Origin of the sequence: Actinoplanes subglobosus (assembly GCF_042650585.1) — a bacterium.
Taxonomy (GTDB): domain Bacteria; phylum Actinomycetota; class Actinomycetes; order Mycobacteriales; family Micromonosporaceae; genus Actinoplanes; species Actinoplanes subglobosus.
This window is the reverse complement of sequence record NZ_JBHSBL010000002.1, coordinates 56,123-113,028: the sequence shown is the minus strand read 5'-3', so window position 1 is coordinate 113,028 and position 56,906 is coordinate 56,123. Positions and strand designations below refer to the sequence as shown.

Sequence of the window (56,906 nt, the reverse complement as noted above, 5' to 3'; positions counted from 1 at the left end):
GCCTCGGCATCAGGGTGACGAACGAAGTCGACGACGGCGAAGTGTTTTGGTCGGTCGAACTTCGCGCCGACGAAGCATTCATACCGGCCGGAGAGGAACCTCGGACCTGGCCGCTGCCACCAGACGTACCTGTCCTGAGTATCTGGATCAGCGAGAGTACGCACGATGGGCCGACAGCCAGCGCAGTCAGAGCCGCACTCGACGCGAGCGAGAAGGGCCATTGGACCCGGATACACACCATCGCTCACGGTGGCGTCAGATCGACGCGAGGGTGGAGCGCGACATCCGAATTTGTTGTCGACGTCCTTGACGCGCCGATTCCTACGGCCAAGGAGAACTTGACGACATAGGTGATGGGAGGGCGTTCGTTGCCACGATTGAGCATGTCCAAGAGTCGGGTCAAAAGCATCCGATACCGCGGTGACCTGATCGAAGGATTCCTCGGGCATACCGGCCTTACCCTCGAGCCTGACACAGCCAAATATTCAACCTCTGCAGCCAGCGACTGACTTCTTGCTCGGCCTGGCAGGCCGAGCAAGAAGTCAGCGCTGCAGCGTTCTCAGGGCTTCTGGTTTCGTGGGAACTGTGTTGCTTCCGGAAGCAGGTCGAAGATGCTGTTCATCGAGTTCGGTGGGTAGATCTCATCTGCCTCGGCGATACCGGTCCAGTCGGAGTCGGTGAACTGGAACATCCACAGCGCGTCTAGCTCGAAGTCACCGTGGGCTTCGGGAAGGTGTCCGAACTCCTCCTTCATGGATTCGACTTCGAGTTCACTGCCTCCGACGTGGCCATCGAGGTACGAACGGGCCGCTTCGTCCAGCATGAGTAGCTCGGCGATGGTGTGCGGCACGGGAACCTTGCCCTGGGCGAGGACATCGCACAGGTCGATACAGGTCTGCGCGAGCCGGACGAAGAACTTCGGCGGCTGAGCGATCAACGACTTTGGGAAGCCGACCGCAGGACCCTCGGTCCCCCACATGAGGTCTTCGGCATGCCCCACCAACACATCCGCGAGGTCGTGCAGCGAACTGTAGAGCGCGGCCGCCCAGCGTGGTCCGACATCCCAGAACGCACACCCGCAGTCGTCGATGTCGTCGGTGATGCAACGACAGGTTCCGCCCGGACCGCATCGGTTCGTTCCGGGCTCGTCGCCGCGGCTTGCTGCGTGGCCGGGGCATCCGTCGCAGTTCTCACAGCCCTCGGCGGGACACTGCGTTGCGGGAAAGAGCTTGGCCCACTCGATGGTACCGCCATCTCCGGGCAACTCAGGGGTGCTCAACTCGGTGATGAACCAGGGGGCGAGGAAGTCCCGCTCGTCGTTGTCATCGATCCGTTCGTCGCGGGCACGTTCGAGGTTGGCTCGGACGCTGGCAGGCAAACTGAACCACAGCCCGGAGAAGGCCTCAAGACCTCGCTTCGGTGAGTTCAGCATGTTGCAGATTGTGACCGCCTCATGTGGCCAGTCGACGGTGGCGATGGCGTCGAGCTCATGGCCGTCACCTTTATCGACGAGCGCCATGATGCGCGACTTAGTGGTGGTGTGTTGAGGGACGAATGCCAGGACTTTTCGGGGCACGACAGCTCCTCCCGAACGCGCCAAAGACGCGATGGGCCAGGGTTAAAGTTTGGGGTGCCGCGCTGGTTGTCCCGGTACGACCAAAGACTCCGCTTCGCGATTCTTCAATCTAGCACGATAGTCAAGGTTGTCCGCTCGTGACGGCGCTCGTCCACCGTCGGCTGGATGCCTCTCACGCTGTGGTGGTCGCCGTCGCTGCCGCGACGTTTCAGCCTCGACCCGGTGAACTGGGTACCAGCCGTTGATCGGCAGGGCATGGTCGACCCACGCCACCGACGACGGGACACCGCAGCTGCTGCTGCCGCTCGGCGTGGGGTCACTACTGAGTACCGCCGCGTTGCTTGCCTGGACAGTGCGCTCGTCGCCGGACCCGAGCGGCTGCGGCTCCCTGAGGCGTCAGCTTCCGATGTCGGCGTGCAGCTTGTCCCGGCGTTCGTGGAGGATTCGGCGGTCTGATGGCAGCACTTCAAGACCGTGCTGCACGGCTCGGGACGCGTTCGCCGACCGCGAGGGTCGCGGCGAACCAACCAGGCAAACTGGGGACCCGGATGATGTCGGTTACCGCCGTCCCGTTGCACACCGGGACGGCGGTGATGCTGGGTTCGCTGCGTGCGCGTCAGCTGCGGAGGGCATCCGCCAGCCGGGGTATAAAGTTGCGCACCACGGGGTTGCGGGGCGCCCGGCGGAACTCGCTCGCCAACTGTCGCAGATCGGATTTGATCGTCGCGGATTCCGCTCTCGTCAATGCTTCCAGCACTGGCTCGGCGACGAGGCAGGCCTGCTCCATCTCGCCGGACGCGGCAAGTGCCAGCGCGTAGCGGGCCGAGTAGCGGGCTATCGACCGGTGCGCGGTGGGCGGGATGCGATCGATCTCCCGTGCGAAGATGTCGACGGCTTCCCGTGGCCGACCTAGGTCGTGCAGGCACCAGGCGCTCACCATCGTCACCGGATCGCGCAGGGTGGCTGTGCCGAGAACCAGGTCGCCGTGCTCGTCCGCGGTGCCGAGCAGGATGCGGGCCCGCTCCAGGGCGCGCCAGCAAGAGTCACTGTCGTTCGCCAGGGCGTGCCCCTGCGCCTCACGCTGGGCCGCCAGACCGGCGATCCGCGGGTTGTGGGTCTGTTCCTGGGCGAGGCGAGCCAAGGTAATGGTGTTGCGCGCGTCGTAGCGGTACATGGTCACCAGTGCTTGCCGGACCAGAGCATATGCGGCGAGGTCGCTGAATCCGGCTGACTCCGCCAGCTCGCAGCTCTGATCGGTCCACCACATGGCAGCGTCGTCGTTGCCGGCCTCCTGTGCCATCCATCCCGCGTACTCGGCATATCGGGCCGCCAGAACCAGAATCCGTCCGCGTTCCGCCGGATCATCGCCGTTTGCCATCACGCGCAGGGCGTTGGTCTGTGCCACCAGAATGGGAATCAGTGCGGCCGGCGACATGGTCTGGCCCAGCCGCCGCATCGCACCGAACATCGCCTCGAAACTGGGCACCGTCGACTCCTGAGTGTGACGAGGCACCCCAGCCGGCCGAAGCCGCCAGGAGAAAGTCGTCGCCACCCCCAGCGAATCCGGTCCAGGACGGTGTGCACCGGAGAACTCACTACGTCCATCCGGGCCGAGGGCCAACGCCCAGATGGCGGCTGACTCCGCGGCGGGCGGGGCGGTAGCGCGGCGGGAGTCCGGTACCAGCGCGGCCAGTTCGCCGTCCGCGCCGAGCGCCGCGTCACACCGGCGCGCCAGGTCGACGCTCGGCACCTTCAAACCGTTCTCCACCTTGCTCAGGTAGCTCTTGCTGTAATGCACGCTGCGGCTCAAGGCAGCCAGTGAGACACCCGCCTCGACGCGCCTATTACGCAGTTGACTGCCGAAATCGGATTCCGTGGAGCCCGTCACTCTGTCTCCCGTTTCCTCGGAAATGGCGGGCCGGGCAACCGCTTTGCTTCTTGCCCGGCCCGCCGCATGGTTGATTGCAGCGGATCGATCGCAGACGAGCCGTACCGAATTCCTTTCTACCACTCTGGAGCGACTGGCATGAAGAGGCGGAAGGGCGAAATCATTCCCGTCGGAGTGCTCGCCGTCGTTGCCGGCGCAGCGACCACGATCATGGCCTGGAGATTCCCGGACCTGATCACCGCGCTGTCCATCGGTTGGCTGGTCTCGACTGGCGTTGTCTCCCGTTTCCCGCGGTTTGGTCCACGGGAAACGCCTGGGAAGGTGAGTGAATTCCGCCGATCATCCATCGATGAGTGTGCATGTGGACAGGATGCGGAGCGGGTGATTAGTCACGTATGTTCCCGCTCAGTGCTGACAGTTGATCTGTCGATCAACCATGTGGGGGAAAAATGAGCGACGAAGTGTTCATCAGCTACCGGAAATCGGATGCGGCTGCCGAAGCGCGACTGATCGCAGATCGCGTGAATCAAAGGTTCGGTAATGGATCCGCGTTCTTCGACAATCAGTCGATCGAGTTGGGTACCGATTTCCGGCGCCGACTGTGGCGAAGTCTGGCGGGTTGTCGCGCGGTCATCGCCGTAGTCGGCCCGGACTGGGCCGGAGTCGTTGAGGGTGGTGGCCGGCGCATCGATCGGAAGAACGACTTTGTGCGTTCGGAGATCGAATGCGCGTTGCGTGAGCGGCTCAGGATCATCCCGGTACTCGTCCGCAACGCTGCCCAACCGGACGCGGCGTCGTTGCCGAAGTCATTGCGGCCACTCGCTGACCGGCAGTACCTCACGATAACCCACCGCAGTGCCGACCGGGATCTGAACTATCTGATGGACCAACTGACGGAAACCACCCCGGCAGCTCATGTGGCAGTGCCGGTGCTAACGGATCGTGGCGGTATTCACATCAGCGGAGGGCGGATCCGCGGCGACGTGGTCAATGGATCGAAGACGGTGAACCACCATGGCAGATGAGGTGCACGCCGACGAGGAACCGACTCTCATCGATGAGCCTGAGCCGCGTCCGAACCAGAACAGCGACACCACGGCCAGAGATACCGGCCGGCTCAGCGAAACACCGGCAGTGCGACCCGAACCGCACCACACGCACGCCGACGAGCCCGAGGGACCGGACATACCGGAAACACCCTCCGCGGCCACGAGCGCGGAACCCGAACCGGGCAAGGTCTCCGACCGGCTGGCGTGGATCGCGGAAGCCGACCGGCTCTTCGTAGAAGGCGACTTCGTAGCCGGTGATAAAAACGTCTACTACCTCGGGAAAGGCAAGCGCCGCGTCAGGATGCCCCGACTCGCTCCCCAAGTCGAGGACCCGGCGCGTTCGGCGTTCGCCGAGCCAGGCGACTGGGCTCAATTGCAAGAAGGGTTCTCTTCGCGCAACGCCGCGGTGCTGGTGGCGCCGTCGGGATTCGGCGGTACGACGGTTGCCACGAGACTTCTGATCGACGCCGGAAACGAACCGATCTATGACCTGGACGCCACCTTGGATCTGCGGCTCTTCGCCGATCTCGTCGAGGATGGAGACCCCGAGAAACGGATCCCGGAGGCCGGATTCCTCCTGCGCGTGCCGCGCAGCCCCACCGCGCTGTCCGGAGCCGAGCTGCAGAAAGTGGAACGTCTGCTGTCTCGCGTGTCGGCTCGGTTGATCGTGGTCACCGGCCCGGATGCCCGTCTCGGTGACGACGAAGTCCTCGACCTGCGGCTTGAACTCAAGGAACCGCCGGCACACCGCTTGATCTTTGAGAACCATCTACGCGAGCGTATGGGCAGTCGCAACGGGCAGATTCTCGAGCAGGACGGCCTCTCCGCGATGGTAGACGACCTGCTCAGTCCGGACCTACACCGGCGAAGGGCAGCTCATCTGGCCGCGTTCATACAACAGAAGGAACGGGACGGAATAGTCGACCTCGCGGCCGTCCAGGACCTGATGGAGCAGCGTGACACCGACGACTTCACGATCTGGTTCGACAACCTTTTCGATCGGGGTGATGGGCAGTTCATTGTCGCGCTGGCGGTGCTCGACGGCCTTCCCTTCGAGGACGTGCTGGAGAGCTCCAAGAAGCTGGCCAGGGATCTGGGGGCGACCGCCAGGCAGAAGGGTAAGTATTGGAACCGGCTCGCAGAGTTACGAGCGTGTACGGTCCAGACGTACGCCCGCAACGGTGCTTTCGGCCGGACCGTCGTCCCGGCCATCACATACAAGGACGGCGCTTACCCCCGCAAGATCATCGAGCACTTCTGGCGCAGGGGCGGCCGCAACGAAGGCTTTCTCCGTTGGCTGACGAATCTCTCCTCGGACAGTGTGCACAGCCCGATCGGAATCCGGGCGGCCAGCACACTCGGCAGGTTGTCTCTCCTGAACTTCGATCACCTCTACCGGAAAGTGTTCCTGCCCTGGTCCGGGGAAGAGTCCAGAAAGCGGCGTGACGTCGTAGCGCTTGCTCTGCGAGCACCAGCGTCCACCAAGCGGACCACCGCGAACGTCGTCAGGCTGATAGATGACTGGCATGGGCTGCAGGGCGACCCGCGCCGACAGGCAACGGCGGCCCGCGCCTACGGTATGGCCTTGCGGGATGAAGACCCGCACCTGCTCCTCGACCGCCTCGGAAGGCTGGCCGTGGTTTCCAACGATGAGGTTGTGGCCGCAGTAGGCGAAAGCCTCAGCGAGCTGATCGGCCGGAATTACGGGCGGTTGGCACCGATGGTTCTGCGTGAGCTGGCCAACTGGCGACACAACTACCGCAGAGAGCACGCAGTCGTCCACGGCTTCCTGGCCGCGACGTCAAACCTGGTAGCAGAGGTCCGGGACGATCAGCCTGAAGGCACGCCTGTCCTGTGGCCGACGTTGCTCCTTCTCGCTGATCAAAATCCGCAGCTTCGCGATGATTTGTGTGACCTTTGGGCCTGCGCACTCACCTCGTGGACGGTACCCGGCGGAGGTCAGCAGGCGCTCACGCACTGGGCCGTCATGGCCGAACGCGATGGCGGTGCTCGTCAAGCCCTGACCTACCTGCTGGGTGCGGTCTCACAGACCGATGACCGGACCCAGCGGATAGTGCGCCGCATCGCCACCGAGTGGGCAAGCCCGGACCATCTGCAATCCGTCCGCCGGACCGCCGAACAGGTGAAGGAACACCTCGACCGGCTCGATCTCACCGCACCCGTGGAGTCCAAGTCATGACGGATATCTTCAATCCGATCCTCGCCTCCGAGGCAGCCTTCTTTCCCGCCGCGCGGGACGCCGACGTCGCCCGCCCCGGCGTGCGCGTCGTCTACACCGACAACGAGGGATCGGTAGTCCGGCTGGATGACAAGTTGTCGCGATGGATCCGGCGAATAGCCGGATTCAACTGGATGCGGCATTACATCGATATCGGCGATCATCGCCTGAACGTCGAGCTGCGTGGCCGCCAGTTACCCGCTCGGGGAGAAGCGACGTTCTTCGAAGCCACACTCGACATCGGTTTCCGTGTGGCGGACGCCGCTGAGGTTGTACGCCGCAACCTTGTCCTCGGTGACACGGCCATTATCAACCCGATCATCGCGCAGATGCGGCCCATCGCCCGGCAGTTCGAGATCGAGGAATCGCTGCTCGCCGAGGAGACCATCAACAGCAAACTGGGGGCAGGCTTTTCCCTGCCGGAAGGTATCAGGATCTACCACCTCAACGTCCGGCTGGCACCGGACGAGGCAGCGCGGGCGCACCTGACGAAAATGCGCGAGAACGAACGGGCTCGTGAGATCGACGCACAGCGGCACGACGACGAACTCTCTCGTACCGATCGGGAGAACGCGATCAAGCAGCGGCAACACGCGGCCGAACTCGATCGGTACAAGACCGCCCTCGAAGCGGTGGACGGGCTCAACCTGGACCCATACCAACTACTGCTCGCCCACGTCGCCGAGCACCCGCAGGACACCCAGGGAACATTCGACCTGTTGATGCGTGTGTGGGAGGCGGGCATCAAGCAGGAGGACACCCGCGACGCACGCTCCACCGAACTGCTTCGGCACCTGATTCAGATCGGGGCAGTCCAGGCAGCCGACATCGAACGATTCCGTGATGAACTGACCGATCACGTACGCCGGACATCGACGCCGAAACGTCGGGCTGGCGCAAGCTGGGACGCCCCACCAGTCATTCCCAACGGGGTTCAACTCGGCCCGGTCAACGAGCATCCACCGGCCACTGGGGACGACGATGCCCCCTAGCCTAGGTGCAGTGGCACTGCTGGTCTGTCGACCGATGCCAGCTCGTACAGAGCCGCAGTTGCTGACCGCCTAACTCAAGGTCCGAAGCCGAGTTCGGCGAGTGAGGCTGCGAGTTGATGTGGTTGGCCGGTCAACGCAGCGAGTGCGGCGGCGACAGCTGGCAGGTTGGCCTTGATGTATGTCGTCGTGGGGGTGCTCTTCTTGTCGGTGTAGCCGGCGTAGGCGCGGGCGATGCTGTAGCCGAAGTTGCGTTCGACCCAGGTGAGTGTGGTGTGGCGTAGCCAGTGAGTGGAGATGCCTTGCGCCGCGACCCAGGGCAGGTGCTGGCCGAGGCGGTGCCACAGGTGGTCGTAATGGCGTGTGGTGATCGGGTGGCCGTTGCGGCAGCGGAGCACGCTGTCGTCTGGATACCGGGCACCGCGTGCTGCGGCGTGGTCGAGCAGACGCGCGGCCAGTTTCGAGGCTGACCGGTTGCCAGCGTGTCGTCTCGCCCTTCTCGCGCAGCAGGGCCTGCCCGTATTGCGCGTCGATGTCGCGTAGGCGCGGGGCGATGGCGCCGCCTCGGCGGCAGGCGGTCTCGGTGTGCAACCTCAGCACTAGCGCGTCGAGCGCAGTGTCGTTGCCGGTGGTCGGTGCGACGTCGTTGATTTCGGTCAGTTCGCGTGGGGTTAGGGCACGGCGTGGGCTGGGTAGTCGGCGGGGTTTTTCTACTCGGTGGGCGGGGCTGCTTCCGGCCGGGAGGTAGCCGTCGGCTATCGCTCGGGTGAACAGGGCGCGGGCGGCGGCGACGAGGTGTGCGCTGGCATGACGGCCGCCGCGTCCGTTGCGGCGGGGTACGGCTTGGGTGGCTGCTTGGTGCATGAGGGTCTCGACGTCGGTTACGTGGATCTCGTCGAGGCGTCGGTCGCCCCATTGGCGGGTCATCTGGTTCCAGTAGCTGCCGTAGGTGCGGCAGGCGCCGGTCCCTGCGGCAGCTTTCACCCGGGGCAGGTACTAGGCGACCGTGGGCATCGGGTCCGGGAGTTCGGTGGCCTGCAGGTCGGCGAGGGTGACGCCGAGGGTTTCGAGTGCTTGGCGGGCCTGTTCGAGGCGGGCGTGGTCGGCCATCACGATCGCGGCCCCGGGGACTGGGCATAGTGCTCGGCGAGCAGCCGTACGACGAGGGTGATCGGGTGCACGATCAGGGTGGCTTGGGCGGGTACGGCCACAATCGCGATCTGCCCCTTGTGATCGATACCGGCCATCGTGAGGGCCGCGGCGGGTATCGCGAGTTCACCGCGGGTCCCGACGCGGGAGCCATCGGCGGCGGCGGTGAAGGCGACGGCTGCGCCGGCCACCGTCATCGCGACGGGCTGCCCTGGCTGCCAGCGCAGCACGGCCATCGTCGTCCGGCTGGTGAACCGGCCGGAGGCGTCGAGGCGGGCGGTATCCATCACCAGCGGCGAGACCGGCAGCTGGGCGCGGGGCGGACCAAGCGCGGGCAGGGCGAAGGGAACGGGCGGGGTGGTCCGGCACCGGGCAGGGGGAACCAGCGCCTCGATGGTGTGCTCGAGGCGGCCACGGATGCTCAGCGGGCCGGCCTCGCCCATACCTTCCTGCTTGACACCGGCAGCGCCAACATGAGCACTACGCGACACGGGATTCAGGCGGTACACCGGATCTGCTGGCGTACGAACACGCTGTTCTCGGCGCTGATGGCGTTGAGCCCGTGGCGGCGAGACGAGCTGCCAGGACGGCCGGGACGGATTCGGGACCGCGTTCGTCGTCGACGAGTTCGCGGACCGAGCGTTCTTTCTGTCAGCGCGCCCGACCGCCGAATCTTGCCGCCATGGGTCGTTCGGTTCGCATCCGGCCACCGATTTCAGTGTTCTTCCACCGGCCACCGGCCACCGGCGGTCACGGGGCGGGACGCAGTGCGCTGTCGGCGAGAGGGTGTGGCTGGCCGGTGAGGGCGGCGAGGGCGGTGGCGGTCTCGGTGAGGTCGGCTTTGATGTAGGTGGTGGTGGCGGGCCGGTTTTGTCGGTGTGGCCGGCGTAGGCACGGGCGGTGGCGTAGCCGAAGTTCCGTTCGACCCAGGTCAGGGTGGTGTGCCGTAGCCAGTGGGTGGAGACGCCCTGGTCGGCGACCCAGGGCAGGTGCCGGCCGATACGGGCCCAGAGCAGTTCGTAGCGACGGCGGGTCAGCGGTCGCCCATCCCGGTGCCGCAGCACCCGGTCACTCGGGGCCGCGGCGCCCCGAGTGCGGGCATGGTGCAGCAGGTGCACGGCCAACTCGAGGGTGATCGGCTGCCACCGCATCGTCCCGCCCTTCTCTCGCAGCAGGATCAGGCCGCGGACCGGGTCGATGTCGGTGACCCGGAGGGCCAGGCCGCCGCCGCGGCGGCAGGCGGTCTCGGTGTGCAGGCGCAGCAGGAGGGCGTCGAGGGTGGGGTCGTGGCCGGTAGTGCGGGCGACGGTGTTGATGGCGGCGAGTTCGCCGGCGGTGAGGGCGCGGCGGGTGCTGGGCAGGCGTCGGGGTTTGCTGATGCGGTGGGCGGGGCTGGCGCCGGGGGTGAGGTAGCCGTCGGCGATGGCCCGGTTGAACAGGGCGCGGGCGGCGGAGATCAGGTGGACGCCGGCGTAGCGGCCGCCACGGCCGTGCGCCGGGGCACCGCAGTGGCCGCGGCCTGGCGGCGCAGGGCTTCGACGTCGGTGGCGCGGATGTCGTCGAGACGGCGCTCACCCCAGGTCCGGGCCATTTGCTGCCAGTAGCTGCCATAGGTGCGGCGGGCACCAGGTCCGGCGGCAGCCTCCATGCGAGGCAGGTACTCGGTGACGGCCGGCCTGCAGGTCGGTGAGGACGGTCTGCAGTTGGTGCAGGGTGCGGTCGAGGTGGTCGGGTCCGCCGGTCATGGCGGGTCTCCGGGGCGCCGTGTGTAGTGGGCGGTGAGCAGGCTCACCGGGTGGAAAGTCAGGGTGGCCTGGTCGGGGTCGGCGACGAGGGCGGCGGTGGGGGAGTGGTCGAGGCCGGCCATGGTGCGGGCCGGGGCGGGGACGGCGATCTCGCCGCGGGTGCCGACGGTCAGTGTGCCGTCCGGGTCGGCGGTGAGTACGACGGCCTCGTCGCCGAGCTGCAGGGCAAGGGGCTGGGCGGGCTGCCAGCCGAGGGCACGCAGCAGGGCCTTGCTGGTGAACCGGCCTGAGGCGCCGAGGCGGGCGACATCGAGCAGCAACGGCGAGTGCGGAGCCGCCGGTGGGGCGAGTACGCCGACGTCCAGGGCAGCGGGCTGCGGCGGCGGGAGCGCCGGCGGGATCAGTGGCGCGATCGGCTCGTCGAACCGGCTGTCGTCATCGGACGGCTGTAGGGCGCGGCTCACCGCACACCCCGTCGCCGCGGATGGTGCTCGTCGTGAGTGCTACGCGAGAGTGTCAGCCGCCGACGGAAGCCCCGTACCGGAGCATGCCTGCCGATCCATCCCACCGCGGTGATCTTGCTGAGATCCCACCAAGATTGGTGTCCGAGGGGGGACTTGAACCCCCACGCCCGATAAAGGGCACTAGCACCTCAAGCTAGCGCGTCTGCCATTCCGCCACCCGGACCTGCCTGCATAAGCTAACAAACGCTGGCCGTGGGGTTTCACGGCGGGGTCAGGTTGCCGGCTCGGCGTCTCGTAGGCGTTCCAGGCCGTCGAGGATCAGGTCGAGGCCGAAAGTGATGTCCGGGTCGCCGGGGTGGTGGCCCTCCGCGACCTGGCGGGTCAGCTCGGCCATGTGTGGGTATCGGTCGCCGGCCAGAAGGTGCTGGTGGGCGGCTGCCGTCTCCGCGTAGTCGGCGGGCGCTATCGGGAACGCCAGGCGGCGGAGCGTGTAGCCGTACACATAGCTGTCCATGGTGTTCCAGGCGTAGTCGGCGAGTCTCCAGGAGAAGCCGGCGCCGCGGAGCACACCAAGCGTGAAGTCAATGTAGCGCAGCATCGACGGACCCGTGTTGGTGCGTGACATGAGCAGGGGAGGGGCCCATGGGTGCAGGCTCATCACCCGGAACGCGGCCTCGCCCCGGTGCCGCATCGCCGACTTCCAATCACTGCGTGTCTCCGGCAGGTCGATCTCGCTGACCACCATGTCGAGGATGCCGTCGAGTACGGCGTCCTTGTTCGCCACATGCCGGTACAGCGACATGGCCTCCACGCCGAGCTCCCGGCCCAGATGGCGCATCGTCAGCGAATCCGTGCCGCCCGAGTCTGCCAGCGCGAGGGCGGCCTGGAGCACGCGCCGCGTGCTGAGCGGCGCTCGTGAGGTTGGCATTTATTCGGCTCTCCGATTGGTTGCGGGACGGGTCGACCATACCGCACGCTTGCTTACGACGTAAGCTTACGCCGTAAGCAGGAGGTGGGAGATCATGAGAGCACTGCTTCAGACCGGGTTCGGATCGCCGGGCAGAGTCGCCCTCCAGGAGGTGCCGCAACCTGTCCCCGGTCCGGATGACCTGCTGGTCCGGGTCCACGCTGCGGGGCTCAACGCCGCCGACCGTTTCCTGTTGCGTGGTGAGCCGTTCGCCATCCGCGCCCTGGCCGGTGGGCTGCGCAAACCAAAGCCCGGCTTTGTGGTCGGCCGAGCCCTCGCCGGCCGGGTGGAGGCGGTCGGTTCCGACGTTCGCGACTTCGTTCCGGGCGACGAGATACTGGCCGAGTCCACCAGCGCGATCGGGGAGCTCGCCGTGGTGCCGTCCTCGCGTGCCGCCCGTAAGCCGGTCGGTGTGACCTTTGCCCAGGCTGCGGCGCTGCCGATCGCTGGTGCCACCGCGCTGGCCGGTGTCCGGCGCGTCTCCGGCGGGCAACGGCTCCTGGTTACCGGCGCGTCCGGCGGCGTCGGCACCTTCGCGGTGCAACTCGCCGTCGACAAGGGCGCGGCGGTCACCGCGATCTGCTCCGGTCGCAATGCCGCCATGGTGCGCAAACTCGGTGCCGAAAGGATCATCGACTACGAGAAGACCAGCGCCGCCGACCTCGCTGCGACGAGCCAGCGCTATGACGTGATCCTCGACCTGGCCGGAAACTATCCGGTCTCGGCCCTTCGGCGGGTTCTCGCTCCAGGCGGCGTGCTGCTGCTGTCGGCCGGCACCGGAGGCCGATGGCTCGGTCCGGCCCGGCGCATGCTGAAAGGCCTGATCACCGGTGGCCGCCAGGTCCGGCCGCTCACGGTGAGTCCGGATCCCGCCGCCCTCGCCGTGCTCGCGGGGATGGTCGCCACCGGTCGGATCCGCCCGGTCATCGACGACATCTACCGGTTCGACGAGGCGCCCGCAGCCTTGGACCGCATCGACCGGGGCTGGGTCTCCGGCAAGATCATCGTGGAGGTCGCCGGATGACTCGCATCAAACCATTCGTGACTCACCGCAGCCGGCCACCCGCGGTTGACACCAACACAAAACACCATGAGGGAGTACGGGTAGAGCACCTCCAACCGCATCGATCATGTCCCGTGGCTACCGCGCGGCAGGCCGGCCGCTCACGGCCCCAGCGCGACCGCCGGGCTGAGAAGCCGGCTCACCGCCCTGGCCCGCCGAGGCGCCATGCGGCCAGGCCCCATGGGACGCCTCATGGGGCTGGGACGGGGAGCTCATACCGGTCAGCCGACGGCGTAGCGGAGGCGGATCACGCCGCCCGGCCACGTGTCCGAGGCGGTCAGACGCAGTGGCAGCGGGGCCGCACCCGGCGCCATCAGGGGAGTGCCGGCGCCCAGGGCGATCGGGGCGACGAACAGTTCCAGTTCGTCGACCTGACCGGCCGCGAGCAGGGCGCGCATCACGCTGACGCTGCCCCAGACGATGGTCCGGACACCGTCGGCACGTTGGGCTCGGACGTGGTCGACCGGATCCGGCACCACCCGGGCTGGGGCGTGCTCACCCCACGTCGCCGCCGTCAGGGTGGTCGAGCACACCGTCTTGGGCAGTGCGTTGACCTGCCGGGCCATCGGCTCGTCGACCGCGGTCGGCCAGTGGGCGGCGAACGACTCGTACGTGCGCCGGCCCAGCAGCACCTCGTCGATGTCGGCGAGCAACGCGGTGTTGTGGGCTTCGGAGGCGGTGAAATCCGAGACGGCGGCGAACACATCGGCCTCGCCGTTGATGCCGGCGAGGAAGCCGTCGACGGAGATCCACTGCTGGGCGATCAGGCCGCTCACGCGATACCACCCCCAATCAAGGTCAAGCCTGACGATAACGGGGATCGGGGCCAGGGGCATCCGGAGCGACCCCGAACTGGAATGATCCGGAGGTGACCGCCTATGTCTCACACACCACTGTCGATTGCACTGACGCGTACGCGTTGTCCTGCTGGTGGCAGACGGTTCTCGACTACGCCAGGGACCCCGACGATCCCGACGAGCCGGGCGACGAGGAATGCCTGATCATCTCGCGGGACGGCCGGCACCGGCTGCTGTTCATCCAGGTTCCGGAGGCCAAGCAGGCCAAGAATCGCATCCACCTCGACCTGCGCCCAGCCGACGGATCCCGCGACACCGAACTCGCCCGCCTTCTGAAGCTCGGCGCCACCGAGGTCTCTGATCTGCGCAACCCCGACGGCACAGGCTGGGTCGTCCTGGCCGACCCGGAGGGCAATGAGTTCTGCATCCTGCGCAGCGAGGCCGAACTCGCCGGATAGGGCACCCGGGACAGTCTGACGGCCCGCGCCGACGGTGTCCGGTGCTGCGGCATCCCGGTGACCCGACATCAGGTGAGGTGCTTGCCGGCCCACGGGCGGCAGGTAGCCGGCCTGCCCGCCCCACGTGGCCGTAAGAAAGGTAGGAAAGGGTAAGTTTCGCATGATATAAGCGCTATAACTAGATCGTGAAGGTGCCCGGCGCGAAAGCGGCTCCCCTGCTCGCGGGGGTCGTCGCGATCCTCGGCCTGACGGCCACCTGGACAACCGCATCTAGCCTCCGCGCCCAGCAACAGCTGAACATCGACCTGACGATGGACGGGCGGACCCGCATCGTGCTCGAGGCGGCAAGAACCGAGAGCACTCGATTTTCAGAGCTGCTCGCGACCGTCGCCGCCAGCTTGTCCACGCGCGAAGCCATGACGATCACGGACTTCCGGGCCGCCACGGATCCACTCGCGGCCGCACGTCTGTCCGGTGCCGCCAGCGTTTCGTTCGTCGTGCCGAGCACCGCGCAACAGTTGCCCGAAGTGCAGCGGCTGTGGCGGACACGCGGCCCGGCGGATCTGGTGTTGCGGCCGGTACCCGGCGATGACGACCAGCTCGCGCCCATCTTCACCCGCCGCCTGGACAACAGCGGCTATGTCAGATCCGGATCAGTGAACCTACCGGTGGCATCGGAGCCCGGAGCGGCACTCCAAGCAGCCCGTGACACCAACCTGGTGACTGTCTCCGACACCTACGTTCTGGCCGCCGACCGCGCACGGCCGGCAGCGGAACAGCAGCTGTCCTTCGTGTTCGCGGCACCGATCCGGGAGCCGGACGGCGCGCGACGTTTCCGCGGCTGGCTGGTGCTGGCCATGCGCGGCATGGACTTCCTCCGCGAATCACTCGCCGGCGCCAGCATCGGCCAGCTCGGCGTCCAGCTGCTCACCGAGAACGCCGCCGGTGAAGACCAGATCGTAGCCAACCTCCAGATCCCCGGCAGACCCGACCTCCGGCGCACCGTCATGGTCCCCGTCGGCGATCGGACCTGGACCTTGTCCGTCGGTGCCGACAGCGAACGACTACCCGGCGCCGACACCGACCTCCCGCTCGTCATCGGCGCCGGCGGCAGCCTGCTGTCGCTGCTGCTGGCCGGGCTCGTATACACGCTCGCCGCCGGCCGTGCCAGAGCCCGCAAGGCCGCCGCCGACATCGGGCGGGCCGAGTCCGAGAGCCGCCGGCAGGCCGGCCTGCTCACCGCAGTCATGACCAGCATGTCCGAGGGCGTGGGAGTCGTCGACGACAACGGCCGCTTCCTCATGCACAACCCGGCCGCCCAGAGCCTGTTCGGTGTCCACGGGGATCCCGGCACCCCCGAACAATGGCAACAGCACTTCGGGTTGTTCGAGGCCGACGGTCAGAAGCCGTTCCCGATCGACGACATGCCGCTGGTTCGGGCACTGCACGGGGAGGCCTCCGACGGCGTGGAGATGCTCGTGCGCAACACCGTCAAGACCGACGGGATCCTCATCAGCGTCAGCGGCCGCCCACTGGACCCCGGTGCCGGGCAGCACGGCGCCGTCGCGGTGTTCCGGGACATCACCGAGCTGCGCCGCTACGAGACGGACCTCGCGGTGTTCGCCGGCGTGGTGGCGCACGACCTCAAGGCCCCGCTGGCGGTCATCGGCGGCCGATGCGACATGGCCGGCTACGCCCTCGACGACGAAGAGCCCGACGAGGTACGCGACGCACTGTCAGCCATCAGCCGGACCGTGACCCGGATGGCCGCCATGATCGAGACCCTGCTGGCCTACACCACGGCTCGCAACTCCACCCTGACCCTCGCTCCCGTCGACCTGAACGCCCTGGTCGCCGAAGTGATCAAGGACCGGGTCGCGCACCTGGCCGACGATGAGCGCCCGATGACCGACGTGAAGCCACTGCCGACCGTGCCCGCCGACCGCGCGATGCTGCGGCACGTACTGGACAACCTGATCGGCAACTCCCTCAAATACGTGCAACACGGAACCGTGGCCCGGATCGAGGTGCGGCCGGCACCGGCAGCGGACGGCGAAGCCGGCATCGAGGTCGCCGACCGCGGGATCGGCATCCCCGACGAACACAAGCCGTCGGTGTTCGACCGCTTCCACCGGGCGCACACCAGTTCCGGTTACGCCGGCACCGGACTCGGCCTGGCCATCTGCAAGACCATCGTCGAACGCCACGGCGGACAGATCTCCGTGGCCGACAACCCCGGCGGCGGAACCTGCTTCCGCTTCACCCTGCCACTGGCTTGAGTGACGGAGCGAGCCGAGGCTACGCGGACGGCCACGGCCGGCACCTCACCGCGGCGAGACCGGCCGGGTGGGTCAGGCGCCCTGCCGGCCGGTCGCCGGTGCCGGTGGCTATCGCGGCGTTCCGGGCCGGCCTGGTCGAGTAGCCGGCATCGTTCGGCGTGTCCCGTCCTCGACCGCCCAGCACAGGAAGTCGTACGTCTCCTGGCCGCGCTCGTTCGTGTCGCCGTAGAGCGCCGGCTTCTGCGGGTGTTCGCGGATCCGGAGAGCGTCGAGACCGAGCCGGCGCCAACGGGGCTCCAGCTCTTCGGCGATGTAGCGGCCGGCGCCGCTCTTCGAGGTCAGCTCACCTTTGACCAGCAGGTGATGCAGACGAGCCACGCCGAGCACCACCCACGCGACGGACGGCTCGTGACCTCCGAACGCCTCGAATCCGGCCTGCTCGATCCGCGGAATGGCGGAACGCCAGTACGTGTCGAGGTTGTCGCGGGTGAACTCGAACAGCTCGGCGGGGTCGGTGTGGACCGGCGGCAGCTCGCCGCGGATCACGACGGCGCGTTCAGCCAGCTCGTGCCAGGTGACCGGGTTGATGTCCACCTTGCCCGCCGGGTCGAACTCGCCACCGAAGAAGACCGGCCGCCGGCCCACCGTCAGCGCCGGGACGGCCAGCTCCTCCGGCGAGCAGTGGAAGCCGTCGAACGTCACCTCGGGGTGCCGGGCCTTGGTCGCGTGGTGCGCCTCAGCGAGAGCGTCATGGTCGGGCGGCTGGGCCCAGACGGCGACGAAATCCACGTCGCTGGTGGCGAAGAACTCACCCCAGCAGAGCGAACCGTGCAGGAACAGTCCGGTGAGCGCACCAGGCTGCCGAGCGTCGATCTCCACGAGGAAGGTGCGGGCGACATCCACGACTCGGCAGATTAGCCGCAACCGTCAACGAGCTCAGAAACCCTGCATCTCCCGTACCCTTGGAATACGCGGATCTGCCGAATCGTGGACGTGGACGTTACTGGATCCACGGCCGTTTCTGCCGTCTCCAGCGGTTGATCTCCCGGACGGCTGCCGGGCCGGGTGCCGCATCACGAGCGAGACCGAGCAGCGCCCGAGTCATCCGAGCGCGGCGCGCGTCGTCCGGTGCGATGTCACGCCAGCTCTCCGGCATGGACCGGGCCTCGTCGAGAGTCATCGGCAGGGTAGTCATGCAGGCATGAGCCAGCTCGGCAGGCGACGGTGAGCCGTAGCACGCCCAGTGATAGGTCCATTCCTCCGGGCGGAAGACGTTCGTTTCGCGTGCCTGGTTCAGGAACCAGGAGAGCAACGCATTCCACTCCTCGGCGCGGGACGGCTGGTCGCTGTTCAGCCGAGTGAGCGCGACGAACACCGCCACGTAGTCGTCGGCGCCGAACTCACGCTCCGCCAGCCATTCCGGCCAAGCTCCAGCACCCGCCCGGCCGAGGGCACGCATCGCGTTACGGAGGTGCCCCCGCCGGTCCGGTGAGGGCAACGGCACGACGTTGCGGGGGATGGTGACGTCGATCAGGCTGCCGGGCGGTGCCGCGGCATGACTGTCGCCGGTCGCCACCTTCGCTGTCACCGCCGACGCCCTGACGGTGTACTCGTCCGGCGTGGGCACAAGGTCGAATCCGTGACGCTGAAGCTCTGCCGCGACGTCGGACCACTCGGGAGGCCCGTCCATCAAGTACGCGCGGATGGTGATCCCGTTGGACTTCCACGGTGCGTGCGGGTGGTCACGGAAGTAGAAGGCGGTGACGTGGCCCCAGTCGCGGGTCATGTGCAGCCCTCTGGCGAAGTACCGCTGCTCGAAGGCACGGCCGTAGGGGTCACCGCCATCCGGCTGTCCGGGAAGCAGCCGGTTCGGGAAGCTGAGTTGCGATGCCAGATCCTCCGGGTCCGCCTCCAGCGGCACGCCTTCGATGCAGCCGGTGGCGAGCGCCTCCAAACACGCCTCCGTCAACTCATCGACGGTCCAGTCCACAGCCTCCACGCCAGCAGAGATTAGTTACCAAATGGGGTGATGCGCCACCAAGATCGTGCCGAGCGTGATGGATTGCAGAACATCCGTTCATGCCGCGAATCGCGCTTGCTTCTGTGCAGTGGTTCACGACGGTTGGCGGAGCGTTCACGACGCCGTGTTCTCCTTGCGCCACCATGTGACCAGCCGTTGCGCCATGGTGGTGGTGTCGACGTGTGGCGAAACCCTACCGAACCCGCGGGAGATCTCCTCGGTCAGAACATCACGGATCTCGGCGACGCCACCCTCGCAGGCGAGTCCTACCAAGATCGGACCGATCATGTCGTCGTACTCGCCGGCCCGGATCTCCGGATCGAAGACCCGGCCGGGGTCCTGTTCGTTCAGGTAGCGCCGAACAGTGTCGATGGCCTGGTGATGGCTGACCGCCATCGTGCTGATCTGATCGTCGGGATCGCTCATCAGTTCAGCCGTCAGGGTGGTCACCTGCTCCACGTTCATTCCGGCGATCTCACGGGTGGCCGCATAGAGGGCGTAGTAGCGAGTATCGGCGTCGTCGTCATGGCAGAGGCGGATCAAGGCATCGGCAGCGGCGGCGTCCACGGCTCTGAGATCGACCAGCCGTGTCAGATTCGCCGCGACGTGGAACCGCACCCGCGCGTCCTGATGCCAGGCGAGTGCTGCGATCTCGGGCAGCGCCTCACGGGCGCAGTGAAACCCGAGGGCAGACACGATCCAGAGCAGCACATCAGGCTCTGACTCTCTCCTCAGCCGGTCTCTGAGCAGCGGAATCGTCTCGCCGGTGAACGGTCGACATCCATCGGGCTGCTGTTCACCGAGTTCCCGAAGAATCCGTACGCCAAGAATCCGGCGTGTGGCGTCACCGTCGTTGAGGAGTGCGGCCGCGCGCTCGAACACCTCCCGGACCGGCCGTTGGTGCAACGCCACCAGGAACGGCACAGGCGCATCGGCATCGTCTTCCTCGACCTCACGCCCGGCCATGCGCATGAGATGACCGATCGATAGCTGCTCGAGCTCTGTCGGCCGAGGGTCGTCCACCGTTCCAGTTTGCACGTCACGGCTGTCCGCCCTGCGCAATAGCGGATTCGAACCGAAAGTCAACTACCCGGCCCACCGGTACTGGGGCTCTGCGGACGGTGGCAGGGAGGAGTAGCGGGCGTACCGGCTGTTGAGGTGGGCCAGGTAGTAGGTCTTGTCGTTTCGCTCGATCTCCATAGGTGGCGGGTCGGCAACCGTGCCGCCGTCGGCTCCGTCGAAACGGGCCTCCAACCGGGGCTCGTTCCACAGGTCGGCGTATTCCTGTGCTTGCTCGAAGCCAGCCCACATCACGCCGAAGCGGCGATTGCCCGTCGGCTCCCACGGCCGGTTCAGGGCGGTGTAGACGGCCGGGCTGTAAACCGGCCGTACCCGGAAGCCTGTCAGACCGCGCAGCTCGATGATGATGTGGATCAGGCGGTGTCCCGGTCCACGGTGGCGGCCGACGACGTTCACACGGCGGTAGGAGCTCTGGAAGGCGGTGCGCAGCACCCACAACCGCGCTCCGGGCCCGAAACGGCGCAGGCCGGAGCGAATCTCCAGACCGCCGTCGCCGTTGTTGGTCTCGGCGGCGACGTTTGCCACGACGCACCAGGTGAGCGGTTCCATGATGCGATGATCATCGCAGGCGGTGGTACGAGCAATTCATTTCGTGACGTCGACCGATCATCGAGGTGGGGTCGGCCACCAGCGCGATCGCGGTGGCAGGTCAGCGCACCCGGGGCCATGAGCCGAGTGATTGCGCAATGCACGCTGGGGCAATCCGTGACGTCCTCGGACGCGTTAACCGTGATGCGGCGCCGGCGCCCCGTCCACCGCGACGAGGAACGACTTGACGGCAGCAACGAATTCGTCCGGCGCGTCCCGGTGGATCCGGTGGCCGGCTTCGATGGTGACGAGTCGTCCTGCCGGGACGCGGTCCGCCACCGCGGCGATCATGTCCTGTGGCAGGAAGCTGGCCGGCCCACCCGCGAGGACCAGCGTCGGTGCGGTGATCGTGTCGAGGTCGGCCCACCAGGCGGGATCGGGTGTATTGAGGTCGCGCAGGATCGACGGACGGATCTCGCGGTCGTAGTAGGGCGCGGAGTCGTCCACCTCTGCCGGGATCGTGATGCCGAGCGGGACCGGCGGTGGACACTCCTCGAGGACCAGTGCGGTCACCCGGTGCGGCGCCGCCTGGGCGGCCAGCATCGCCGCGAAGCCACCCAGCGAATGTCCCACCAGGACCACACGGTCCAGTGCGAGGCGGTCGAGCAGCAGCAGAACCGCGTCCCGCATGATCGTCATCGAGTACGGCCCGGTCCGCTCGCTGCGGCCCATGCCGCGCAGATCCGGAACGTACACCGTGCGCCGTTCGGCGAAGGCCCACACCAGGTCGTCCCAAGTGGTGCCGTCCCCGCCGCCGCCATGCAGAAGCATCATCGGCACAGCGTCGGCGGTCAGGTCCGGGTCGGGGTCGAATCTCCGGTACGCGAGTCGGCCCCACCCCAGGTCCATTTCCCGGTAATCCCGCACCGCGCGAGTCTAATGCGCACCGAGGAGCGACGTGAGCCGAGTGAACTCGTTGCGATCACCGCGTATCCTGTGCCTCCCACGGCGCGGCGGCCGCCGGGAGGGCGGTGGGAGTCTTCAGATCGATTTCCGGGCTGCGCAGTTCCGCACGCGCGGCCCGGTTGAATTCGCGCTCCGCGTCTCTGCATGCCTGGATGAAGGGTTCGGGAACCTGGCCTGCCTCGTGACCGGCCCTCGCCTCGGCAAGCTTCCCGACCGCAAGCATGAGGAGGGCAGCAGACTGAACCGTCGCCGTCGTGTGTGCGATCAGGCCGATCTCGGCCCGGTACCGGACCACCTGGGTGCGCACCTCGCCGCCGTCGGCATGCGGCTGCCGGGAGACCGACGACGCCGGGATGATCCGCACATCCGGCCCCAACACCATCGCGCGCCACTCGCGGCAGGCGGCGACGAAGGCGGCGTACGTCGTGCGCCGCTCTCGCATCGACATCGTGTTCTCCTGGTGCCGCCAGGAAGCGCGCTGCACCCGAGCGTTGAGCAACGACCCCAGCATCACACCGACCAGTGCGCCGGTCACCGAGAGAAGTGCGAGGACCACCTGAGTCATGGACCCAGAGTCACTCAAGGCGTCAACCGGGGCCGGCGCCTACTACGTAGCCTCGCGTCGTGACCGACGAGCTGCCGCATTTCGAACTCGCCTTCCCCGGCCCGCTGCGAGACCAGCTGGTCGCCGCTGTGCTCGACGGGCGCAAGACCAGCACCACCGGACTGTTGCAGGACTATGAGGTCGAGCCCGAGCCGCTGCCCGCCGTGGGCCGGCGCTCGGCCCTGATCGACTCGGCCGGCCGTCCGGTCGGAGGGCCACACCGACGAGGATCGTGGCGGCCCCGGCGACCTTGGTGGTGCCTGGGCGATCCGGGGTGGGCGCCGAGGACCCGGTCGGCCGCAAATGAAGCAGGAGGACCGCGCCGCCTAGGACAGCGCCGCCTGGAGGCGTCTCGCTTCACGCAGCAGGCGGGTGTTTCCGGGGCGCCGGGCCAGGTCCGCCAGGTGGGGCAGGTCGGCCCGGATGTCGAGGGCCGTGGCGACGTGGGTCGCCAGCTCCAGGAGGTCGGGCAGACCGCGGGGCGTGGTGGCCAGCAGCGGCAGGATCGCGGCGGCGAGCAGCTGCCACACCGCGCCGGCCTGATGAACACCGGTCAGCGCGGCGGCGACACGGTTGAGTTTGACGGTCCCGTCCGAGCACAGGTCACCCAGCGCGGCCCCGACCGGCCCGGCGTGGGCCGGCAGGGTCAGGAAGGCGTCGACGGCGGCCACCCGGTCGGCGGCGTCCCGGGCGCCCAAGGCGTAGGCGACGGCCAGGATCATCGCCGGACCGGGAGGTCCGCTACGGTCGGCCAGCATCGGCAGCAGGCCGTCGCTCCGGATGTCCTGGTCAGCCTGGGCGGCGATGTCGGGCAGGGCCTACGCCGCTGTCACCTCACGGTGGTGAGGGAGCACCATGGCGAGGACCTCGGCGTTGTAGTCGGACAGACCCCGATAATCGGGGTACGGGCCCCGCGTCACGGTGACGACGGCGTCCTCCAGCGGTAGGCGCTCGCCGTCGGTACGCGCCGATTCCAGGTTCACCAGCACCCGCCGGACCACCAGGTTGCCGTCCGGATCATGACGCTGCTGTACGTGACGCGTGCTCAACGGATCGGGCAACCCGCCGCTCTCCAGCCACCGGGCGAGCTGTCGGCCCGACGAACTGGTCAGTGCCTGTGCTCGTTCGAGCACCTCAGGTTCGGTGGATCGGGGCACCCGCAGCAGCGCCTGCTGGAAGTCGAGCGGCCACGGCGACCTGTCCTCGGCCTCGAACCGGGCCAGCCGATGGACCAGAGCATCGGTGTCGACACTGCCCGTCACATGGGTGGGCGTGGCGAGCAGGGCCGGCACCGGTTCCCCGGTCACCCGCACGGCGAGTTCGGCGATCCGCAGCATCAGGATGTCGGCCGGCGTTCGGATCGGGGAACGGTCGCGGACGGCTGCGAGCAGTCGCTGCCGTACGGCGTGGTCCGGTTGCAGCCCGGCGCGCGCCCGGATCGCCTCGGCCAGCGCCGGGTACCAGCTCCGGTGTTCGCCGAACGCCTCGTGCCGGTCCAGAACCGGGCCGAGGATCTCCGCCATCCCGTCCGAGGGCAGACTGACCAGGGCCGACAGGATCCGTTCCCACCGGACTCCGGATCGATCCCGCAGAAGCGTCACCACCTCCTCGGCCAGCTCCGCGGCGGTCCCGATCGGTGCCGGCAGGGGAGTCGAAGCCGCCGCAGGCTCGAACGTGCCGGCAGCGGTGGATGCGGGGGCCGACAGGAGAGCCGGTGGCGGCTGAGCGGACGGCAGGTGTCGGGCCGCCACGCTCAGGGCCAGATCCCGGATGTCCAGGACCGGGCTCGTGAACGCGGCCGTCACCGCCTCCACGATCGCGCCGGCCTGAGCCGGGCGCCGGGCTGCCGTCTTGTCCAGCCACGTCAGCTGCGTCTTCACCAGGGTCTTCTCGGGGCGGACCAGGACCGCGGCACTCGTGTCGAGCAGCGTCTCCAGCGGCGGATCCACGGAACGCAGCACACGCTGGGCCAGGGCGGCGATCGGCGACGGCCCGGTCGAGAGCATGTGGGCGTACGCGTCGGTGTGCGTTTTCCGCTCCGGGACCGTCGGGGCCAGCCGGTCGTGCAGGAGAACGAACGGCCGCAGCGCCGGGGGACGGCCGCCACGGCTCAGCCGGTCGACGGTGGCGGCCAGGATCACCTCCCGGTCGAGGCGGCCCTCGGCGATCAGCCGTACGATCGTATCGGGCAGACCCGGCACCGGGTCCCACGTCTTGCCGTCCCAGCCCGCCGCCGGAATGTGGGCGCCCACGCCGTCGAGCTCGAAGACACCCGGCAGCAGCACGTCGTGGAAACGCGACGCCCGCAGCCGGCGAAGCAGAGCCGTCGAACGGCCCTGGTGGATCTGGGTGAGCCACGCCCGGATCACGCCCGCGGTGACCGGTGGGTCGGCCTTGCCCTCGTCGAGCAGAGCGACCACGAACTCCCACTCGGCCGACAGCACCAGATCGTCCGGCCGGATCAGCCGCGCCAGCCGGACGCCGAGGTCACCGATCCACGGCAGCTCCCGTGACCGGGCGATCGCCAGGAACTCCGTCCGCGGGATGACATGCCACTGGCGCATCTCCCGCCGCCCGAGCACCGCGGCGACCCGGGCCGCGGACGGCAAAAAGGCGATGGCCACCAGCGCGTACGCCCCCGACGACCACCCGGGCGGGAAGACCCCGGACGGCGGTGCCGTGGTCCTGATCCGGTCCTCGATCTCGCTGCCGAGCCCACGCCTGATCGGTTCGTCGGCGGCGACCAGCAGGGCGGCCAGCGCCCCGAGATCACCGTCGAGCACGCACTCGTCGAACCCGGCCCAGGTCAAAGACATGCCGACGAACCTAACCTGAGTTTTGAGGGTGCGGCTCGTCGGCATTGATCCTGGCTGGCCATGAAGGCAGCCCTTGATTGATGACCTTCTTGTCTAGGGGGGAACCGGCCGGACGGTACCGCTAGCGTCAGGTCTCGGTGCCGGTTGTTGCGGCCTGGTCGACGACCACGACGAGTTCGCGGACCGTCGCCTGCGGATGCTCGCCGACCGCGGTTGCCTCGACCTCCCAGATGCCGGGTGTGACTGGCAGGAGACCCGAGTAACCACCCATGCCGTCGGCGTGCAGGACCCGCTCCGCCGTCAGCTTGCCTGTCTCAGGGTCGCGCAGCCTTACAGCGATGCGGGCGTTGGTGCGGTTAGCGTTCAGGTGCACCGGCAGCGGCTGCTCAGCCGGGATCACCTCGGGCACGTCCAGCGCCAGTTCGACCGGCGGTGCGAGTATCGCGCCCAGGTTCAACGCGTTCGCGATGTTCCACAACTGGTCACGGATCTGTCGGTGGTTGGGCAGGGACCCGTGTCGGCAGACCACAGCCCGGCCGCGGGCATCGTCGTCCCACTCCGGCGGCGCGGCGGAGAACCGGGGGACCGTGCCGTCACCGAGGTGATCTGTTCCACGCTGCTCGTGGTGGTAGCTGATCGCCGGGCCGTTCACTGTGATGCTCTGCGGGGTCTTCTGGCCGTCGCCGATCACCACCTCATGGGTGTAGGCCGGCGTGCCGTTGGCGGCTAGCGCCTCCGCGATCTCGGCATGGAACCGCAGGGCGTCGGTGAGCTGGTCCCAGTCGAGTCCGGGCACAGTCGTCTCGTCGAGGCGCACGGGATCGCCTGTTGCTGTCACGCATCGGTAGGTCGGCAGCAACTGCCAGAGCGCGGGCATCGACCGGGCGGCCAGCGTCAGCGGCTCCTGCCACGGGCCGAGCGCCCACGGGACCCGGCCGGTCAGCTGCTGGATGGCCTTGACTGACCCGCTGTATGGGGTACCGAGGGTGACCAGCCGCCGTACCCGCTCCCGGCCACCCAGGACCTCCAGGTAGTACCGGGAGACCAGCCCGCCCATCGAGTGAGCGATGAGGACGACCTGCGCTGCGTGGTCGCCGCTGCGCTCGCGCCACGCGCGGAGCTCCGTGTCGACGAATGCGCTCAGGCGACGGGCGGTGTAGCGGTTCGAGAGCCGCCAGTCGTACGGGAAGAGGCGCATGCGGTCGCTGTTGCCGACTCGACTCCGGAAGTCCTTGATCAGACCGCCGTATCCGGCCCCGGTCCAGAAACTTGGCCAGATCTGCCAGCCGTTCACCAGACTGGTGGCTGTAACCTGGACCGGCCCGTCCGGAGCCTCGTCGCCGAGCCGGTCGGGCAAGGTTAGTTCGGCGAGCCGCCGGCTGACGACCGGCAGGGCACCTGAGGCGACACCGACGGACGTGTCCCACAGGTTCCGCCCGCCCGCGGAAAGCACGCTCCCCATGATCCCCGGCACGATGACGATCAGATCCGGCACACCCTCAACCGTACTTGCTCATCCGGCTAACGTGTGTGGACACCACTCCACCCGGCGAAGGTCGAACATGGATCTCCTCGTGACAGTCGTGATTGCCAAACAGGACTTCCTGGATGAACTGGTGACCGCTGGCGAGCAGGTCCGAGCCGTCGCCGAGGAGCTACGGAGGGTCGGATTCGAACCCACGCCCGCGCCCGCGGTCCGTGACGGCACCCTCGCCGAGCTGCAGGGCTGGCTCAAGGCGTGGAGTCCACCCCGAACGAAGACGCTGGTGCTGTACTGGACTGGGCACGGCAAACAGCTGCCCTCGGCGAAGTTCATGCTGATGGCCAGCGACACCGACCCGAGCTGGGTCGACCCGGCAACCGCCATCTCGGTCGAGACGCTGGGCTCCGTCCTGGCCCGCTGCGACGCCGACGAGATCGTGGTGCTGCTCGACGCATGCTTCAGCGGCGGCGGATACCGCGAGATCGTCAACAGTTTCGTTGCGCAGGCACAGAACCTGGAACGTCCAGACGGGCGCCCGCGCGGCGCGATAGCCGTCATCTCCTCGGCGGACTACCACCAGGAGGCGCAGGAGCAGGTGTTCGGCCCGGCATTGCTGCGCATTCTGCGGGACGGGCCACCGCCTGGCTTCTGGGGCGACCAGCAGCGTGACTTCACCCCGGCGGAACTCGTCGCGGCCCTGCGTAAGGCGGTCGAGAACGCCGCCATCCAGCAATCCCCCCAGTTCATGGCCGATGGCGTCAGTCCTCACGGCGGTGACATCCGGATCCCGAATCCCCGCTATCGCACCAATGCGCCGGACGTCGACGGCGAACGGCTGGCGGTGTCCACCACAGACCTCGACGACCACTTTCTGCTCAAGTTCCGCGGCATCGACAACATCACCGACCCCGGCTGGTACTTCACCGGGCGCCACGGCCCCCTGCGCCTGCTGACCAGATGGCTGGCCGTCGGCACCGGCCTGCTCGTCGTCACCGGGCCGCCCGGCTCCGGAAAATCCGCCATCCTCGGCCGCACGATCGCATTGTCGGTCTCGTCGGTTCGCCGGGACGTGGCCGCTGCGTCCCGGGTCGGCCCAGCCGACACGATCCCGCTGGCGGAGTCGATCGACGCCGGTGTGCACGCCAAGGGCCGGTCGATGGTCAGCTGCATCGAGGGGTTCGCCACGGCGCTGGGCGTTCCCGCACCGCCCATAGGCTGGAGCGGCGCCCGGGAGTTCGTGGAGCAGGTCGCTCAACTCGGGCGGCCGGTCACCCTCCTGCTCGACGCACTGGACGAGGCGCGTCCGATCGATGCCCTAGCGATCGCCCGTGACCTGCTGGCTGCCCTTGCCGACGTCCCCGGTGTCAGGGTGATCGTGGGAACCCGCAGGGACCTAGCCGGCGATGAGCGGGGCACCCCACTGGAGGGTTTCCGGCAGGGCCCGCTGCTGCGGGCGCTCGGCTCCGCACGGGCCGTCGTGACGCTCGATCTGAACGACTTCGGTGCAACAGCCGAGGTACATGAGTACGCCCGGCACCGGCTGCTGACCCTGCCCTCGTCGCCGTACCGCACCGGCGACGACGCCACCCGGGAGCGAGTGGAACGGCTTAGCTCCCTGGTCACCGAGCAGAGCCAGGGGAATTTCTTCGTGGCCCGGATCTCGACCCGCATGCTGGCCGGGCAGCCCGGCCAGCAGGATCCGGACGATCCCGTGGTCGCCGCGATGCTTTCCCGGGACCTGCACGAGGCATTGGACGCCGACCTAGCCAGGTACGGCTACGACGAGCAGCTGGTCCGCGATCTGCTCGGCGCGCTCTGCTGGGCGGAGGGCGTCGGACTTCCCCGCCGGGCGATCTGGTTGTCGCTGGCCAACGCACTGCCGGGGAGTGCGGGCCGGTACCTCGATTCGGATCTCGTGCGGCTGCTCGAGCGCGCTGGGGCGTACGTCACCCAGTCCGGCACGGACGGGGAGACGGTGTACCGGCTCTATCACCAGACGCTCGTCGAGTACTTCCGGCGCGGTAGGGACGACGGGGCCGCACACGCAGCGATCGGCCGTGCGCTGATCAGTGAGGTTCCGGCCGAGGCCGACGGCACCCGGCATTGGGATTTGGCCCCACCGTACGTCGTCCGGCATCTGGCCGAGCATGCGCTCGCGGGAGCAGTCGAAGGGGAACTGATCAACGAACCCGGCTGCTTCGCGGTGCTCGACCCGGACCGGCTCAGCGTGGCGGCCCTTGCTGTCTACGAACGCACCGGCCTGGTGACAGATCTCTACCGGGCTCAGCGGATCCTGGTCGCCGCAATTGGCGGGGCGAAAGACAGCCGTCGGTATTTTGAGGCGCTTCGCGCTGCTCAGCCGTACGCCGACCGGTTCGGTCCGAGCATCGAACCGGAAGATCTCGACCGCAGGTTGGGCCTGGCCCGGCAGATGATCGCCACACTGCCAGCCGGTCACCCCCTCCGGGAGCAATCGCTGGCCGACGGATCGGACCTGTTGCTGCGACGGTATGAGGGCTTCGGAGCCCAGGAGGATCTCGATGAAGGTCTGGAACTGGCCCGTGAGGTCGTTGCGGTGGCAGGTCCCAGTGCGGAGCACCTCGCGCGCCTGGGCCGGGCTTGGCGCCTGAGCTTTTCGGTTTCGGGATCGGCCAGTGACCTGGACAGTGCAATCGTGGTGATGCGTGAGGCTGCGACCGGCCCCGCTCCGGCCACGGATGGTGATTCCGCCGCCTTCATGGTGGAGCTGGGCCGGCTCCTGGTTACGAGATTCGACGACACCGGGCAGCTGGCAGACCTCGCCGAGTCCATAGCCGTACTCCGAAGGGCGGTGATCCTCACTCGGACGAACCACGCTCTCCTGCCCGATTATCTTCAGGCTCTCAGCCTCGCGTACCTGGCGAGCTTCAAGGCTTCAGGCCAGGTCGGCGACCTAGACGCTGCCGTGGAGGCGGCTCGCGAGGCGATCGACCTCACCCCGCCCGGACACGAGTCCCGCGGCAATCTGTTGTCCCGGCTGAGCGGGCTGCTGCAGGTCCGACTCGAGCATGTCGGGGCTCTGGATGACGTGAACGAGGCCGTCGCGATGGGTCAGCAATCACTCGATGCGACATCCCGAGATGATCCGTCTTTCGCGGCCCGCGCCGTGATCCTGGGCCGTGCGCTTGCCGCCCGATTCGACAGCTTCGGAGACACCGGGGATCTCGTGGGGGCCGTCCAGATGGGCAGGGTCGCTCTGTCTGCCGCTGAGTCCGGATCCGACGGCCGAGGGCAGTGTCTGGCTTTCCTCGCATCGGTCCTGCTCCGGCGCTATGAGGCGGAAGGGCACCCACGCGACCTGAACGACTCCGTGGACCTTCTCCGTGAGGCCAACCATGGCCCGGGATCCGACCCCGGTCGTCTGGGTGACCTCGGGATGGCACTCCTGTCCCGCTATCGGTATCACCACGAAATGAATGACCTGCACGACTCGATTCGACTGCTCCGCCACGCGGTCGCCGCGGAGCCCACTGCCGCGCGTTTCTTCGATCTTGGCCGTGCCCTTGGCGAACTCGCCGCGATTACCGAGGACGAAGCCGACCTGAGTGCGGCAGTGGACGCCATGCGGCGTACGGTCGAGATGACGCCGATGGGCTCCGCTGTCCGGCCCCGTTACCTGGGGGACTTCGGCGCTTCTCTACGCCACCGCTTCGATCGGTCTGGTGACCGAAATGACCTCGAGGGCGCCGTCGCCCTCGGGCGCGAAGCCGTCCTGGGCCTCGATCCAGGCCATTCGCGGCGGGCCGATTACCTGCTTCAACTCGCGGAATCCCTTAGACGCGCTTTTCACACCGCTGGGGATCCCGCCCGGGCGGACGAGGCTCTCCGCGTGCTGTCCGAGGCTGTCCATGCTCCAGCCGCCCCGTTGACCACGCGGATGACGGCGGGCGCAGCAATGGGACAGTTTGCGCATGAGCTCGGACGCCTTCCGGTGGCGCTGAGCGGGTACGGCGCCGCCATGGAGCTCCTTCCCCAGGTGGCCTGGCGGGCCCTCGATCGGTTCGAACTCCATCGCAGCCTGTGGATGTGGAGCAACCTCGCCTCCAGCGCCGCGGCTGCGGCACTGGATGCCGGCGATCCCTCGCTGGCGGTCACCTTCCTCGAACAGGGCCGAGGCGTGCAATGGTCCGCGCGGCTCGGACGTACCGAATTGTCGGAAGTAGAGGCGATCGCGCCTGACCTGGCCGCACGATTGGGGACCATTTCTGCGGCACTGGAGGTACGCGGAGAGCCGGGCACGGACGTCGACCGCCGCATGTTGCTCGTCCGGGAATGGGACGACCTGGTCGTCCAGGTCCGGGAACTGCCCGGCTTCGAGCAGTTCCTGCGCCCGCACCTTCCGGAGCAGTTCATGGCGGCTGGCGGCTCGGGCCCGGTGATCATGATTAATGTCAGCGATCGTCGTAGCGATGCCCTGATAGTCACCGAGTCTCGCGTCGAGGCTGTGTGCCTGCCTGACCTTGATCGGGAGGCGATTGAAGCGCATCTCACTACAGAGGAGTCCGGCTGGCCCGCGTTCTCGCGATGGATGTGGGATACCTTCGCCGAGCGGATCCTCGACCACCTCGGCTTTACTGGACAGCCCGCCGAGGGCAACTGGCCCCGTGTCTGGTGGTGCGCCACCGGCCCACTCGCGTCATTTCCCGTGCACAGCGCCGGCGACCACAGCGTTCCCGGCGCTTCAGTTATCGACCGGGTGATCTCCTCCTACACACCGACGCTGCAGGCCCTCCTGAACGCTCGGCGGGACGTCCCAACGGAGCCCGACGCGGACAAAGTTCTGTTCGTCGGCGTGGCAGGTCCGCACGGTCAACATCCCTTACCAGGCGTGGCTAGGGAGCTGGAGGACCTCACTCGCCTGCTGGGCGACCGGCTCACCGCGCTTACCGGCGAGGCAGCGACCAGAGCAGCGTTCCTGGACAGCGTTACCCGCCACCAGTATGTGCATTTCAGCGGGCACGGGTTGGCTGACCCGGCCGACCCCTACCACAGCGGCATCTTCCTGTCCGACGCCACCGTCACCGTCTCCGATCTGCAGGTGGCCGTCGCGGGTGGAGAATTGGCGTTCCTTTCGGCGGACAACACCGCAGTCGGTGGCGTCCGCCTTCCCGACGAGTTGCTCACCGTTGCCACCGCGTTGCACTATGCCGGATTCAGGCGGGTGATTGCGGCGCTCGGGCCGGTCAGCGACGTTTTCGCCGTGAGGATGAGCAGACTGACCTATGCGAGCATGATTGGCCCGAACGGCATCGACGCGAGCAAAGCGGCCGAGGCGCTGCACACGGCCGCACGCCGTTTACGTGATCGCCGATTCGCGGGACTCTACTGGCGCTCCTTCATCCACATAGGGTCGTGACTAGCGTCCGGCCGATGGTTAGTCGGATGACGATGCCCTCAATGTTCGACTGCGGCTGCCGCGGCAGGTTGACCCACCTGGCTGGTTTGCCGAAGCTGAACTCGCCGCCGTGCCGGGGTGGCCAGCCCGGGGACCGTGACGTCGGGCTGGCCGTTCAACTCAAGTTAGTCGCGCGGGCCGCCGTGCATCAGACCCGCCAGACCACCGGGCAGCGTCGCGACCAGATCGTCGTCGAACTCGCCGTCGACCAGTACGAACACCACCTTCGCCGGGACCGTTCCGCGGTTGGCCCACGCATGATCGGTTCCGCGCTGCACCACCACGTCACCGGCGCGCAGCACCACCTCGGAATCGTCCAGGACCAGGGTGATCTCGCCCTCCAGCACGATGCCGTAGTCGATCGACGCGGTCCGGTGCACCGGCGACTGCAGGCCACGCTCGTCGAGGTGGCCGGGCCGGAACTCGTTGATCCGGATCTTCGTGCCGCGTGGCGGAGGCGGCACCGCCAGGGTCCGCGCGGTCGGCTCGTCGGCTTCGACGGCGACGATCCGGGCCGGTGCGCCCTCGGTGTTCCAGATCTCGTGGAACGCCACCCCGTCGTCCGGCAACTCGCGGCTCACCGGAACCGGCCCGTCCGAGACGACCACGGAGACGCCGTCCGGGGTGTGGCCGGTGACGATCCGGCGCGGCGCGCTCATGCGTGACACGCGATCGGGCCGCCGTGGAAGGCGACCATGTCCGGCCACACCGACGGGACGGTCAGGCGGGTGTCGATCGGGTTGCCGGCCAGCTCCGAGTACGCCCGGTGCAGGTTCCCGACGAACCGTTCGGTCTCCGCCCACGCCCGGTACGGGTTGTCCCGGTGCTTGACCGCCGCCTCCAGCGGCGACAGGCCGGCCGCGTGTGAGGACGCGGCGACCTCGGCCACGTAGGAGACGTAGCCGTCGAGGTCGTCGAGCAGGCGGGTCACCTGCTCGTCGCGGACGACCGGGCCGTGCCCGGGCACCAGGATCGACGGGTTCAGCGCCCGCATCCGGGCGATCGCCTGCTGGAATCCGGCGACCGAACCCTCCAGCAGGAACGGCTGGCCGCCGGCGAACGCCAGGTCACCGGCGAACAGGATGCTCTGCTCGGGCAGCCACACGAGCACGTCGTTGCTGGTGTGGGCCCGGCCCGCGTGCCGCAACTCCACGCCGAACCCGTCCAGGTGCAGCGTCATCCGGTCGCTGAACGTCATCTCCGGCGGCCGCAGCTTCAGGTCGCCGTAGTCGGGCGCGGTGATCACCTTGGTCGCCTCCAGCCCGGCGGCCAGCACCTCGTCGCGGCACTTCTCGTGCCCGATGACCAGCGTCTCGGCAGGCAGGAAGCCATTGCCGTACGTGTGGTCGGGATGGTGGTGGGTGTTCACCACCGCGCGCGGGGCACCGCTGCTGACCTTCGCGACCTCGGCGAGGACGGCCCGGTTACGACGCTCGGTCGAGGTGGTGTCGACCAGGATCGCCGAGCCGGCACCGTCGACGATCACACCGCAGTTGTTCACCATCCAGCCGCCGTCGGGCTGGATGTAGGCGTACACGCCCTCGGTGAGCCGATCCACATACGGCGTGCCGTCGTCCCAGGTCACGTTTCCTCCTTCAACCAAAGACCAGATCAAGAGCGGGATCATCGGGTACGGGACCCGAGCGCCCGCACCTCATTGGGCACCACCGGCCGCCCCACGACAACCATCGCAGCCATCGCCAGCACCGATCGCTGGCATACCGAAACCAGACGTTCCGGATGGACGGCCGGGCCGATTGGCTCGGGCGGTGACCTCGCCCTCGAACGCCACCGAAGATCCCGCCGGCCCGGTCCTGGCCGGCCGCGAGATCCGGTGGCCGCTGTTGCTCGTGCTGGCCGCGCTGGCCGCTGTCGCGCCGGTGGCCACCGATCTGTACCTGCCCGGGTTCCCGGCGATCGGCTCCGAGCTCGGTGTGGACGCGAGTGGCGTACAGCTGACTCTGACCTCGTTCTTGATCGGAATGGCCGTAGGCCAGCTGGTGATGGGCCCGCTGTCGGACCGCTTCGGGCGCCGCAACCCGTTGATCGTCAGCGTGGTGGTGAGTGTGGTGGCCGGGGTGGCCTGCGCGGTGGCGCCGACGCTGCCGCTGCTGGTCGCGGCCCGGCTCGTGCAGGGGCTGGCCGGCGCGGGTGGCATGGTGATCGGGCGGGCCGTGATCGCCGATCTCGCCACCGGGCGGGCTGCGGCGCGCGCGTTCACCCTGATGCTGACCGTCGGCGGGGTCGCGCCGGTGCTGGCGCCGAGCGTCGGTGGTGTGCTCGCCGGGCCGGTCGGGTGGCGCGGCATGCTTTGGGCGGTCGCGCTGCTGAGCGTGGCCCTGCTCGTCGCGGTGATCGCTGTGGTGCCGGAGACGCACACGCCCGCCGGGGGAACGGCGTCGTTCGCCGGCGCGCTGCGGAGCGTGGCCGGCAGCCGTGGATATCGGGCGCCGGTGGCGGTGTTCGCGTTCTCCTTCGCGGTGATGATGGCCTACATCGCGGCGTCGCCGTTCCTCTACCAGAACGTGGTGGGCCTGTCCGAGATCGGCTATGGCGTGCTGTTCGGGGTGAACGCGGCCGGGCTGATCGGCGCGGGTGCGGTCGCCGGGCGTCTGGTGCGGCGTGTCGATCCGGCCCGGATGATCCGCTGGTGCCTGGCCGTGCAGGTGGCGGCCACGGTGTCGTTCCTGGTGCTGGCGGTGGCCGGGGCGCCGGTGTGGACGTTTCCGGTCGCCGTCTTCGTGGCGGTGACCGCGAACGGCGGCATCATGGGCAACTCGGCCGCGCTGGCGATGGCCGAGGTGCGTGAGGTCGCCGGGACCGGCAGCGCGGTGCTCGGGTTCGGTCAGTTCGCGCTCGGTGCGGCGGTGTCACCGCTGGTCGGGCTCGGCGGCGCCGATTCGGCGGTGGTGCCGGCGGCCGTGATGGCGGCGGCGTCACTGCTGGCCGGGACGGCCGCCCGCCGACTGCCGAAATGATCATTTCCCGTGGGCTCATTCTGTCGCCAAATTGACATCGGCGTTAATCGATAGCTACCGCGTGATTGGCGAACTACAGTGACGTTCGTCGATCGCATTCGGCGGCGACAGAAACGGGGAAACGGGGAACAGTGTGAAGAATTCCATCCTGCGAATCATGTCAGTGATGGCGCTGGTCGGAGCAATGCTCGCGGTCGGTTCCACGGCGCGGGCAGCCGACAAGGTCGACCCTCGGCCGGCCGTCGGGGGCCCGACGCCCACCGTCACCAAGATCCCGGTGTCCGGCGGCGTCAGCACCCGCAGCTACGACGCCACCTGCTTCGGCTACACCGGCACGTTCAAGGACGGATCGTCGATCCTGGTCGTCGACTGGGAGGACGCCAACACCACCGCTGACGAGTGCTTCGGCATCTCTCCTGGTCGGGCCATCTGGCACGCGTGGCCGGGATCCGGCAGCTGGGTGCAGATGCCGAACAACGGCCGGGCCGACGACACCTGGTCGGCCTACTACTCCAACGACGGCCGGCGTGGGGTGAGCGTCTACGTTGCGGCTTCGGGCAACGTCTGGTGCTCGACCCGTAACTTCGGCCCCGGCTGGGGCGCCTGGTTCATCTGCTGATCGACCAATGATCTGACCGGCGGCGGGGCTGACGTCCCGCCGCCGGTTCCGTCTCACCGTTTTTGCGCCCCGAGAATAGAAATGAATTAGTTCTATTGCGTTCAGCACGGCATGCCTGACACGATCGTGATCAGGTGAGGCGCCATTCCTGGGTCTGTTTGGCTACGCCCGGGTGGAGACTCAGGCAAAATCGAGTGATGTCCACGCTGCCCTTGATCTCGAAGACGATGACGCGCCCGTTCGACGCCTCCGGAGTGAGAGGCGAGGCGGGATGCAGCTGGCGTGCATCGGTCATCTCCACGTTGCGCGGGTAGGTGCGACCCTTCTTGTCGACCAGCCAGGCGTGCTTCTCGATGTCGGTGAGAAACGGGACGCCACCGGTGTTGTCGATCCGCACGTGGACGGCCACCAGGCGGTAGCCGAGCCGGAGCGGAATCTCCGGGGCGCTCGGGTTGTCCATGTCGACGGACGGCGCCGGGTTGTCGATACGAACAACCGCGAGGATCATCTCCTCACCGTTGTCGCCGCGCATGACGACGGAGCCGTCGGGCGGGAGCACACCACCGACCGGCACGGGTGCCGGCGGCATCGTGGTCGGCGCGGTGGTGGGTCCGGCGAAGTCGGGAGGTGTCGGCGGCATCGTGGCCGGCATGGTGAGATCGGGCGTCGTCCACGCGGAGGCGTTCGGCACCACGGCAGCGGCCTGGGGCACTGGATCGACCTTCGCGGGCCGGTCGAGGACCGTCACGAGAACACCAGCCAGGACCACGACGGCCAGAAGGGCCACGGTGACGACGGCGGAGCGCCGTGGCGTGCCCGCGCGTGCGAGACCGTCGGCCCGCACCGGCGGCCGGGCCATCGGGGCAGGCGCCGACGGCATGACCGGTTCCGGTCGCGGCGGTGCGACAGCCGGCAGGGTCGCGGCCCGGCCTCGGCGCGCGCCCCAGACCGCCCCACCGGAAGCCGCCACGGCAGCGACCACCACGATCATCAACCAGCGTGAAGGCTTGCTCACAGCCCCTGCCCTTCGGCATCCCGGTCGCGTTCCTGAGAAGACGACCAGGCCAAGGTCGGATGCCCGGGCGGAGTACTACGCTTCCCGCCATGCCTCGAGATGTCGACAACGAAGATGTTGAGGTCGTCGTCTGGCGCGACGGCGACGGAGTCTGGCGTTGCAACGTGCACATCGACCACGGTCACCGGAAGAAGCTCCTGGAGACCGGGATGTTGGAGCTCACCGCTGACGACGACGTGACCTTGCAGGTGGTGGCACTCGATCCGCTGCCGCGAGACACGATCCATATCGAGCACATGCGCGTCTCACTGCCCGTCGAGCGATTCGGCTGACGCCACACGCTCCGGACCGGCTTCAGGAAAGGGCGACGCTCCCCGGCCCGTCCATGCCATCGGCGAGGCATCCTCGCGGACGCTTCGTATGGTGGCGCCCGTGAGTAATGATCATGCACATCTGTCGCCGTTTCGTGGGCTGTGGTCGGTCAGCATCGGCGGCCTGCTCCTCGGTGGCCTGCTCCTGATACTCGATCCGGCCACCGAGTTGAAAGAGTGCCCCCAGTACATCGCCGGCGGTAACGGCGACTTCAGCGCCTTCCGTGACTCGTCCTGGGACATCTACCTGCCGTGTCTCGTACTCGTCTGGATCATTGCCACGGTCGTGGAACAGGCCATCGGGTTCGACGAGGTCAGCCGGGCCGACACGGCCATCCGCACGATTGCCGCGTTCAGCGTCTTGTTCGTCGTCTCCTGCTGCGGCATCGCCCCACTCCTCTTCACCTGCCGTACCTGACACGATGCCCACAGCGGGTGGTGGGCTGGACGAGCGCTGGCGGCGGTCCGTGCCGGATGCAAGACCTGACTACACGACCGCGCCTAGTCTCTCGGCGATCGCCGCACCGGCGGTCGTCTTCGTGAGGTAGAAGTCGGCGGTGTGCGGTTCGGCACCGTTGTCGACGGTGTAGGTGCTCTCGAAGTGAGCGCCCGCAGGCCTGCCCCAATCGAAGATCCTGGTCAGCTGGGGCCGCGCGGCCACCACGTCGTTGCGGCCGGCGAGGTTCGTCCAGCGGAGCACGCCTGTCGGGAAGGCCGGCGGCTGGCGCAGGTTGCGTACGACCGCGTTGAGCCCCAGCGGGCTGCCCAGGGTGAGGAAGAGGGGTAGCTGCTGGGGGCGCTCGCGCAAGGCCTCATAGGCGACGACCGACCCGAGGCTGTGCGCCACCACGACCCTCGTCTCCGGACCGAGATGCTTGAGGACGGAGGCGATGGCGGCGTCGCGTACCGGCGGTTCGGTCAGGTAGCGCACCGCCTGGCTGACGATCCTGTTGACTTTCCCGAGATGCATGCCGGCCCGGCTCAACCAGGGGATGCCGTCGAGGGCGGCGACGGCGCGCCCGGCGACGGCCCCCACACCCTGCCGGTCCCCGGGCCCGTGCTCCAGCGCGCGCAGCGCCAGCGTTGCGTTGCCCGCGTCACGCGGCCGGGTGGACTCGGACGCATTGTGCAGGAATTCAGTGGCCAGTTCCTCGGCGAGCTCCCGCTGTCCTGAGTCCAGTTCACCAGAGGCTCCGCCCTGCTGGTCGGGACGCAGGAACACGTTGCCGTAGAAGGCCATCCGGATGAGGTCCGGATCGTCCACGGCGCGTCGCCGGAGCCGATCGGCGAGATCGTCGTGGCCGGCGTTGCGCACACCGCCGATGAGGTCGTCGGTCCACTCGCCGACCAGGGTGTCAGCGGACTTCTGCTCCTGGGCGATGCCGTGGACGAGCACGATGACGGCCAAGGTGAGCTCCTCGGTGGAGTGTCGCGGCTTGATGGTGTCCGGTCTAATGGTGACCGTATGGACACGCAGCGAACACGGCGACTGGTCCTGGTGATCGGTTCGCAGTGTGCTGTGCTGGGCAAGGACCGGGAGCTGAGCTTCCTGCCGAGCCGCGCCGCACAGCTCCGGGACGTCCTGATGGCCCCCGAGCTCGGTGCCTGCCTGCCCGCCGTCGGTGACGGCCTGCTCTGCGATCCCACGGTTTCAGAGGTACGTGCAGCCGTGTCAGCCGCGTTCCGGGCCGCCGACGACGGTGACGGGGCCACGCTGCTGCTCGCTTTTCTCGGGCACGGCCTGGCGATCGACGACGACTTCTACTACTTCCCCCGGGACGCCGCCGCCGAAGGCAGCCAGCAGCAGGACCTTCACCTGTCCCAGACGTTGAAGGAACACCTGCGTGACCACCCCGGTGTCGAGGGCCTGCTGGTCCTGCTCGACACCTGCGATGCCGGGGCCGCCGCAGGCCAGGTCGCGGCATGGAAACAGGTCGGGCTGGGCCGCCACAAGCGGCGGATCGAGATGCTGACCTCGAGCGCCACCCGACCGGCGTACGGCGGCCGAGCCACCGCCGCGATGATCGAGACCCTCTGCCGTGGTGTCCCGTCCGCGGGCCAGATGATCGGGTCGGCCGACCTGCATGCCGCGCTGAAGGAGGCGGCCCCCGATCAGCAGCCGCAATTCGTCTCCGTGGACGGTGGCTCGTTCACCCGGGAGGCCGGTCTGTGGTGGGCACGCAACGTGATCTGGCAGGCGCCACGGCCGACGGTGCGCGTGACCTACGTGGACCAGGTGCGCCTCATCGCCCCCGAGGACCTGTTCGACCGGGAGGCCGAGCTGACCGAGCTGGCCGACTTCTGCACCGCCGACGACCGCGGACCGTACGTCTGGTGGCGGGCGCCGGCCTGGGCGGGCAAGTCGGCGCTCATGTCGACGTTCGTGCTGAACCCGCCGGACGGCGTGCAGATCGTGTCGTTCTTCATCACCGCGCGCTACGCGGGCCAGGACAACCGTGCCGCCTTCACCGAGTTGGTGGTCACCCAGCTCGCGGAGCTGATGAGCGAGCCGGTCCCGACGATGAGCGAGGCCACCCAGGACCTCTACTTCCGGGCGGTGCTCACACGGGCCGCAGAGCACGTCCGGGCGCAGGGCCGGCGCCTGGTGCTCCTGGTGGACGGCCTCGACGAGGACCGAGGAGTGACGTCGGACGGCCGGGGACACAGCATCGCCGCCGTGCTGCCCGAGCGACTGCCCCCGGATGTACGGGTGATCGTGTCCAGCCGCCCGAACCCGCCGATCCCGCAGGATGTGCCGGAGGGCCATCCGCTGAGGAACGACGGGATCGTCCGCGAGCTCACCCATTCTGATCACGCCGATGCCGCGCAGAACGAGATGATGCGCGAGCTCGACCGTCTGCTGAGCGCTGACAGCGCACTGCTCGGCCTGATCACGGCGGCGGGCGGCGGCCTGAGCGTCCGCGACCTGATCGAGCTGGGCGGTGGCAACAGCTGGGACATCGAGAGTCGCCTGCACACCGTGGCGGGGCGCTCATTCGACACCCGCCTCAGCCATTGGCAGCCGGACATCGGACCCGAGGTCTACGTACTCGGCCACGAGCAGATCCAGCGGCTCGCGGTGGAACGCCTCGGCGAGAAGGAACTCGCCCGCCACCGGGAGCGCCTGCACCTCTGGGCCGACGACTACCGCCGGAAGGCGTGGCCGGAGACTACGCCCGAGTACCTACTGCGCGGCTACTTCCAGTTGCTACGGGCGACCGGCGACCGTGCCCGCATGCTCGCGCTCGCGACCGACGTCCGGCGGCACGACCGTATGCTCGACCTCAGCGGTGGTGACAGCACGGCACTGTTCGAGATCGCGACCACCCAGGACGCGTTCGCCGCCGCCGATGTGCCAGATCTGGTGGCCATCGCCCGGCTCGCGGTGCACTGCAGCGCGCTGACCGGTCGCAACGCCCACATCCCGGCAACCCTGCCCGCGCTGTGGACGCGGCTGGGGCGTCCGGAGCGCAGCGACGCGCTGGTCCGTGGCATCGCCGATCCGCACGCCCAGACCTGCGCCCTGATGGAGCTGGCCCGGGTATCCACCGGCGACCGTCGCGTCGCCGCCGCGATCCAGGCCACGAGCACGATCCGGGCGATCGACAATCCGAAGGTCCGCGTGGATCTGTATCCGGACCTGGTGGAGACGCTCGGCCTGGTCGGCGAGGCGGACCGGGCACGGACGCTGCTCGCGGACACGGCGAACCCCGAGGCCCGGCAGCAGGCGCTGGTCCGCCTGGCGCACGCCCTGTCGACCTCGGGCGAGCGGGACCGCGCGGCTTCGTTCGTCGCCGCGATCACCGACCCTGAGGTCCGCGCGGCGGTCTCGGTGGCGATCACGGCGGACCTGCCGGCCGACCTGGTGCACGCCGCGACGGCGCTCACCCGAGGCACCGCCAATATGGAGGGGCGGGGCATGGTCCAGGCTCGCTTCGCGGCCGCCCTTCCCGGCAGGAAAGCCGCCAGGTTCGCCGGCGAGGCACTGGCCGTCGCCGATGGCCTCGCGCCACACGGCCGGATAGGAATCCTGACAGCCCTGATTCCCGTACTGTCGGCGCTGGGCGACAGCAGGGCGCCGATGGTCATCCGGAGGGCTCTAGACGACTCGAAGGCGATCGACAGCTACGGAAACCACTACCGGCGTACCTGGGCGTTGGCTGACCTGGCGCATGCGCTCGTAGCCGCCGGCCAACCGGGTAAGGCCGCGCAGGTTGCCGCGACCGCCTTCGACGCCGCCCGCGGCATTCCGGTCGCGCAGCGGGTGCCTGCCCTGGTGGCAGCGGCCGGGGCACTGGACGCGGCCGGCCATCACCGGCGTGCCGAGGACGCCAGGGAGCAGGCCCGGGAGGCCGCTGAGGATATCCGGCAGGGACAGCCCCGGGCACGGGCCTTGAAATCGGTGGTCGACGCGCTGATCAACGCCGGTGACCTCAGCCGGGCCGAGACCTTGGCGGGTGACATCCCCGACCGGGTGATGAAGATCCATGCCGAGACCGCGCTGGCACGGGCCAAGGCAGCGGCCGGCGATCACCATGGGACCGCGGTCACCATCCGCCGGACCACCGGGACGATCGAAGAACTGCCAGATCCCCGGACCCGCGCCAACCTGCTGGCTGCCCTCGCCCGTGCTGTCTTCGCCGCCGGCCGCCCGACCGACGCTCGCGACCTGGCAACCCGTGCGGAGGCAGCCGCACACGCGGTCGGCGCGCTCGAATCGCAGAACGTCAACCGCGCCCTGCTGGCCGCCGAACTGGCCAGCGACACGGAACGCACGGCGGCCCTGGATACTCCCAGTCTCGTCTGGCGCCGCTCCGCCGGGCCGGTCGTCCAGGACGACGAGGAGGTCTCCCGGGCCCGCACGCTGGCCCGCACCGGAAGATTCGACAGCGCCGTCGAGGCCGCACGATCGGTCCGGCAGAGCGGCAAACGGGACAGGGCGCTGGCCGCTGTGGCCGCCGCACTCCCCGCCGAGCGCCGGGAGCTGGCGACCACGCTGATTCACGAGATCGAGGACCGCGACGTCCAGGAGCAGACCCTGACACTGCTCGTCATCGAGGCCGCCACCGCTTCGGACTACGCGGGCGCCCGAACCCTCTCCACCACGGCCGAGGATCCAGCCGTGCGAGGCCGCGTCCTGAGCTCCCTCGCCACGGTGGTGGCCGACGCCCGGCGCCTGGACGAGGCCGTCGACATCGCCGGGCGGATCCCCGGTGAGCGGGACCGCGGCATCGTGCTCGGCGACCTGGCGCGCCGGCTCGCCGCCGAACGGCGGCACGACCGGGCGCTGTCGGTCGCAACCGGCATCAAGGACGTCGTCACCCGGGCCGAGGCGCTGACCGCCCTCGTCCGGCCGCTGATCCCGGTCGATCGCGACTGGGCCGTCGACGTCTGCACCCAGGCGCTCGCCGAAGCACACCGGATCACGGCCGAAACCAACCGCGGCCGGGTCCTCGCGGAACTGGCCAGGCTGATGCTCGCGCTGGATGAGCACGCCCGTGCCCTGGCAACGGCGAGAGTCGTGCCGACGCCGGCGCTGCGCAGGCGGTTGCTGACCGAGGTCGTCGAGGCCCAGGTCACCGTGGCACACTTCGCGCCGGTGGCCTCCTATGTACTGCGTACGATCGCGGCCGAGGCGATCGAGGACCGCGAGCACTCCCTCGGGGCCTTGGCGTCGGTGCTGCTGGAAAGCTACGACGCGGTCGCCGAGCACACCCTGAGCCGCAGCGGTTCGATCCGCGAACCGACCGAACGGGTGCTGTATCTGGCGGGTCTGATCCGGGTTCTCGCGGCGGCGGGCGACCACAGCCGCATCGCTGACGCCGGTACCAGGGCGATCGACGCCGCGTCCCTCATCGCCGACGACACGACGCCGCCCGCGACCGGTGGCCGACGGCGCGATCGGCTCGGGAACCTGGTCGACCTGAGCCGAGACCGGGCCCGCGGCGAACTGGCGGAGGCCCTGGCCGTGGCGGGCGACCGGAACCGGGCGCTCAAGGTCTCCGGGGCGATCGTCAGCGCGGCGAGGCGTGCGACGACGCTCGCCGCCGTCATGCTCGCGCTCGGTGCTGACCTCACCGACGCGGTGCGCACGGCGGCCGAGGCCGTGCAGTCGCCGAAGGAGCGGGCGTACGCACTGGTCGGACTGGTGAAGGCGCTGGCTGCCCGCGGCGACATCCCGCAGGCGTCGTCGGTCACCCAGGAGATCGTCCACCTCTCCCTACCGGTGGGGGATCGCTCGAAGGTGCTGTTGGATCTGGCCCGGACGTGGGCGTTCGCCGGAGACACCGCCAGGGCCCTGCAGACGACGGCCGCCGTCGCGGACTCCGCTGACCGGGATCGGAACCTGGCCGAACTGGCCCGGGCACTGAACGCCGACGGCCGTCGTGACGAGGCGATCCGGGTGGTCCGGGAGATCGAAAGCCGGGACATGCGCGCCCGGATCTCAGCCGTCTACATCAGGGCGATGGCGTCCGGTGCCTCGGAATTCGCCTTCGAGGCCATCGCCGCCGCCGGCGACATCTCCGACACCGCGCGGCAGGCCGCGGTCTCCCGCACCCTGGCGGACGCGCTGCTCGACGCCGGACTGCGCGAGGAAGCGGCCACCGTCGCGGACGCCATCCGCCAGCCGGAGCTGCGGGCCGAACTGCTGATAGACCTCGTTCAGGACGCGACCCGGGCGCACGGTGCCGCGGCGGCCACGCCCATCGTCGCGGCGGCCGAACAAGCAGCCCGCGCCGTCTACGATCCGAAGCGCCGGGCTGACCTCCTGACCACCCTGGCCGGCCACGTCGAGCCCGCGACGGCGGCGCGCCTGGTGGCCGCCGCATTGCAGACCGGCCAGTGGCAGACCTGCATCGGGCAACTGCGCCGCCTCGACCCGGAGGCCATCGGCGGACTCGCCGACGAGTTCCTCCGCACGGCGCGAAACGCCTCGTGACCATACAGCCCGGGCAGTTCCTACGCTGCTGGCAGAACGAGGCCGGATCAGGTGTCGGCGGCGGCGTTGGGTCACTACCGTCGTCGCATGGCAGACGAGACGCAGCACCCCCGACCGCTCCTGCGTACCCTGCTCGGTGAGGTGCTGCGGCGCCGCCGGCTGGAGCAGGAGCGGACCCTGGCCGAGGTCGCCCGGGACGCCTGCGTCTCGGTGCAGTACCTGTCCGAGGTCGAGCGCGGCCGTAAGGAGGCCAGCTCCGAGATCGTCGCCGCGGTCTGCGACTCCCTCGGCATCGGGCTGGCCGACCTGCTGGCCGAGGTGGGGCGCGACCTCACCGTGCACCGCGCCCCGGTCCTGCGGCTGGACATGGCCAGGCTGCGCCGCGCGGCACCCGCACCGCGCGGCAACCGTCCTGGCGACGTCGTCCTGCTGGCCGCCTGATCAGGCGGCGTTGAGCCGGTAACCGCGTGGCTCGCGCCGGGTGATGACCCGATCGGCGATGCCGTAGGCGACAGCCTCCGGCGCCGACAGGGTCATCCGGCGGTCGGTGTCCTCCCGGATCCTCGCGATCGAATGACCGGTGTGCTCGGCCAGGATCTGATCCATCTCGGCCCGCACCTTGGCCACCTCCTTGGCCTCCACGGCCAGGTCCGGCAGCGTGCCACGAGCCTGGCCGGACGGCTGGTGCAGGGTGACCTTCGCGTGCCGCAGCACCGACCTCTTACCCGGTGTGCCGGCCGCCAGCAGCGCCGCGGACGCCGACGACGCCTGCCCGACGCAGGTGGTGGCGATGTCGCAGCGGATGAAGTGCATCGTGTCGTAGATCGCCGTCAGTGCGCTGAACGAGCCACCGGGGGAGTTGATGTACAGCCCGATCTCCTGCTCCCCGCTGGACTCCAGGTGGATCAGCTGGGCGATCACCACGTTGGCGACCCCGTCGTCGATCTCGGTGCCGAGGAAGATGATCCGGTCCGATAGCAGCCGGGAGTAGATGTCGAAGGCGCGTTCCCCGCTCGGCGTCTTCTCCACGACGGTCGGGATCGTGTAGTGGCTCATGCGCTGAGTCCCATCGGCTGGCGTGACATGTCGGGGCGGACGTCGTCGACACTGTCGAGGACCCGGTCGATGAGGCCGTACTCCAAGGCTTCGTCGGCGGTGAACCAGCGGTCCCGCCGGCTGTCGCGTTCGACCGTGTCGATCGGCTGCCCGGTGTGCTCGGCGGTCAGCCGCAGCAGCGTCCGTCCGAGCCGCTCCAGCTGGTTGGCGTAGATCTCCACGTCCGCCGCGGTGCCGCCGAACCCGGCCGAACCCTGGTGCATCAGGATCTGGGCGTGCGGCAACGCGAACCGCTTGCCGGGCGTGCCGGCGGTGAGCAGGAACTGCCCCATGCTCCCGGCCAGCCCGAGCGCCAGCGTGCTGACGTCGTTCGGGATCAGCCGCATGGTGTCGTAGATGGCCAGCCCGGCGGTGACCGAACCGCCCGGCGAGTTGATGTACAGGTTGATCGTGCTCAGCGGATCCTCCGCGGACAACAGCAGCAGCTGCCCACAGATCCGGTTGGCGATCGGGTCGTCGACCTCGGATCCGAGCACGATGATGCGCTGGTGCAGCAGCTGGACGGACAGCTGGTCGTCGACGGACCCGGTCCCGCCCGCCGCCGCGGCAGTGAATGGTTGCATGGCTTCTCTCCTCCGGCTCGGCCCTGCGTGCCGTCTCCACCTTCACCGCGGCCACAGCCGCGGGCCAAGCCGATCTGCGGTCAGCAGATAGGTGATCGGTACGGCCCGCCGGCGCCCGTCTTAACAACGGTGCGGTAGGTATGGACCTGCCCACGACGTCACTCACCATCGACAGGACTCTCCATGACGGTCCCCGCGGACATCGCCGCCAGCAAGCAGGTCAACCTCATCACCTACCGCAAGGACGGCACTCCGGTGTCGACCCCCGTCTGGCACGTCGCCGACGGCGACACGGTGACCACCGTGTCGGCCGCCGACGCCTGGAAGGTCAAGCGCATCCGCCGGAACCCCCAGGTGGAGCTGGTCGCCTGTGACATCCGTGGCAAGGTCGCCCCGGACGCCCGCCCGGTCCGCGGCACCGCCACGCTCCTGCCGCCGTCGGAGACCGAGAACGCACGCCGTCTCCTGGAGTCCCGCTACATCACCGCCCGCATCGGCGGCACGATCGCCCGGCTCCTGCGGATCAAGCGTCCAGCGGGCGTCGGCATCGTCATCACCGTCTGAGGCATCGGGTCGCGGATCACCGCTGGCCCGGCCCGTTGGGCCCGGCGATCGCTCCGAGCTGGGCGAGGCCATCGAGGACATCGGTGCAGGTCCAGAACTCGACGAACCTGCCGCCGGCCACGCGCAGGATGTCGTGGCCGCTGAACGCGATCCGGGTGCCGATCGGCGCCGTCGCGTGCGGCAGGCCTCCGGCGAACGTGGCGCGCATGGTCCACCGCGCCGAGATCAGATCTCCCTCGACGATCGGTCCGACATCGACGGAGATGCTGATCTCGCTGAACGCCGCCATGGTCTGCTCGATCTCGGGGAGCAGTCGTGCGGGGCCGGTCGTCGCGGTGGAGTCGGTGCCGTCCGGCCGCGCCTGGTGCACGATGAGGCCGGGGTCGAGGATCTCGTCGGCATGACTGAAGTCGCCGCGCCACATCTCGGCCCAGCGGTCGTAGAGGTCGCGGAGCCGGGCGGCAGACGAGGTGTTCACAATGATCTCCTATCGGCATAGGGTTTACCTGCGTCACGCATTATCTGCGTGGCGCAGGTAACTTATTGAGGGAGGTCGAGCGGTGTCAAACAGCAGCCGCACCGAACTGCTTTCGGCCGTCACCACCGCCGCCCGGCGGCACCACGCCGCCTACACCCTGTTCAACCAGGCCCTCGCCGACCGGCTCGGGCTGCACCCGACGGATCTGCAGTGCCTGAGCCTGCTCGACCTCGAACCGGAACCGCTCACCACCGGTGAGATCGCCAAGCTGACCGGTCTCACCTCGGGCTCGGCCACCCGCCTGGTCGATCGGCTGGAGCGGGCCAACCTCGTCGAGAGACGGCCGGACCCGCAGGACCGCAGGAAGGCCCTGGTCTCGCTGACCACACAGCGTGACGGGCAACTGGAGACGGCCTGGGACGAGCCCGGCAACGCCTTCGCCGAGGCACTCCAGGACTTCACCGATGCGGAACTCGCGGTGATCGAGCGCTACCTGCTGCGAACCACCGAGGTCGGCAGCCGGCAGGCGGAGCGGTTGCAAGCGAAATAGGGGCACCGGCGTCGAGGCCGGACGAAAATGTCAGACCCCTGTGCTGGAATCCCCTCCATGACTGAACAGCCACAACCCATTGCCGACGTCTCGACTGTCACCCCCGCCCAGCGGGCCCAGATCCTTCGCGAGGAGTCGGTCTGGATCGAGGAGGACTGGTTGGACGGTTGTTTCGACGGCGGCGTCAAGGACCTGATGGTCGCCCTCAGCACGCGCATCGAGGATCTCGAGGGAGCGACCACAGCGAGCCTGTGGTAGTTGCCGCGGCCCTTTGGTGATTCTTTGGCGGGTCTCTTCATGCTGTCCGCACAGGTCAGTCAAGGAGAGACAACATGCTCAGCGCCCGACGCACCGCCTCGGCCCTGATCACCGCCATCGCGCTCGCGAGCCTCACCGCGTGCGGCACCGCGGAGGCCGGCCCGATCCCGGACACCGGCCCCCGCGGCAGCGAGATCTCCGACGAGGGGGAGGCCAGCCTCGGCCCCGAGGTCACCCTCGACTTCGACATCACCGGCGCCGTCGAATTCAGGGGTACGACGACCGCGCTCGCCCCGTCCGGCGGCCCACACTTCCTCAAGACCTGTGCGGAGTACGCCGAGGGCACCGCCGAGAAGCAGTACCTGGCAGCCGGTCTGCTCGACGGCCCGGTCGACGGTCACGAGATCACCATGGAGCTGTGGATCGCCGACTACACCGGCCCCGGCACCTACCCCAAGGATCAGCTGGTCGCGCCCGGCTCGCGCCCGAGCATCGCGATCGACAACTCCATCTACGGCACCTGGCCGGACAGCACCGCCAGCAAGGCGACCACCGACGGCAAGGGCGGCGGCACCTGGACATTCACGAAACTGGCGAAGACCGGCGAGGGCGGCCTGCCCGGCGCCGCCATCAGCGGCACGGTGACCTGGACCTGCCAGGAGCCGTAGCCCAGGTGCGTGCCAGGATGCGGTCATGCCGTACGACCCGTCGCCGCAGTCGTTGCGGGGCCTGATGGAGACCTATTGGGGACCGCACGGCTGGCGGACGCCGAGCAGGTTGCCGGATACCCCGGCCGTGCAGCGTGCCATCTCGGCCGGCGTGATGTTCGAGGAGCCGTGGACCACGAACCACGACGACCTGGTGGAACGGGCTCGCCGTGCCGCCGCCGTCATCTCCCTCGACGAGGCCGGCGACGCTTTTCTCGCGAGCCTCACCAGCCGGCGGCTCGACCTCCGTTCCGCCCTCGGCTCCTATGCGGTGGCCCGCCTGCTGCCCTCCCACGCTTTCGAGGAACTGCCGGGATCGGGTATGTGCCTGACCTGTGGTCTCCGTCCGGGCGAGCAGACGGTGGACGTGAACATCCTGAGTTTCGAGCGGTTCAAATGGGGCGGCGTCCGTCGAGACGACATCGGATATGTCGCCTTCGACCTGGAGCAGTTCGCCCGCGCGCCGAGACTGACACCCACCGGCGCCGACATCGACATCAGCAGGCGACTGATCGAGGTCCTGCGAAACAGTGACCGCAAGGCCACCTCCACCTCCATCCTTCCGGAGCTGCGCATGGTGCCCGGCAACAAGGACGAACGAGGCACGCTGCTGGAGATCCTGGGAGTCTGCGGCATTGTGGAGACGCCCGATCATCGTGGATACGCGCAGTCCTATGTTCCTGCCGGCCAGCGAGCGCAGCGTCCTGTCGACACCGCCTATCCCGCCTGCTGGTGGACTTCGGAGCATGGCGTCAACACCGACAACCTGGCCTTGTTCCTGCCGCAGACGGCCCAATGACGACCCGATGTTCGGTCGGCAGGCGTCGCACGATCGGCGAGGGCCGATTCGGGCTCACCGATCTGGTCCGCTGGTGGCACCGGGTTCGACCTCGCCGACTGGGTCGGGGCCCAGGACAGCCCCATCCCGCCCATCTATCCGATAGCGTCCAGCGCAGGGGGCCTCTATCTGACAGATAGCTACGCTCCGGCAGCGGAAGACGGGACGACGCTACGATCCCGAATTCGGGAATGAGCCGTGGTCACTCGTGATGAGGTGGCTGCATGAGCGATACCCTCACCACGTTCTGGATCACCCTTCTCAGCACCCTGTCCGGCGGCGTCGTTACCGTCGCGACAACTGCATTCAACAATAGGTACCAGATGCGCAGTGCTCGATTTGCTGCTGAGAACGACTTCAACAAGCAGCAGGCGGCGCACGCTCATGAGATCGACCGTCTCAATCAGGTGAATGCGGACGCCCGCGATGTCGAGAAGGAACGGCGCCGTCGTGACCGTCACGATGCGTTGGGCGAGGCCAGGCGTGTGGCCTGCTATGAGTACCTGAAGGACCTGGATACCTTCAGAGAATGTGCCCGTGCCTTGGAAGAGGACACCGACGCCACGGCCGAAGACGCCTATGAGAAACTCAAGGAGAATGCCCAGGAAGCCTGGACAACCCTTGCATCCAGCACATCACAGCTTCAGGTGTTGGGCCCGAAGGCGCTCTCCGATGCGGTCAATGAGCTGCAGCGGACGGCCGGCTAGTACTCCATCGAGGCCGAGCGAACCGGCGACAAGAAGTCCACGAAGAAGTTGCAGGCGACTTTTGACGACCTCCTTGTCGCCCGGAGGGCATTCATAGCTGAGGCCCAGCGTCTTTCAGAGACGGCAGATGCCGTGTAGGTGGCTGGAGCGCGAGTTCGACGGCGGTGTCAAGGACCTGATGACCAGTCTCAGCTTGCGCATCGGGGAGGTCGAAGGAACCGGCACCGGGCCGTACCTGTGGTAGGTCGCTGACGTCAGGTGCCGTCCTCGACGGCGACGGCTACGTCGTGCAGCAGGCGGCGTAGCCACACCACCGCCGGGTCGGTTTCGCGGCGGGGATGCCAATGGGCCGTCTCGGTGATGTGCACCGGCGGCAGCGGGGTCCGGGCGATCACCAGGTCAAGGATGTCCAGGCAGCGGCGGGCCAGCCGGGACGGCACGAAGGCGCACATGCCGGTCCCGCCGACCGCGAACGGCAACGTCAGCAGGCTGGTCACCTGCACCAGCACGGTCCGGCCGGCCAGGCCGTGGGCCTCCATCGTCACCTCCAGCGGCCGCCGCCGGCCCCCGGCCGCGCTGAACTCGGCGACCGCGTGCGGCACGGCCCGCAGATCCTCCAGGCTGAGCGCGCCATCGGTGAGCCGCGGATGGTCGCGGGCGACGACACAGACCAGGTCGTCGGTGAAGATCGGCTGGGTACGGCCGGGGAAGTCGTAGCCGAGCGGCCCGACGATCAGGTCACGGCGCATCAGCTGGGTCTCGAACTGTTCCCGGTTGGCCTCCAGCGGTTCCAGCGCCAGCGAGCATCCGGGCGCCCGCTGCGCGACCAGGCGCGTCAGGGGTTCGGCGAGGACCGTCATCGCATACTCCGACATGCTGACCCCGAACCGGTGGGTGCTGGACTCGGCATCGAACTCGCGTTGCGCACCCAGCAGTGCCTCGGCTGCCTCGACCGCGTCGGCGACGACCGGCCGCAACCGGCCGGCGAGGGGGCTCAGGACGAAGCCGCGCCCCTCCCGTACCAGAAGCTCGTCGTTGAAGTGCCGGCGCAGCCGGGTGAGCGCACCGCTCATCGCGGACTGGCTCATCGTCATCCGCTCGCCGGCGTGCGTGAGGTTGCGTTCCTCCAGCAGCGCGTGCAGCGACAGCAACAGGTTGGCGTCGACTTCCCGCAGCCGTTCCTTCACCCCTTTAGTCTCGGGCACGAGGAGGCGTGTGGATGACTCTGGGCGGTACCGACCTGAATCTTCTGCTCCTGCTGCGGGTGCTGCTGGAGGAGGGCAACGTGACCCGGGCCGGGGCGCGGCTCGATCTGGGGCAGCCGGCGATGAGCGCGGCCCTGGCCAAACTGCGGCGCCGGTTCGACGACGAGCTGCTGGTGCGGGCCGGGCGTGACTACGAGCTGACGCCGTTCGCCCGGGATCTGCTGCCGGAGGTGCAGCATGCGGTCCGGCTGATGGCCCGCGCCCTGGACGTGGAGGCACAGTTCGACGCCGCGACCAGTGAACGGTCGTTCCGGCTGGGTATGAGCGACTACGCCATCGCGGTGCTGCACGAGCCGCTGGTCCGGCTGCTCAGTAGCGCGGCGCCGGGCGTACGGCTGGTGATCGAGCATCTGGGCCCGAACGCGCGGACCTCGGAGCGGATCCTGTTCGACCACGATGCCCTGGTCGCGCCGCTGGGTTTCGGTTTTCCGGGGGAGTCGCGGCCGCTGTGGCGGGACCGGATGGTGGTGATCGCCGACCGCCGGAACCCGCGCCTTGACGAGGGCCGGCTGACGCTGACCGATCTGGCGGAGCTGCCGCACGCGGTGGCGGCGTTCGGGCCGGGCGTGCTCACCCCCGTGGACCGGGTGTTCGGTGAGGTGGGTGTCGACCGGCGGATCGCGTTGCAGGTGTCGGGTTTCCTGCCGCTGGCGTTCGTCATCGAGGGCACCGACATGGTGGCGGTGGTGCCGGAGCGGCTGGCCCGCATGCATCTGTCCGAGAACGGTCCGATCGCGCTGGTGGAGCCGCCGTTCGGCGAGGTGGTGCTGGCGGAGGGCTACTGGTTCTCCGGTGACCGGCTGTCGGACCCGGCGCACCGGTGGCTGTTCGCGCGGCTGGACCAGCTATCCGTCGAGCTGGCCCAGCCGCGCCCATGGGCCGGTGTGCAGAGCGCGGGTGCGGAGAGCGCGGCTGGACCCGCTCGCCGTTGAGCCGGTCCGGCCGTGGTGGTCAGGCGGGTGCGCAGAGCGCGCCGAGGGTCTGGCCCATCAGCCGTCCGGGGTCGGCGTCGGGCGTGTCGGGGTGGATCTCCCATTCGGCCATGAGCAGACTGTTGTCCAGCACCATCCGGACCCGGGGCAGCCGCCGGGCCATGAAGGCGGGCAGTACCCGGTCGATGTGGTCGCCGCCGGTCAGCATCTCGGCGAGCACGACCGCGTCCTCGGCGCACATGGCCGCGCCCTGGGCGATCAGTGGCGGGCAGGCGTGCGCGGCGTCGCCGATCACGATGGTCCGGCCCCGGTGCCACGGGTCGTCGACGAGGATCGCCTCGATGTACTGGTAATTGACGACCGCGTCGTCGGCCAGACTGTCGCGGACTTCGCCCCACACGCCGCCGTACCCCTGCCCGCGCTCTTTGAGGATCTTGCCGTTGGGGTGTTCGCCGACGAACGACCGGTCGAGGTTGCCCTCCAGCAGGAACGCGTAGCACAGGTCGTCGGAGATCGGGGTGTAGCCGGCCTTGTACTTGGGGCCGCCGTAGTAGAGCCCGGAGCAGTCCATCGCGGCCGGCCGCCGGGCGACGACCCGCCAGATGCCCATGCCGACCGAGTGCGGCTGGGCGTCGATGCCGATCATCGACCTGATGCTGGACCGGATGCCGTCCGCCCCGACCAGCAGGTCGACGGTTTCGGTGCTGCCGTCGGAGAGGGTGGCGACGACCTCGTGCCCGCGGTCGTCGATCGCCGTCACGGTGGTGCCGGTCCGGACGTCGACCCCGGCTTCGGCGACTCGCCGGGCCAGGATGTCGGCGAGCCGGGCGCGCAGCGCGCCCATGGTGGGCGGCAGGCCGGGTCCGCCCATCGGCGGCGCCGGCATTTCCATGATCGGTACGCCGTCCGCCCGGAACATCCGCAGCTTGTCGAAGGCGCACCCGTGCTCGGTGAGTTCGTCGAGGATGCCGACCTGGTGGAACGCTTTGAGCGCGTTGCCCTGGAGGGTGATGCCGTGGCCGACGCCGCCGAGTTCGCGGCGCAGTTCGACCAGGATCACGTGGACGCCGCCCTGGGCGAGTGCGAGGGCGAGGGTGCTGCCGGTGATGCCGCCGCCGACGACGAGGACCCGGCGGGCCGGTGAGTCAACCATGGGGGGTCTTGTGCCTTTCAGGCGAATTGTGAGGGGCGTGCTCCGGTGATCCAGCCGACGACGGCGTCCGTGTCGGTGTCGGCGACGGCCACGTCGGCGACCTTGGCGCCCCGGTTCAGGACCACGATCCGGTCGGCGACCTCGTTGCAGAGGGGGAGGTTGTGGGTGACCAGCACGATCGCGATGCCCTGGCCGGCCATCCGCCGGATCAGTGCCTCGACCTGCTTGGTCTGCTCGTAGCCCAGCGCCGCGGTCGGCTCGTCGAGCAGCAGGACACCGCCGGATTCGCCGGACACCCGGATCGCGCCGCGGGCCAGGGCGACGACCTGCCGCTGGCCGCCGGAGAGCATCTCCACCGGGCGGGTCATCGGCGCCGTCCGTACGCCGAGCCGGTCGAGTTCGGCCTCGGACCGTTTGCGCATCGCTTTGCGGTCGACGAACCCGAGCCAGCCGAGCGGCCCGCGGCGCAGGATCTCCCGGCCGATGTTGAGGTTGGTGGAGATGTCCTGCGGGTCGACCAGGGCCAGGTCCTGGTAGACCATCTGGATCCCGGCGGCCGCCGAGTCGCTGGGGGAGTGGAAGCTCACCTCACGGCCGTTGACCGCGATGGTGCCGCCGCTGGGCCGGTGCGCCCCCGACATCACCTTGAGCAGGGTGGATTTGCCGGCGCCGTTGTCGCCGAGCAGGCCGACCACCTCGCCGGGCTGGACGTGGAAGTCGATGCCGGACAGCGCCCGCACGTAGCCGTAGTGCATGTCGATGCCGGTGAGTCGCAGAGCGGGGGAGGTCATCTCAGGCCTGCTTCCGGTGGACCGACAGGTTGGCGCTGCCCATGAGCCGGTTGGAGACGCCGGTCTGCACGATCCGTTCCAGCAGCAGCGACGCGAGCAGCAGCACGCCGGTGGTGACGGTCGCCCAGTAGGGCTGTACCCCGCGGATGGTCAGGCCGTTGGCGATGGTGGCCAGGATCAGGGCGCCGACCAGCACCCGGGGCAGGCTGCCGCGCCCGCCGGTGAGCGCGACACCGGCCAGCGCGACGGCGGTGAGGGCGTTGAAGATGATGCTCGGGCTGGCGTCCGGGGTGGCCTCGGTGGTGATCGCCGCGGTGACCAGGCCACCGAGGGCGGCACACAGGCCGGAGATGACGAACCCGAGGACCTTGTAGCGGTCGGCGTGGATGCCGGAGCGGCGCACGGCCTCGGCGTTGCCGCCGACGGCCATCAAACGGATCCCATCGCGGGTACGGGTGAGGAACACCGTGCCCACCAGGAACAGCAGCGCCACGATGTACACCGGTGCCGGCACCCCGAGGTACCGGTCGGTACCCATGAACGTCAGCCCGGTCAGCCCGGGGAACGTGTAGCCGCCGGCGATGACCGCGGCCAGGCCGGACAGCGCCGACAGGGTGCCGATGGTGACGATGATCGGGTTGAAGCCGCGCAGCGCGATCAGCCCGTTGACCAGCCCGACTACGACTCCGGAGGCCAGCCCGGCGATCAGGCTCAGCCACACCGGCTGCCCGCTGGTGATCATCCAGCCGGCGAGACAGGACGCGAACGCCGCGGTGCCCGGCAGCGACAGGTCGAGCACCCCGGTCATCACCCCGAACGCCACGCCGGCCGCGAAGATCGCGGTGAGGGCGGCCGCGTTGGCGATGAGCAGCGCGTTGTCGATGGTGGCGAAGTACGGGGCGCACCAGAACGAGAACGCCAGAATGATCAGGCCCCAGAGCACGAAGATGCCACGGTCCCGGACGAACAGCAGCACGGAGACCATGCGCGGGACGTCATGGCCGGTCGGGACGGTCGTTTCGGCCGCGGGTGCGGTCACGGTCACTGCCCACTTCCCGCCGTGATCACCTTCTGCGGCGTCGCGAGCTGCTTCCCGACAGCGGTCGGGTCGGCGATCATCGTGGTCAGGCTGTCGAACGACTGCACCATGTCGGCCTCGAACTGCAACGCCACCGACGCGTAGATCTTGCCGTCCTTGACGGCCTGGAGGACCTCGTCGTTGCCGCCGGTCTCGGCGATGCAGGGCAGCTCCTTGCCGGCCGCGGCGAACGCGCCGACCGCGCCGAGGGCACCCTCGTCGTTGTTGCCGAGCACCGCTGTGGCGTCCGGGTTGCCCTGGAGGGCGCTGCCGATGTCGGTCTGTGCCTTGGCCCGGTCGGTGACGGTGACCTCGGTGACGATCTCCGCGGCCGGTGCGGTCGCCTTCAGGGCGTCCAGCTGCGCCTTCTCGACGTCGGCCTTACCGGCCGTGCCCGCGGGCGACACCGTGAGGATGACTTTGGCCGTACCGCCGAGTTTCTCGTTGATGCACTTGCCGAGCGATTCGCCGATGGCCTTGCCCTGCGCCGCGTAGTCGATCTTGGCGAAGGTGAGGCCGGGCTGCATGCCGCTGAGCCCGTAGTCCTCCGGCACCCCGTTGAGCACCAGCGGCACCTTCTTCTCCTGAGCGCTCTTGACCAGGCCGGACAGGGCGTTCGGCTGGACCGCGATGACCCACGCGCCGCCGGCCCGGCCGGACTCGATGACGCTCTTGAGGTCGGTGAGCTGCTTCTGCGGGTCGAGGTTGGGATCCTGAACGAGGATCGTGTAGCCCTTGCTCGACCCGTAGCCCTTCAGGCCCTCGGACAGGCCCTTCATCGCCGGGATCTTGAGAGCGAGCGGGGAGAAGACGATGGTCTTGGCGTTGTCCGCGCCGGCGGCGTCACCGGCACCGGTCGCGGGCTGCGTCCCACCGGAACTGCACGCGGCCAGCGCGAGAGTGGTGAGAGCGGCGAGGGTTATACCGAGGGGTTCGCGATTCACGGCGTCTCCTGGGGTTATATGACGATCCTGTTAACCGTGGTCTGGCTCACAGACAACACGCGTCGCATGTGGTTCGGAACCCTCGTCGCGGTGATGGCTGGCATCGCTCTCAGCGCTTTCCGCCGTGCACGGGCCCACGCCTAGCGTGACCTGGACACCACCGTTTCCGAGGAGGAACACCCATGGCCTACGTCGTCAGCGCCACCTGGATCGCCGAGCCCGGCCAGGAGGGCGTCGTGCTCGACGCGATCGAGAAGCTCACCCCGCTGTCGCGTGCCGAACCGGGCAACCGCTTCTACCAGGCCTACCAGGACCCGGCCGAGCCGAGCACCTTCCACCTGTTCGAGATCTACGACGACGAGGACGCCTACAAGGCCCACGGCACGTCCGAGCACTTCGAGAAATACGGCTTCAACCAGGCCATCCCGGTGCTCACCAAGCGCGAACGCGCCTTCTACGAGACGATCGGCTGACACGACGATGAGACTGGCCAGTTACCGAACGGCGGGAGAGCCGGCGGGCGCCCGCCGGACCGGACTGGTCGTCGGCGAACGCGACGACTGGTGGCTGCACCCGTTCCCGGACGGCACCGACCTGGTCGCGCTGCTCGCCGCCGACCCGGGCGAACGGGAGGCGGCCGCCGACGCCGCGGCCCAGGGCGACGGCCTGAAACCGGAGCAGGTCGTCCTGCTGCCACCGGTGTACCCGGTCGCGATGCGTGACTTCCTCACCTTCGAAGCCCACGTCGAAGGCGTCGGCAAAGGCATGCAGGGCCACGCGTCCGTACCACCGGAGTGGTACGCCGCCCCGTCGTTCCTGTTCATGGCACCGCACGCGGTCACCGGAGCACACGACGACGTGCTGATGCCGCCGGACACCGAACGCCTCGACTACGAGCTGGAGATCGCCGCGGTGATCTGCCGCGACGTCCGCAACGTGACCCCCGGGCAGGCCCGCGCGGCGATCGGCGGCTACTGCGTGATGAACGACTGGTCCGCCCGCGACGTGCAGGGCCGGGAGATGAAACTCGGCCTCGGCCCGTCCAAGGGCAAGGACTTCGCCACCACCATCGGGCCGTGGGTGGTGACCGCCGACGAGCTCGACGACTGCCGCGACGCCGACGGCTTCCTCGACCTGGCCATGACGGTCCGGGTCAACGGCGTCGAGACCGGCGCCGACCGCAGCTCCCACATGGGCTGGTCGTTCGAGCACCTCGTCTCCTACGCGTCCCGTGCCTCCTGGGTGAAAGCGGGTGAGGTCCTCGCCTCCGGCACCTGCGCCTCCGGGGCACTGGCCGAGGCATGGGGCCGCACCGGCACCCTCACCCCGCCGCCGCTGAAAGTCGGTGACGTCGTCGAGATGACCATCGAACGCCTGGGCACGGTCCGCAACCGCATCGTCGAGAGCACCGAACAGGTGCCGCCGATCGTGCCGGCGCGTCGTCG

Annotated in this window: 52 protein-coding genes, 1 tRNA gene and 2 pseudogenes (2 of these 55 running past the window's edge); 25 read left to right on the top strand and 30 right to left on the bottom strand. The window is 68.7% G+C overall.

Annotated elements, in window-relative coordinates; all coding sequences use genetic code 11:
* Window positions 1-350, top strand: partial view of a hypothetical protein gene (locus ACFO0C_RS01075; RefSeq protein WP_378064511.1) — the 3' end only. The gene continues 379 nt to the left of window position 1, outside the view; only the last 350 of its 729 coding nucleotides appear in the window; its start codon lies beyond the left edge, outside the window; its stop codon occupies window positions 348-350.
* Window positions 351-559: 209 nt separating this feature from the next.
* On the opposite strand, the gene ACFO0C_RS01070 is transcribed toward ACFO0C_RS01075, so the two are convergent.
* The gene (locus tag ACFO0C_RS01070) at window positions 560-1,576 is read right to left on the bottom strand and encodes a hypothetical protein (protein ID WP_378064510.1); all 1,017 of its coding nucleotides are present in this window, start codon (window positions 1,574-1,576) and stop codon (window positions 560-562) included.
* A gap of 616 nt (window positions 1,577-2,192) precedes the next feature.
* Window positions 2,193-3,464 carry a helix-turn-helix domain-containing protein gene (locus ACFO0C_RS01065; protein ID WP_378064509.1) on the bottom strand — a complete coding sequence of 424 codons (1,272 nt, stop codon included), beginning with the start codon at window positions 3,462-3,464 and terminating at the stop codon, window positions 2,193-2,195.
* A 138-nt stretch (window positions 3,465-3,602) separates the two neighbouring features.
* Between ACFO0C_RS01065 and ACFO0C_RS01060 the strand changes: the two genes are divergently transcribed.
* Genes ACFO0C_RS01060 through ACFO0C_RS01045 form a run of 4 tightly spaced genes read left to right on the top strand, consistent with a single transcriptional unit; the run spans window position 3,603 to window position 7,744 of the window.
* Window positions 3,603-3,917 carry a hypothetical protein gene (locus tag ACFO0C_RS01060; RefSeq protein WP_378064508.1) on the top strand — a complete coding sequence of 105 codons (315 nt, stop codon included), beginning with the start codon at window positions 3,603-3,605 and terminating at the stop codon, window positions 3,915-3,917.
* On the top strand, window positions 3,914-4,489 hold the full coding sequence (locus tag ACFO0C_RS01055; RefSeq protein ID WP_378064507.1) for a toll/interleukin-1 receptor domain-containing protein: 576 nt from the start codon (window positions 3,914-3,916) through the stop codon (window positions 4,487-4,489). The genes ACFO0C_RS01060 and ACFO0C_RS01055 overlap by 4 nt, the downstream gene beginning before the upstream one ends.
* Window positions 4,479-6,713 (top strand): hypothetical protein, encoded by a 2,235-nt coding sequence (locus tag ACFO0C_RS01050; protein WP_378064506.1) that lies wholly within the window; start codon window positions 4,479-4,481, stop codon window positions 6,711-6,713. Before ACFO0C_RS01055 ends, ACFO0C_RS01050 begins: the two co-directional genes overlap by 11 nt.
* Window positions 6,710-7,744, top strand: a complete 1,035-nt coding sequence (locus tag ACFO0C_RS01045) for a hypothetical protein (RefSeq protein ID WP_378064505.1) — start codon at window positions 6,710-6,712, stop codon at window positions 7,742-7,744. The genes ACFO0C_RS01050 and ACFO0C_RS01045 overlap by 4 nt, the downstream gene beginning before the upstream one ends.
* 74 nt (window positions 7,745-7,818) lie before the next feature.
* On the opposite strand, the gene ACFO0C_RS01040 is transcribed toward ACFO0C_RS01045, so the two are convergent.
* The 6 genes and pseudogenes from ACFO0C_RS01040 to ACFO0C_RS01015 form a co-directional block, all read right to left on the bottom strand.
* Complete coding sequence (locus ACFO0C_RS01040) at window positions 7,819-8,139, bottom strand: hypothetical protein (RefSeq protein ID WP_378064504.1); 321 nt, start codon at window positions 8,137-8,139, stop codon at window positions 7,819-7,821.
* Between the two features lie 711 nt (window positions 8,140-8,850).
* Window positions 8,851-9,333, bottom strand: coding sequence for a hypothetical protein (locus ACFO0C_RS01035; protein WP_378064503.1), 483 nt, complete (start codon window positions 9,331-9,333; stop codon window positions 8,851-8,853).
* Between the two features lie 489 nt (window positions 9,334-9,822).
* Window positions 9,823-10,206 (bottom strand): annotated as a pseudogene (locus ACFO0C_RS01030) (tyrosine-type recombinase/integrase); the annotation flags it as partial.
* Window positions 10,207-10,631: 425 nt separating this feature from the next.
* Window positions 10,632-11,099: a hypothetical protein gene (locus ACFO0C_RS01025; protein WP_378064502.1), complete on the bottom strand. Its 468-nt coding sequence runs from the start codon at window positions 11,097-11,099 to the stop codon at window positions 10,632-10,634.
* Window positions 11,100-11,234: 135 nt separating this feature from the next.
* A tRNA-Leu gene (locus ACFO0C_RS01020) sits at window positions 11,235-11,322 on the bottom strand.
* Window positions 11,323-11,370: 48 nt separating this feature from the next.
* Window positions 11,371-12,027 carry a TetR/AcrR family transcriptional regulator gene (locus tag ACFO0C_RS01015; protein ID WP_378064501.1) on the bottom strand — a complete coding sequence of 219 codons (657 nt, stop codon included), beginning with the start codon at window positions 12,025-12,027 and terminating at the stop codon, window positions 11,371-11,373.
* Between the two features lie 94 nt (window positions 12,028-12,121).
* Between ACFO0C_RS01015 and ACFO0C_RS01010 the strand changes: the two genes are divergently transcribed.
* Window positions 12,122-13,090, top strand: a complete 969-nt coding sequence (locus tag ACFO0C_RS01010; protein WP_378064500.1) for an NAD(P)-dependent alcohol dehydrogenase — start codon at window positions 12,122-12,124, stop codon at window positions 13,088-13,090.
* 260 nt (window positions 13,091-13,350) lie between these two features.
* Here the strand turns inward: ACFO0C_RS01010 and ACFO0C_RS01005 are convergent, their stop codons facing one another.
* Window positions 13,351-13,905, bottom strand: coding sequence for a dihydrofolate reductase family protein (locus ACFO0C_RS01005; protein WP_378064499.1), 555 nt, complete (start codon window positions 13,903-13,905; stop codon window positions 13,351-13,353).
* A 92-nt stretch (window positions 13,906-13,997) separates the two neighbouring features.
* On the opposite strand from ACFO0C_RS01005, the gene ACFO0C_RS01000 reads away from it, so the two are divergent.
* Entirely contained in the window at window positions 13,998-14,384 is a 387-nt protein-coding gene (locus ACFO0C_RS01000) for a VOC family protein (RefSeq protein ID WP_378064498.1), read from the top strand.
* 185 nt (window positions 14,385-14,569) lie between these two features.
* A complete protein-coding gene (locus ACFO0C_RS00995) occupies window positions 14,570-16,663 on the top strand; it encodes an ATP-binding protein (RefSeq protein WP_378064497.1) in 2,094 nt (697 codons plus the stop codon).
* Window positions 16,664-16,771: 108 nt separating this feature from the next.
* On the opposite strand, the gene ACFO0C_RS00990 is transcribed toward ACFO0C_RS00995, so the two are convergent.
* From ACFO0C_RS00990 to ACFO0C_RS00965, 6 genes are all read right to left on the bottom strand, one after another.
* Complete coding sequence (locus tag ACFO0C_RS00990) at window positions 16,772-17,566, bottom strand: hypothetical protein (protein ID WP_378064496.1); 795 nt, start codon at window positions 17,564-17,566, stop codon at window positions 16,772-16,774.
* A 97-nt stretch (window positions 17,567-17,663) separates the two neighbouring features.
* Window positions 17,664-18,662: a hypothetical protein gene (locus ACFO0C_RS00985; protein WP_378064495.1), complete on the bottom strand. Its 999-nt coding sequence runs from the start codon at window positions 18,660-18,662 to the stop codon at window positions 17,664-17,666.
* A 135-nt stretch (window positions 18,663-18,797) separates the two neighbouring features.
* On the bottom strand, window positions 18,798-19,706 hold the full coding sequence (locus ACFO0C_RS00980; RefSeq protein ID WP_378064494.1) for a HEAT repeat domain-containing protein: 909 nt from the start codon (window positions 19,704-19,706) through the stop codon (window positions 18,798-18,800).
* Between the two features lie 63 nt (window positions 19,707-19,769).
* The gene (locus tag ACFO0C_RS00975; RefSeq protein WP_378064493.1) at window positions 19,770-20,312 is read right to left on the bottom strand and encodes a hypothetical protein; all 543 of its coding nucleotides are present in this window, start codon (window positions 20,310-20,312) and stop codon (window positions 19,770-19,772) included.
* A 174-nt stretch (window positions 20,313-20,486) separates the two neighbouring features.
* Complete coding sequence (locus tag ACFO0C_RS00970) at window positions 20,487-21,125, bottom strand: alpha/beta fold hydrolase (RefSeq protein WP_378064492.1); 639 nt, start codon at window positions 21,123-21,125, stop codon at window positions 20,487-20,489.
* Between the two features lie 148 nt (window positions 21,126-21,273).
* Window positions 21,274-21,822 carry a hypothetical protein gene (locus tag ACFO0C_RS00965; protein ID WP_378064491.1) on the bottom strand — a complete coding sequence of 183 codons (549 nt, stop codon included), beginning with the start codon at window positions 21,820-21,822 and terminating at the stop codon, window positions 21,274-21,276.
* Window positions 21,823-21,881: 59 nt separating this feature from the next.
* Between ACFO0C_RS00965 and ACFO0C_RS00960 the strand changes: the two are divergent.
* Window positions 21,882-22,070 (top strand): annotated as a pseudogene (locus tag ACFO0C_RS00960) (ASCH domain-containing protein); the annotation flags it as partial.
* Between the two features lie 117 nt (window positions 22,071-22,187).
* Here ACFO0C_RS00960 and ACFO0C_RS00955 read toward each other — a convergent pair.
* From ACFO0C_RS00955 to ACFO0C_RS00945, 3 genes are all read right to left on the bottom strand, one after another.
* Window positions 22,188-22,619 carry a hypothetical protein gene (locus ACFO0C_RS00955; RefSeq protein WP_378064731.1) on the bottom strand — a complete coding sequence of 144 codons (432 nt, stop codon included), beginning with the start codon at window positions 22,617-22,619 and terminating at the stop codon, window positions 22,188-22,190.
* Between the two features lie 60 nt (window positions 22,620-22,679).
* Window positions 22,680-24,677: a DUF7824 domain-containing protein gene (locus ACFO0C_RS00950; protein ID WP_378064490.1), complete on the bottom strand. Its 1,998-nt coding sequence runs from the start codon at window positions 24,675-24,677 to the stop codon at window positions 22,680-22,682.
* Between the two features lie 127 nt (window positions 24,678-24,804).
* Window positions 24,805-26,172, bottom strand: a complete 1,368-nt coding sequence (locus ACFO0C_RS00945; RefSeq protein ID WP_378064489.1) for an esterase/lipase family protein — start codon at window positions 26,170-26,172, stop codon at window positions 24,805-24,807.
* Between the two features lie 67 nt (window positions 26,173-26,239).
* On the opposite strand from ACFO0C_RS00945, the gene ACFO0C_RS00940 reads away from it, so the two are divergent.
* Window positions 26,240-31,555 carry a CHAT domain-containing protein gene (locus ACFO0C_RS00940; RefSeq protein ID WP_378064488.1) on the top strand — a complete coding sequence of 1,772 codons (5,316 nt, stop codon included), beginning with the start codon at window positions 26,240-26,242 and terminating at the stop codon, window positions 31,553-31,555.
* A gap of 164 nt (window positions 31,556-31,719) precedes the next feature.
* Here the strand turns inward: ACFO0C_RS00940 and ACFO0C_RS00935 are convergent, their stop codons facing one another.
* Window positions 31,720-32,253, bottom strand: a complete 534-nt coding sequence (locus ACFO0C_RS00935; RefSeq protein WP_378064487.1) for a cupin domain-containing protein — start codon at window positions 32,251-32,253, stop codon at window positions 31,720-31,722.
* Window positions 32,250-33,179 carry an MBL fold metallo-hydrolase gene (locus ACFO0C_RS00930; RefSeq protein WP_378064486.1) on the bottom strand — a complete coding sequence of 310 codons (930 nt, stop codon included), beginning with the start codon at window positions 33,177-33,179 and terminating at the stop codon, window positions 32,250-32,252. Before ACFO0C_RS00930 ends, ACFO0C_RS00935 begins: the two co-directional genes overlap by 4 nt.
* A 184-nt stretch (window positions 33,180-33,363) precedes the next feature.
* On the opposite strand from ACFO0C_RS00930, the gene ACFO0C_RS00925 reads away from it, so the two are divergent.
* Window positions 33,364-34,572, top strand: a complete 1,209-nt coding sequence (locus ACFO0C_RS00925; protein ID WP_378064485.1) for a multidrug effflux MFS transporter — start codon at window positions 33,364-33,366, stop codon at window positions 34,570-34,572.
* Between the two features lie 157 nt (window positions 34,573-34,729).
* The gene (locus ACFO0C_RS00920) at window positions 34,730-35,191 is read left to right on the top strand and encodes a hypothetical protein (protein ID WP_378064484.1); all 462 of its coding nucleotides are present in this window, start codon (window positions 34,730-34,732) and stop codon (window positions 35,189-35,191) included.
* Between the two features lie 130 nt (window positions 35,192-35,321).
* On the opposite strand, the gene ACFO0C_RS00915 is transcribed toward ACFO0C_RS00920, so the two are convergent.
* Window positions 35,322-36,206: a hypothetical protein gene (locus tag ACFO0C_RS00915; RefSeq protein WP_378064483.1), complete on the bottom strand. Its 885-nt coding sequence runs from the start codon at window positions 36,204-36,206 to the stop codon at window positions 35,322-35,324.
* Between the two features lie 89 nt (window positions 36,207-36,295).
* Between ACFO0C_RS00915 and ACFO0C_RS00910 the strand changes: the two genes are divergently transcribed.
* Both ACFO0C_RS00910 and ACFO0C_RS00905 read left to right on the top strand, forming a co-directional pair.
* Window positions 36,296-36,538, top strand: a complete 243-nt coding sequence (locus tag ACFO0C_RS00910) for a hypothetical protein (protein WP_378064482.1) — start codon at window positions 36,296-36,298, stop codon at window positions 36,536-36,538.
* Window positions 36,539-36,638: 100 nt separating this feature from the next.
* The gene (locus tag ACFO0C_RS00905) at window positions 36,639-36,995 is read left to right on the top strand and encodes a hypothetical protein (protein ID WP_378064481.1); all 357 of its coding nucleotides are present in this window, start codon (window positions 36,639-36,641) and stop codon (window positions 36,993-36,995) included.
* 69 nt (window positions 36,996-37,064) lie between these two features.
* On the opposite strand, the gene ACFO0C_RS00900 is transcribed toward ACFO0C_RS00905, so the two are convergent.
* The gene (locus ACFO0C_RS00900) at window positions 37,065-37,985 is read right to left on the bottom strand and encodes an alpha/beta fold hydrolase (RefSeq protein ID WP_378064480.1); all 921 of its coding nucleotides are present in this window, start codon (window positions 37,983-37,985) and stop codon (window positions 37,065-37,067) included.
* Between ACFO0C_RS00900 and ACFO0C_RS00895 the strand changes: the two genes are divergently transcribed.
* Both ACFO0C_RS00895 and ACFO0C_RS00890 read left to right on the top strand, forming a co-directional pair.
* The gene (locus tag ACFO0C_RS00895) at window positions 37,962-43,517 is read left to right on the top strand and encodes a hypothetical protein (RefSeq protein ID WP_378064479.1); all 5,556 of its coding nucleotides are present in this window, start codon (window positions 37,962-37,964) and stop codon (window positions 43,515-43,517) included. The two genes, ACFO0C_RS00900 and ACFO0C_RS00895, sit on opposite strands and share 24 nt — an antisense overlap.
* Window positions 43,518-43,604: 87 nt before the next feature.
* Window positions 43,605-43,958: a helix-turn-helix domain-containing protein gene (locus ACFO0C_RS00890; protein ID WP_378064478.1), complete on the top strand. Its 354-nt coding sequence runs from the start codon at window positions 43,605-43,607 to the stop codon at window positions 43,956-43,958.
* Here ACFO0C_RS00890 and ACFO0C_RS00885 read toward each other — a convergent pair whose 3' ends face one another.
* Together ACFO0C_RS00885 and ACFO0C_RS00880 are read right to left on the bottom strand one after the other, a co-directional pair.
* On the bottom strand, window positions 43,959-44,573 hold the full coding sequence (locus tag ACFO0C_RS00885) for a ClpP family protease (RefSeq protein ID WP_378064477.1): 615 nt from the start codon (window positions 44,571-44,573) through the stop codon (window positions 43,959-43,961).
* The gene (locus ACFO0C_RS00880) at window positions 44,570-45,196 is read right to left on the bottom strand and encodes a ClpP family protease (protein ID WP_378064476.1); all 627 of its coding nucleotides are present in this window, start codon (window positions 45,194-45,196) and stop codon (window positions 44,570-44,572) included. The genes ACFO0C_RS00885 and ACFO0C_RS00880 overlap by 4 nt, the downstream gene beginning before the upstream one ends.
* A 183-nt stretch (window positions 45,197-45,379) precedes the next feature.
* Between ACFO0C_RS00880 and ACFO0C_RS00875 the strand changes: the two genes are divergently transcribed.
* Window positions 45,380-45,760, top strand: coding sequence for a PPOX class F420-dependent oxidoreductase (locus ACFO0C_RS00875; protein WP_378064475.1), 381 nt, complete (start codon window positions 45,380-45,382; stop codon window positions 45,758-45,760).
* Between the two features lie 16 nt (window positions 45,761-45,776).
* Here the strand turns inward: ACFO0C_RS00875 and ACFO0C_RS00870 are convergent, their stop codons facing one another.
* Entirely contained in the window at window positions 45,777-46,238 is a 462-nt protein-coding gene (locus ACFO0C_RS00870; protein WP_378064474.1) for an ester cyclase, read from the bottom strand.
* Between the two features lie 82 nt (window positions 46,239-46,320).
* On the opposite strand from ACFO0C_RS00870, the gene ACFO0C_RS00865 reads away from it, so the two are divergent.
* The 5 genes from ACFO0C_RS00865 (at window position 46,321) to ACFO0C_RS00845 (ending at window position 49,298) form a co-directional block, all read left to right on the top strand.
* Window positions 46,321-46,788, top strand: coding sequence for a MarR family winged helix-turn-helix transcriptional regulator (locus ACFO0C_RS00865; protein WP_378064473.1), 468 nt, complete (start codon window positions 46,321-46,323; stop codon window positions 46,786-46,788).
* A gap of 57 nt (window positions 46,789-46,845) precedes the next feature.
* Window positions 46,846-47,046 carry a hypothetical protein gene (locus ACFO0C_RS00860; protein WP_378064472.1) on the top strand — a complete coding sequence of 67 codons (201 nt, stop codon included), beginning with the start codon at window positions 46,846-46,848 and terminating at the stop codon, window positions 47,044-47,046.
* Window positions 47,047-47,120: 74 nt separating this feature from the next.
* On the top strand, window positions 47,121-47,714 hold the full coding sequence (locus ACFO0C_RS00855; RefSeq protein WP_378064471.1) for a hypothetical protein: 594 nt from the start codon (window positions 47,121-47,123) through the stop codon (window positions 47,712-47,714).
* A 25-nt stretch (window positions 47,715-47,739) separates the two neighbouring features.
* Entirely contained in the window at window positions 47,740-48,552 is an 813-nt protein-coding gene (locus ACFO0C_RS00850; protein WP_378064470.1) for a hypothetical protein, read from the top strand.
* Between the two features lie 263 nt (window positions 48,553-48,815).
* Window positions 48,816-49,298, top strand: a complete 483-nt coding sequence (locus tag ACFO0C_RS00845) for a hypothetical protein (protein WP_378064469.1) — start codon at window positions 48,816-48,818, stop codon at window positions 49,296-49,298.
* A 254-nt stretch (window positions 49,299-49,552) separates the two neighbouring features.
* Here ACFO0C_RS00845 and ACFO0C_RS00840 read toward each other — a convergent pair whose 3' ends face one another.
* Complete coding sequence (locus ACFO0C_RS00840) at window positions 49,553-50,485, bottom strand: LysR substrate-binding domain-containing protein (RefSeq protein ID WP_378064468.1); 933 nt, start codon at window positions 50,483-50,485, stop codon at window positions 49,553-49,555.
* 32 nt (window positions 50,486-50,517) lie between these two features.
* Here ACFO0C_RS00840 and ACFO0C_RS00835 point away from each other — a divergent pair, with 32 nt between their 5' ends.
* Entirely contained in the window at window positions 50,518-51,495 is a 978-nt protein-coding gene (locus ACFO0C_RS00835) for a LysR family transcriptional regulator (protein ID WP_378064467.1), read from the top strand.
* A gap of 19 nt (window positions 51,496-51,514) precedes the next feature.
* On the opposite strand, the gene ACFO0C_RS00830 is transcribed toward ACFO0C_RS00835, so the two are convergent.
* From ACFO0C_RS00830 to ACFO0C_RS00815, 4 genes are read right to left on the bottom strand one after another with little or no spacing between them, the layout of a single operon-like run.
* Window positions 51,515-52,648 carry an FAD-dependent monooxygenase gene (locus ACFO0C_RS00830; protein ID WP_378064466.1) on the bottom strand — a complete coding sequence of 378 codons (1,134 nt, stop codon included), beginning with the start codon at window positions 52,646-52,648 and terminating at the stop codon, window positions 51,515-51,517.
* A 17-nt stretch (window positions 52,649-52,665) separates the two neighbouring features.
* Entirely contained in the window at window positions 52,666-53,439 is a 774-nt protein-coding gene (locus ACFO0C_RS00825) for an ATP-binding cassette domain-containing protein (protein ID WP_378064465.1), read from the bottom strand.
* 1 nt (window position 53,440) lies between these two features.
* Window positions 53,441-54,478, bottom strand: a complete 1,038-nt coding sequence (locus ACFO0C_RS00820; RefSeq protein ID WP_378064464.1) for an ABC transporter permease — start codon at window positions 54,476-54,478, stop codon at window positions 53,441-53,443.
* Window positions 54,479-54,480: 2 nt separating this feature from the next.
* The gene (locus ACFO0C_RS00815; RefSeq protein WP_378064463.1) at window positions 54,481-55,461 is read right to left on the bottom strand and encodes a sugar ABC transporter substrate-binding protein; all 981 of its coding nucleotides are present in this window, start codon (window positions 55,459-55,461) and stop codon (window positions 54,481-54,483) included.
* 182 nt (window positions 55,462-55,643) lie between these two features.
* On the opposite strand from ACFO0C_RS00815, the gene ACFO0C_RS00810 reads away from it, so the two are divergent.
* Window positions 55,644-55,934, top strand: coding sequence for a putative quinol monooxygenase (locus tag ACFO0C_RS00810; protein ID WP_378064462.1), 291 nt, complete (start codon window positions 55,644-55,646; stop codon window positions 55,932-55,934).
* 7 nt (window positions 55,935-55,941) lie between these two features.
* Window positions 55,942-56,906 carry the 5' portion of a fumarylacetoacetate hydrolase family protein gene (locus tag ACFO0C_RS00805; RefSeq protein WP_378064461.1) on the top strand. Its footprint extends 19 nt past the window's final position, so only the first 965 of its 984 coding nucleotides appear in the window; the start codon lies at window positions 55,942-55,944; its stop codon lies beyond the right edge, outside the window.

Bases quoted from the DNA above. Each gene is read 5' to 3' on its own strand.
- ACFO0C_RS00830 (WP_378064466.1), bottom strand. From the start codon at position 52,648: ATGGTTGACTCACCGGCCCGCCGGGTCCTCGTCGTCGGCGGCGGCATC.
- ACFO0C_RS00920 (WP_378064484.1), top strand. From the start codon at position 34,730: ATGTCAGTGATGGCGCTGGTCGGAGCAATGCTCGCGGTCGGTTCCACG.
- ACFO0C_RS00970 (WP_378064492.1), bottom strand. From the start codon at position 21,125: ATGATGCTTCTGCATGGCGGCGGCGGGGACGGCACCACTTGGGACGAC.
- ACFO0C_RS00880 (WP_378064476.1), bottom strand. From the start codon at position 45,196: ATGCAACCATTCACTGCCGCGGCGGCGGGCGGGACCGGGTCCGTCGAC.
- ACFO0C_RS01050 (WP_378064506.1), top strand. From the start codon at position 4,479: ATGGCAGATGAGGTGCACGCCGACGAGGAACCGACTCTCATCGATGAG.
- ACFO0C_RS00910 (WP_378064482.1), top strand. From the start codon at position 36,296: ATGCCTCGAGATGTCGACAACGAAGATGTTGAGGTCGTCGTCTGGCGC.
- ACFO0C_RS00855 (WP_378064471.1), top strand. From the start codon at position 47,121: ATGCTCAGCGCCCGACGCACCGCCTCGGCCCTGATCACCGCCATCGCG.
- ACFO0C_RS00825 (WP_378064465.1), bottom strand. From the start codon at position 53,439: ATGACCTCCCCCGCTCTGCGACTCACCGGCATCGACATGCACTACGGC.
- ACFO0C_RS00885 (WP_378064477.1), bottom strand. From the start codon at position 44,573: ATGAGCCACTACACGATCCCGACCGTCGTGGAGAAGACGCCGAGCGGG.
- ACFO0C_RS01060 (WP_378064508.1), top strand. From the start codon at position 3,603: ATGAAGAGGCGGAAGGGCGAAATCATTCCCGTCGGAGTGCTCGCCGTC.
- ACFO0C_RS01015 (WP_378064501.1), bottom strand. From the start codon at position 12,027: ATGCCAACCTCACGAGCGCCGCTCAGCACGCGGCGCGTGCTCCAGGCC.
- ACFO0C_RS00890 (WP_378064478.1), top strand. From the start codon at position 43,605: ATGGCAGACGAGACGCAGCACCCCCGACCGCTCCTGCGTACCCTGCTC.
- ACFO0C_RS00845 (WP_378064469.1), top strand. From the start codon at position 48,816: ATGAGCGATACCCTCACCACGTTCTGGATCACCCTTCTCAGCACCCTG.
- ACFO0C_RS00875 (WP_378064475.1), top strand. From the start codon at position 45,380: ATGACGGTCCCCGCGGACATCGCCGCCAGCAAGCAGGTCAACCTCATC.
- ACFO0C_RS00860 (WP_378064472.1), top strand. From the start codon at position 46,846: ATGACTGAACAGCCACAACCCATTGCCGACGTCTCGACTGTCACCCCC.
- ACFO0C_RS01055 (WP_378064507.1), top strand. From the start codon at position 3,914: ATGAGCGACGAAGTGTTCATCAGCTACCGGAAATCGGATGCGGCTGCC.
- ACFO0C_RS00955 (WP_378064731.1), bottom strand. From the start codon at position 22,619: ATGCTGGCCGACCGTAGCGGACCTCCCGGTCCGGCGATGATCCTGGCC.
- ACFO0C_RS00940 (WP_378064488.1), top strand. From the start codon at position 26,240: ATGGATCTCCTCGTGACAGTCGTGATTGCCAAACAGGACTTCCTGGAT.
- ACFO0C_RS00850 (WP_378064470.1), top strand. From the start codon at position 47,740: ATGCCGTACGACCCGTCGCCGCAGTCGTTGCGGGGCCTGATGGAGACC.
- ACFO0C_RS01035 (WP_378064503.1), bottom strand. From the start codon at position 9,333: ATGGGCGAGGCCGGCCCGCTGAGCATCCGTGGCCGCCTCGAGCACACC.
- ACFO0C_RS00950 (WP_378064490.1), bottom strand. From the start codon at position 24,677: ATGTCTTTGACCTGGGCCGGGTTCGACGAGTGCGTGCTCGACGGTGAT.
- ACFO0C_RS00835 (WP_378064467.1), top strand. From the start codon at position 50,518: ATGACTCTGGGCGGTACCGACCTGAATCTTCTGCTCCTGCTGCGGGTG.
- ACFO0C_RS01045 (WP_378064505.1), top strand. From the start codon at position 6,710: ATGACGGATATCTTCAATCCGATCCTCGCCTCCGAGGCAGCCTTCTTT.
- ACFO0C_RS00935 (WP_378064487.1), bottom strand. From the start codon at position 32,253: ATGAGCGCGCCGCGCCGGATCGTCACCGGCCACACCCCGGACGGCGTC.
- ACFO0C_RS00965 (WP_378064491.1), bottom strand. From the start codon at position 21,822: ATGACTCAGGTGGTCCTCGCACTTCTCTCGGTGACCGGCGCACTGGTC.
- ACFO0C_RS00810 (WP_378064462.1), top strand. From the start codon at position 55,644: ATGGCCTACGTCGTCAGCGCCACCTGGATCGCCGAGCCCGGCCAGGAG.
- ACFO0C_RS00975 (WP_378064493.1), bottom strand. From the start codon at position 20,312: ATGGAACCGCTCACCTGGTGCGTCGTGGCAAACGTCGCCGCCGAGACC.
- ACFO0C_RS01010 (WP_378064500.1), top strand. From the start codon at position 12,122: ATGAGAGCACTGCTTCAGACCGGGTTCGGATCGCCGGGCAGAGTCGCC.